This is a genomic window from Streptomyces sp. NPDC045899, from assembly GCF_056431485.1.
Genome location: NZ_JBWKKP010000024.1, coordinates 83,837 through 128,984 on the forward strand (window position 1 = coordinate 83,837; position 45,148 = coordinate 128,984).

Here is a 45,148-nt window from a genome sequence, read left to right on the forward strand (position 1 = left end):
CGGCCCAGTCGACGGCGGCGAGGCTCTCCGGTGACCCGTCCAGACCTGCGGTGATGGGTTGCGTCATGAGGATCTCCGTCATCGGCGCCGATTCCGCGTGGGGCCGCCCGGGGCGGCCGTCTGCCTAGAGCGGCGAGCTGCCCGCGAGGCTGGTCACTCGTGTGGGACGACGGCGACGGGGCAGGTCGCGTGGTGTACGGCCGCCTGCACCACGGGGCCGAGGCGGGGCCCGAGGGCAGGGGGGTGTCTTCGCCGGCCGACCATGAGCAGATCGCAGTCGGCGGCCGCCCGCGCCACGGCCCGGGCGGGGCTCTCCAAGTACACCTCGTCGATGACCCGGACCCGTGGGAACCTCTCCCGCCAGGGCCGCAGAACGACGTCCAGTTCCCCTCGGACACGCTGCTCAAGGTCCTGGTCCGCGCCGCTGTCCGGGCCCCGGAGGGTGTGCGCCCGCTCCGGTTTCCTGCCGTGGACCGCGTACAACGGGACGCCACGGGTGAACGCGGTGACGTAGGCGAACTCCAGGAGGTTGTCCTGGGGGCCGTGGAGGCTGAGGGCCACCACCACCTTCCCCCGGTCCCCCTCCCGGCCCGGGCGCACCAGCACCACGGGGCGCTCCGCCCGGCCGACCGCGTGCAGGCCGATGTCGCCGAGGAAGAAGCTCGCCACCGGATCCAGACCGCGCGAGCCGAGCACCAGCATCCGGGAACTCGCCGCCGCGGCGAGCAGAGCCTTCGCCGGCTCCTCCGCAACCAGCTCGTCGATGATGGTCAGGTCGGGGTGGAGTCGGGCGAGCTCGGTGTGCGCCTCGTGGACGATCTGCTTCGCCCAGTGGTTCTGGTCCTCCGCCGCCGGGCTGTCGGGCGTGGGCGGTGACAGCAGGATCCAGGCGTGCGTCAGCCGCAGCGCCAGATCGCGCTTCACGGCCTCGTCAGCGGCCCAGCGTGCGGCGGCCCTGCTCTCGGCCGAACCGTCCAGACCCACGGTGACGACTTGTTCCATGGCATCCCTGCTCCATCGTGTGGAACCTCTCCCGGAGCGTGAGTACCCCGAAACGGGGCAAACCATCCCGGATATCCCAAACCGGCCTCGTCTGCTCCACGCTTCCGGCGGCTACGTGGTGCCACTCGCACCGGTGTCATCGGTCTGGTAGGTGATGTGCTCGGTGACCGAGACGACACCGTCCACGCTCCGGCACAGCCGCACGATGACGGGAATCAGGCTCCTGACCTCCACCGATCCGTCCAGCGTCACCTCGCCCCGGCGCACCTCGACCGCCACGGCCGAGGGAGCGAGGCGCAGGGTCCGTCGCAGCAGGTCCCTCTCGATCTCGTCCTGGATGGCGTCGTCGTGGCGGAGGAAGACCCGCAGGAGATCACCTCGGCTGACGATGCCGAGGAGCTCATCGGTCTCGTCCACCACGGGAAGCCGCTTGATACGGCGGTCCGACATCACCCGTGCCGCTTCGACGACCGACCACTCCGGGCGCGCGCACACCGCGGGCGAGGACATCAGCTCCTCCGCCCGGGCACCCCCCGCCTTCGCACGCTCCCACGCCTCCAGATGGGGGACCGGAAGTCGACCGGACGGATCGGCCTCACCTGCGGACTTGCGCAGCAGATCGGCTTCGGACACCACTCCGACCGGATGGCCGGCCCGGTCCACGACAGGCACCGCCGTGACGTCGTGCTCCGTGAGCAGCTCCACGAGTTCCTTGAACGGCAAGTCCCGGGGGGCTTTGACCACCGGACGTGTCATGAGCTCTCCGACCGTTCTGTGGTGCATCTGGCGGCTCCTCCCTCGGACCTACGGCAGCCTCGTCCATCGAGCCTGCCGGCTCGCTCATGTGGCCGGATCGGGTCTCATGGCTCCCTCCCCGGCCCGCTCCGCGAGTGGGCCGAGTGGCCCCCGCGCCGGGGCCCTGTGCCCCCAGGACATCACCCACTCGGGGTGACACATTGGAAGAGGCAGAGAGGCGGGATGTCGATGCATGCTGAAGTCGGCGACCAACTGATTGTCGAAAGCCCTACCACTGGTGCCACCAGGCGGGACGGTGAGATCGTCGGGCTCCACCATGACGACGGGACACCTCCCTATGACGTGCGGTGGTCGGATTCCGACCACGTCAGCCTGGTCTTCCCCGGCCCGGACGCACACATCCACCACATCGCGCACGCACCGGAACGGCAACCCGGGGCGGGCGACGGGTCCGGGCAGAAGCGCCGGGCGGCGCGTGAGCTCTCCGAGATGGTGATCGCGGCTCTGGTGCGGGATGCCACGGCCGCGCCGTCCATGCACAACGCCCAGCCCTGGCGTTTCCAGTACTCCCGGCGTCACCGCGTCTTCCACCTCAGGGCCGACCTCCGGGGCTCTCTGCCCCACAGCGACCCCGAACTCCGAGCCCTGCACATCGGCTGCGGCGCCGCTCTGATGAACCTGCGGGTGGCGGTCGCGCACGAAGGATGGCAGGCGGTGACACGGCTGCTGCCCCAGCCGGCCGACCCGATGGTCCTCGCCTCGGTGACGCTCACCGACCCGCTCGGGAACGACGACGATCCGGCGGACCTGTATCCCGCGGTCCACACTCGGCACACCAGTCGCCAGCCCTTCGCGGAGAAGGCGATACCCGAACCTGTGCGCCGGGCACTCGCCGACGCCGCGCGAAGGGAGCGGGTCTCACTGGACTTCCCTTCCGGCTGGCACCTCCAGTCGGTGCTGGAGCTGATCCTCGAGGCCGAGACGCGCAACCTCACGGACGCCGACTCCGCGACCGACCTCGCACGCTTCACCCGGGGCGCGGAGGACACACGTCCTGCCACCGAAGGGGTCCCGGAGTACGCCTTCGGGCCCCGCCGCCGGGGAGGCAAGGCCCCCATGCGGGACTTCGCGGGTGGCAAGAGGATCCCGGGCCGCGAGGCGGTCGACTTCGAGACCTCACCCCAGCTGGCCCTGCTCAGCACCGCGCAGGACCGGCCCGAGGACTGGCTGCGGTCCGGTATGGCTCTGGAACGTGTGCTACTCCTGGCCACCCTCGAGGGGCTGGCCACCTCGTTCGTCACCCAGGCCCTCGAATGGCACGAACTGCGATGGCCGCTGCGCGATCCGACCTCGGGCATGGCCTACGTACAGATGGTGCTACGGCTGGGGTACGGCCGCCCCGGCACACGGACTCCCCGTCGGCCCGTCGCGGAAGTGCTGGACGTCGAGCCGTAGCCCGTCGGGGGCCGCACTCAGCTCGTACGGGGCCCGTCCGGTCCGGCACCCCGGAAGTGACACTCGACGTCGACGACGCCTTCCACGGCCCGGGTCAGACGCGCGGCCACCGGGATCAGCGAGGTGTCCCGCAACTGCCCGCTCAGCGTGACGACCCCGTCCGCCACCCGGACGTGAATACCGCTGTTGTCCGGGAACAGGTAGGAGACCACCGTGCGCCGGACCTCCTCCTCGATGTCCTCTTCCGGACGGAGGAACACCTTCAGCAGATCACCCCGGCTGACGATGCCCCGCAGCATCCCCTCGGCGTCGACCACGGGAAGCCGCTTGACCCGCTTGACCGCCATGATCCGGGCCGCCTCGGCCAAGGTGGCGTCCATGTGCACGGTCACCGCCGGGGAACTCATCAGTTCCTCCGCCACCACGCCCCCGGCCTTCTCCAGGTCAGGGAGGCGCCGCAACCGCTCCAAGCGGTCCGGATCGCTGTCCCGGAACTCCTCCTTGGGCAACAGGTCCGCCTCCGAGACGACACCGATGACCCGTCCCTCGCCCTCCAGTACCGGCATCGCGCTCACACGCCACTGCCCCAGGGTCCGGACCACCTCCTTGAAGGAGGCGGCACGGCCCACGGCCACCACCGGCCGTGTCATCACATCACTCACGACGTGGAACGTCTGCGCCACAGGGCCTCCTCCTCCGTGCCGAGTCTTCCGCCCCTCCGCACTCCCAGTGTCCGGCCCCCGGATGTCCGGCCACCACTCCAGGCCACGGTCAGCAGATCCTCGGAAGCTGCTCCCCCAGCGGCAGGTCCACGATCCGGGTCCCGCCCAGTCCGGTGCGGGCCACGACCACCGCGGGGTGATCAGCCACGCATTCGCCGATCACGGCCGACCCGCCGCCCGCCGGATGCGCCCGCATCGCCTCCAGCACCGCCTCGGCGTGGCTCCGGGGAACGAAGGCCACCAGACGGCCCTCGTTGGCCACGTACATCGGATCCAGGCCGAGCAGCGCGCAGGCCGTGGCCACCGCGTCCGGGACGGGCACAGCCCCCTCGTCCAGGACGACCCCGACCTCCGAGGCCGTCGCGATCTCGTTGACGGCGGCGGCGAGCCCACCTCTGGTCGGATCGCGCAGAGCGTGAATGTCCGGTGTGACGGCGAGCATCGCCTGGACCAGTCCGGACAGCGGCGCGGTGTCACTGACCACTTCGGTTCCGAACGTCAGACCTTCGCGAACGCTGAGGATGGCGATCCCGTGCTGCCCGATCGGACCGCTCACGATCACCACGTCACCGGGCAGCGCACGCTGCGGCCGGATGTCCACCCCCTCGGGAATGAGCCCGATTCCCGCCGTGGTCACATAAACACCATCGCCGTGGCCGGAATCGACCACCTTGGTATCACCGGTGACCACGGTGACGTCGGCAGCCCGGGCGGCCGCGCCCAGCGCCCGGGCCACCCGTCCGACCGTGCTCAGCTCCGTTCCCTCTTCCAGGATGAACGCACACGACAGGTACCGGGGTACGGCTCCGCTCATGGCCAGGTCGTTGACGGTGCCGTTGACCGCGAGATCCCCGATACCACCACCGGGGAAGAACAGCGGGCGAACGACGTAGGAGTCGGTCGAGAAGGCCAGCCGGGAGCCGCCCAGTTCGACGGCGGCCGAGTCCATGAGGGCTTCCAGCGTCTCCCCGCCGTAGGCGGGGAGGAACAGGTGCCGGGTCAGCTCTGCGGACAGCGCCCCTCCCCCGCCGTGGCCCATGACCACCACCGGCTGGTCACGCAAGGGCATCGGGCAGGACCAGCCGGTGGTGTCCGATGCGATGTCAGTCAACGGAAGCCTTCTCCTCGGTGCGGGGCGTGGTCAGTCGCCGGTACAGGTAGTAGGCCGCGCACGCGCCTTCGCTGGAGACCATGGTCGCGCCCAGCGGTGTGCGCGGTGTGCACGCAGCGTCGAAGGCGGTGCACTCGACGGGCTTGATCAGCCCTTGCAGTACCTCCCCGCTGCGGCACACGGCGGGCTCGTCGGTGGTCAGGCCCGTGACGTCGAACCGGTGCTCGGCATCGAGGTCGCGGTAGGCGTCCGACAGCCGCCAGCCGCTGTCCGGGATGACACCGATCCCGCGCCAGGCACGGTCGGTGGTGCGGAAGACCTCTCCGAGCACCCGCAGGGCGGTCGGGTTGCCCTGCGGACGCACGGCCCGCGGGTAGGCGTTCTCCACGTGGTGTTCGCCCCGTTCAAGCTGGCGGACCGCCCTGCGGATGCCTTCCAGGATGTCCAGCGGTTCGAACCCGGTGATCACGATGGGCACTTCATGGGCCTCGGCGAGCCGGGGGTACTCCCCGGTGCCCATCACGCTGCACACGTGTCCTGCGGCGAGGAACGCCTGTACCCGGCAGTCCGGTGAGCGCATGATCGCCTCGATGGCAGGAGGCACCCGGACGTGCGAGACCAAGAGGCTGAAATTCCGGATGCCCAGCCCCGCTGCCTGGTGGGCCGTCATGGCGATGGCGGGCGCGGTGGTCTCGAAGCCCACGCCGAAGAACACCACCTGCCGTTCCGGGTTCTCCTGTGCGGTCCGCAGGGCGTCCAGCGGTGAGTAGACCACCCGGACGTCTCCCCCGTCGCTCTTGACCCGGAACAGGTCGCGGTCGCTGCCCGGTACACGGAGCATGTCGCCGAACGAGCAGAAGATCACATCCGGGCGGGAGGCGATCTCCAGGGCCTTGTCGATCACTTCCAGCGGAGTGACGCAGACGGGACAGCCCGGACCATGAATCAACTCGATTCTGCTGGGCAGGAGTTGGTCGATCCCATGTCTGATGATCGAGTGCGTCTGACCGCCGCAGACCTCCATCAACGCCCATGGCCGCGTGGCCGTCCGGGCGATGTCGTCCAGGAGTCTCCGGGCCAGACCCGGGTCCTGGAACTCGTCGATGTACTTCACCGCTCCTCCTCCTTCCGGGCCTCTCCCGTTTCCTTGGCCGCGCGCGTCCAGGCGTCCCCGAACTCCTCCTCCAGTGCCCCGATGCGCTCGAAGAGCCGGAGTGTGGCCAGGGCCGATTCCTCGTCGAGCCGCTGGATCGCGAAGCCGACGTGGACGATGGCGTAGTCCCCGACACCGATCTCCGGCAGGTAGGCCAGACAGACGTCCTTGACCACCCCACCGAAGTCGACGCGGGCCATCGGTGTACCGTCCCGCTCCTCGATCCCGACCACCCGGCCGGGTACCGCCAGGCACATGTGCTCCTCCTCGTCTTCTCAGTCGTCGGGGAGCCGGGCGGCGACGACCGCCTGCCCCAGTGCCAGACCGCCGTCGCCGGGCGGCACCACCGTGTGGACGCGTACGGTGAACCCGTCCTCGGTCAGCCCGGCGGTGCACATCTCGTCCAGGACGGTGTTGGCGAAGACGCCGCCGGTGAGGACGACCGTGTGGACACCGGTGTCGCGGTGGGCCTGCCGGCAGGCGGTGCGTACGGCCCCGGCGACCGCCCGGTGGAACCGGGCGGCGATCAGTGGGACTTCGGTACCCGCGCGGAGATCGGCCACGATCGCCGCCAGCAGGGCCGCGGGATCCTCGAGTGTGAAGGCGTAGCCGTCGCGCACCGGGCCGGCGCTCAGCGCCGCGGCCTCCAGTCGCACCGCTGCCTCGGCCTCGTAGCCCGCCCGGTGGCACAGACCCACCAACGAGGACACCGCGTCGAACAGCCGTCCCACGCTGGAGGTCGCCACGCAGCCGAGGCCGCGCACCAGCTGCTGTTTCAGCAGCACACGCTCACCGGGAGGACAGGCCGCCGTACACGGCAGGTCAGGGGACCAGGGGATACCCGCCGAGAACAGGTGGCTCAGTGCCATCCGGCAGGGGTTGTGGACCGCGGCGTCACCGCCGGGAAGGGGCACGTAGGCCAGATGTGCCAGCCGGCGGTAGCCGGCGTAGTCGGCCAGCAGCACCTCGCCGCCCCATACGGCACCGTCGTCGCCGTAGCCGGTGCCGTCGAACGCGATGCCGAGCACCGGCTCGTCCAGGCCGTGCTCGGCCATGGCGGAGGCGACATGGGCGTGATGGTGCTGCACCCGGGTGAGCGGCCGGCCGAAACGCCGCGCCAGCCGGGCGGACCGGTAGCCGGGGTGACGGTCGGCAGCGACATGGACCGGCTCCACCTTGGCCAGCGCTCGCAGATGGGCTTCCGCGCGTTGGAAAGCGTGCTGGGACGCGAGGCTGTCCATGTCCCCGATGTGGCCGGCCAGCCAGGCGGAGTCACCCTCCGCCAGGCAGAGGGTGTTCTTCAGGTCCCCGCCGACAGCGAGCACCGGAAGGACCGCCTTCGGGAGGCGGATCCGGGCCGGGGCGAAACCGCGCGAGCGCCGGATGGGCAGGAGCGAGCCGTCCCCACGGACCCGCACCACGGAATCGTCACACGCCACTGCGATGGGCCGGTCGTGCCAGAGCCATGCGTCGGCAAGTCGGCCAAGACGGCGCTGCGCCTCGCCATCGTCGGTCACCAGCGGTTCACCGGAGATGTTTCCACTGGTGACCACCAGCGCACCGGGGCCGGGCGGATCGCCGGGCAAGCCGAGAAGGAGCCGGTGCAACGGGGTGTAGGGCAACAGCACGCCGACGTCCGGGCTCCCCGGGCAGACGTCCGGTGCGAGGGGGGAGGGGTCCCGTCTGCGCAGGAGCACAATGGGGCGGGACCGGTCCATGAGGACGCGGCGCTCCGCCGCACCGAGGTGCCCGAGACCAGCGGCGGTGTCAGGATCGAGTGTCATGACGGCGAAGGGCTTGTCGCCACGCGCCTTACGGCGCCGCAGTCCGGCCACGGTCGTGGCGTCGGTGGCGTCACAGACGAGGTGGTATCCGCCGATGCCCTTGACCGCCAGGATCGCTCCGGCGGTCAACATCCGCCGGGCCTCGGCCAAGGCCGCCACACCGTCTCGTCGTACGGCTCCGGTGAGTCTCAGGCTCGGTCCACAGGCCCAGCAGGCGATGGGCTGGGCATGGAACCGTCGGTCGGAAGGGGTCCTGTACTCCCGTGCGCACTCCGGACACATGGGGAAGGAAGCCATGGTGGTCGTGGCGCGGTCGTACGGCATGTCGGTGGTGATGGTGAAGCGTGGACCGCAGTCGGTGCAGGTGACGAAGGGGTGCCGGTACCGGCGGTCGGCGGGATCGGCCAGCTCCGTCAGACAGGCGTCGCAGGTGGCGGTGTCCGGCGGGACGACGGTGTGGCCCTCCCCCGCGGCCGACGGCCCGATCGCGAAACCGACGGCCCCGGTCGGGACCAGTTCGGATGTGGCGACCGCGACGATGTCCGCGAGCGGGGGTGCTTCCGCCACGATCCTGTGGCAGAAGGCGATCACGGCCTCCGGTGGCCCCTCTACCTCGACGCGGGCCCCCGCCGGTCCGTTCACCACCTGCCCGGACAAGCCCAGTTCAACCGCCAGGGTATGGACGAAGGGCCGGAAGCCGACGCCCTGCACCACACCGTCGACGGCCACCAGACGCCGGATCTCCGGCCGAGGGTCGGCGGTCACGCCCGCCGCCACGCCGAGGGGCGCGGCAGGTGGCTGGTCCATGAGGGCGGCACTCCCGTCCCGATGCGGTGGTGTTCGGTGCGGAGGGGCCGGTGCCGAGCCCGCGGCGGGGCCCGTGCCCGGCCGGGCCATCGTCATGCTAGGAGCCGACGGGGCTCCCGCGGGGAGCCACGCCCGGGCCGTGCCACCCCCGCGCCCCGAACGGCCCAAGCGGGGCGCGGCCGCACTTCAGCCACGTCCTCGGGCGAGGCGGAGCCGGTCGTGGGCCTCGTCAATGGCCGCGACGACATGCTGGATCAACGCGGGGAGCGCTTCGGCTACGGATGTGGTCAGCCCGTGCCCGAGACCGAAATCGGCTCCCTCCACCGCGCGAACGGTGAGCTCCCTGGGCATGCGGTCGAGCGCCGCGGCCAGGGCGAACGTCTCGCCGAGGCCAAGGGCGTGGGTACTGGCGGATCCGGTCGCCAACCGTGCGGCCCGCTCCGCCGTCAGTGTGTGCAGTCTTCCCGGTCGTCCAGGGTGCGCGTGTACCGTCTCCACCACGACGACGGCGTCCTGGCGACGCCAGAGACCGAGCATCCTCCCGGGCTCTCCGTCGCTGTCGGTCAGCAATGTGTTCGTCGGCAGGGTGCCACGCAGTGCTTCGATGACGGCTGGACCCGCTCCGTCGTCCCGGCGGAACGGATTGCCCACGCCGATGACCACCACCCGGCCCGTCATCCGCGCTCCACGGTGAGGTCGAGGAAGTGCGCCGAGCAGGAGATGCACGGGTCGTGGTTGCGCACGGCCCGTTCACACAAGTCGGTCAGCTCTTCTTGCCCGGCCGGCTCGCCGGGCACGTCCAGCCGGGACTGCAACTGGCGGCGGAGGTCGTCCTCGATCGCGGCCTGGTTCTGCGCGGTGGGTGGGACGATACGGGCCGACGTCAGGTTTCCCTCGGCGTCCAGGGCGTAACGGTGGTAGAGCAGCCCCCGCGGCGCCTCGGTGGCCGCACAGCCGGTCGCCCGGCGCGGTGGCACCGCGATATGTGGCCGGTCAGGCGGCTCATAGGCTTCGACGATCCGCAGGGCCTCGGCCACGGCGTGAACGACCTCGACGGCCCGGACGACGATGCTGCGGAAGGGGTTGCGGCACACCGCTCCCGCGGATGGTTCGCCGAGGCCGGCGCTCCGCGCGGCGTCGAGAGCCGAAGGGTGGAGCCACCGTCCGCTGACCGCGTAACGGGCCAGGGAACCGGTCAGATAGTGGCGGCCGTCCAATTCGGACACCAGGGCGGTCGAGTGGGGGACTTGACGTTCCACCACGTGCTGGTCGAACTCCTCCACCGGGAAGGTCCGCACGGAGGTGGCGCCCGGTCCCGTCCCCGCGGCCATGACCGCAGGGGTCCCGGAGTCGATGGCGTAGCGGCCGGGGTCCTGTAGCGCCAACAGGGGGCCGTCGTACACGGTCTCGGGAAAGTCGAAGCCGGCCACCCAGCGGACGGTCTCCAGCGCGTCGTCACGGGCCCGGCGCAGCCGCTCTCCCAGCGGTACGAGTTCCTCCGGAGCCGGGACACGATAGAAGCCGCCGAGACGGACGTTGATGGGGTGGATGGCTCGGCCGCCGAGCTGTTCCATGATGGCGTTGCCCGCTTGCTTGATCCGCAGACCGCGCTCCACGGCCGCCCTCTGGTCGCGGGCGAGTTCGACGGCGCTGGGATGTCCGAGGAAGTCGGGAGCGTGCAGCAGGTGGATGTGCAGGGACTGGCTCTCGATCCACTCGCCGAAGTAGAGCAGGCGCCGCAGTTCCGCGAGCGGGCCCCCGACCGTCACGCCACACGCGCGCTCAATGGCCTGGCAGGAAGTCATCTGATAGGCGACCGGGCAGATTCCGCAGATCCGGGCGGTGATGTCGGGTGGCTCCCGGTGGCCACGGCCGATGAGGAACGCTTCGAAGAAGCGCGGTGGCTCATAGATCCGTAGCCGTGCTTCTTCGACCGTGCCGTCGTGCAGGACCAGGTGGAGGGCGGCCTCCCCCTCCACCCGGGCGAGTGCGTCCAGTCGCAGGACGCGCGAGCCGCGGTGGCTCATCCTGGCCCTTCCTCCGTCCGTGGTTCGTCGGTCTCCTCGGCAAGGATGCCGGGTACCGGACCGTATTCGGGTGAGGCCGCGTTGAAGGTGCGGAACACCCGCAGGACGTCCCGATCGGTCATGCCGTCATGCCGCAGCTGACGCACCATGGCCTCCAGATTGGGCGCGGCGACCGGCCCGAAGCAGCCATAGCATCCGCGGCCGTAGGCGGGGCAGAGGGCGCCGCACCCGGCATGGGTGACCGGGCCCAGACACGGGACGCCGTGGGCCACCGTGATGCAGGTGGTGCCGCGCCGCTTGCACTCGAAGCAGACGCTGTGACCGGGGATGTTCGGCTTCCGTCCGGCGAGGAAGGCCGTGATCACCTCCAGCAGCTGGCCCCGGTCGATCGGGCAGCCACGCAACTCGAAGTCCACCGGCACGTGTGCCGAGATGGGGGTGGAGGTGTCCAGGGTCGCGATGTACTCGGGGCTCGCGTAGACCGCGGCGCGGAACTCGTCGACGTCCGCGAAGTTGCGCAGCGCCTGGACGCCGCCCGCTGTGGCGCAGGCTCCGATGGTGACCAGCCGTCGTGAGATCCTCCGGATGTGGTGGATGCGCTGGATGTCCTCGGCGGTCGTGACGGAGCCCTCCACCAGGGACAGGTCGTAGGGTCCGGTCCCCGCGAGCGTGGCCCGTTCCCTCGCGTCCTCCGCGCCGGACATCTCCAGGAAGTGGGCGATGCGCACCCGGCCGGCGAGCGGGAGCAGTTCGTCCTCGCAGTCCAGCAGGGTCAGCTGGCAGCCGTCGCACGAGGCGAATTTCCACACGGCGAGGGAGGGGCGGGCGTCGGCGTCCATTCACAGCTCCCTCACGGCGAGCAGGGGCCGGGCACGGTCGTAGCCGACCACGGGTCCGTCCCGGCAGAGCAGCAGTGGACCGAGCTGACAGTGACCACAGTGACCGGTGCCGCACCGCATGTTCCGCTCCAGGGACACCTGGAGCCCCTGCGCCGGCACTCCCCGTTCGAGCAGCGCACGGGCGGTGTGCCGGATCATCACCTCGGGACCGCAGATCAGTGCGGAAGTTCGTTCGAGGGGTGCGTCGACCCGGTCCAGCAAGGTGGTGACCACGCCCACGCTGCCCCGCCACGCCGGGCCCGGACGGTCCACGGTCACCTCCACCCACGCCCCGGCACGCCGCCAGTGGTCCAGTTCCTCCCGGTACAGCAGGTCCTCCGGTGAGCGGGCCCCGATCAGCACACGGAGGCGACCGTAGCGCCACGGGTGACGGAGCACATGGCGCACCACGGGACGCAACGGCGCGATGCCGATACCGCCGGCGACCACCAGGACCTCCGACCCCGCCGGGCCGTCGAGGTCCCAGCCGGTACCGAAGGGCCCCCGGAGACCCACGGTGTCCCCGGCTCTGAGCCGGCACAGAGCGGCGGTGACCGCGCCGACCGCACGCACCGTGTGCACCAGCCGATGACCGGCACGGATCGCGCTCACCGAGATCGGCACCTCCCCGACTCCGAAGGCGTACAACATGGCGAACCGGCCGGGCGAGAACTCCGGCAGGGCCCGCCCGGCGGGCGTCACCTGGAGGGACACACAGTCGGCGTTCTCGGCTGCGACGGACATCACCCGGTACGGCAGGGGCACGGTGGTCACGGGGGCGCGCTCCCGTGCGGGGTGTACAGGTCGAGCAGTCGCAGCCGGGTGGCCTGGAGCCGCTCGGCGACCACCGCCACACAACGCAGCATCAGGTGGTATCCGAGCTCGGGGTCGGCACCGCACAGCTCGCGCACCTCGGCGGCGGGGAACTCCCAGACCCGCACGGCCGTCAGGGCGCGAGCGCCGAGATGCCAGCGGTAGGGCGGGAAGATCCAGGACCACCCGAGCTGCTGCCGAGGGCCGAGCGTCTCCACCACTTGAACCCGCCGACCGGGGACGTAGACGTCCAGCGCGACCTCACCGGAGCGGATCAGCCAGAAGCGGTCAGCGTTCTCGCCCTCGTCGAAGAGTCTGGTGCCGGCCCGGAAGTCCCGCTCCTCCGCGAGGGTGAACAACCGGTCCCGCTGCACGGGTGGCAGCGATTCGAGCAGCGGTGGCCACGTGCTCATCGCGCCTCGCCTTCCGCTCGCCGGGTCCAGTCGTGCAGAGCGGCTGCCTCCTCGGTGATGTCGATGGCGACGGGACACCACACGATGCATCGCCCGCAGCCGACGCACCCCGATGACCCGAACTGGTCGTGCCAAGTGCCCAGTTTGTGCGTCAGCCACTGGCGGTAACGGCTGTGTGAGGAGGCGCGGACGGGGCCGCCGGGCAAGTACGAGAAGTCCAGGTCGAAGCAGTTGTCCCAGACCCGCCAGCGTTCGGCGTGGTCACCCGTGAGATCGGTGACGTCCTCGGTGGTGGTGCAGAAGCAGGTGGGGCACACCATGGTGCAGTTGCCGCAGGTCAGACATCGGGAGGCGACGTCGTCCCAGCGGGGCGCGTCCAGCGTCTCCGCCATCAGCCGGTGCAGGTCCGTCTCCGGCATCGTGCGGCCCATCCGGTCTGCGGCGGAGGCGACGGCCCGCGTCGCGGCGTCGCCGACGGCCTCGGAAGCCGGTTCGGCCGGAAGCTCGGCGAGGATCTCGGCACCTTCCGGGCTGCCGTCGCGAATCCAGAACCGATGGCCCTCCTCGCCGGTCAGCTCGGTCAGGACCAGGTCGTATCCGGGGCCCGCCGCCGGCCCCGTACCCATCGACACGCAGAAGCAGGTTCCTCCGGGCTCGGTGCACTCGACCGCCACCAGGAACGCCCCGGATCTCCTTCTCCGGTAGACCGGATCCGCGTGCGCCCCGCCGGTGAGTACACGGTCCTGGACGGAGATGGCCCGCAGATCGCAGGAGCGGACACCGATGAAGGCGTAGCGGGGCGGCACGGTGTCGTCCGCCTCGACGACCAGTTCCCCTCCCACCCGTTCGGCCTTCCACTGACGCACCCGGGCGGGATGCAGAAACGTCTTCCACGACTGCGGGCCGGCCGCGTTGGCGAACGCCGCGCCATCCGGCCTCGGCAGCAGCCGGTACCGTCCGGCTTCGAGCTCCACGCCCCAGCCGTAGGGCAGCTGGGCGGCCGACTCCAATTCCTGGAGCACGATGGCACCGTCCCGCACCGTGGGGCCGATCACCGTGAAACCGCGTGCCCGCAGAACATCGATCAGGACGGCCAATCCGTCCGTCCCCATAACGGCTCCCCCGGTGTCGGGAGGCGTCGACGTACCGGTCACAGCTCACCTCGGGTCGTCAGCGGGCTCTGGCCCCATTCCCGCACGTTCTCACCGTCGGCGCGGATATTGCGCCTCTCGACACGGCTGTGATCAGCCCGAACGGTCCTGTACGTGCGCAGGGGCACCGCGCCACGCCGAGCTCCCGCACGCCCCTCAGCACGCGAACAACTGACACCATGCGAAGTGGAGGCAGCACGCCAGCACGCCGGGAAGGGCGGTGGTCACGGTGACGCCGCCCGTCCCTGCCGACTCATCGCCCGGTTGGGCCTGGAGCTACGAAGGTTACGACCCCGCCCAGGAACGATTGCGGGAATCCCTGTGTGTTCTGGGCAACGGCTACTTCGCCACCCGGGGCGCTCTTCCCGAGTGCGCCGCGGACGCCGTTCACAGCCCCGGAACCTACGCCGCCGGCTGTTACAACCGGCTGGAATCCGAGGTGGCGGGCCAGCGGGTGGAGAACGAGGACCTGGTCAACCTGCCCAACTGGCTGTCCTTGCGCTTCCGGTTCGGGGCGTGCGACCCGGCCTCGCCGTGGCTCACCCCCGACACGCACCCGCCGCTCGAGCACCGTCTGAAGCTCGACCTGCGCGCGGGCCTCCTGGAACGCACCACGCGGTTCGTCGACGATGGGGGGCGCCACCTGAGCGTGCGACAGCTGCGTCTGGTCCACATGGGTGACCCGCATCTCGCCGCGCTGCGCACGGAGCTCACGGCGGAGGACTGGTCCGGGCAGCTCGAGGTGGAGTCCGCGCTGGACGGCACCGTCGCCAACACGGGGGTCGCCAGGTACCAGCAGCTGGCCCATCAGCACCTCACCCATGTGCACACGGGCGAGGCACCCGGGGACGACACCGTCTGGCTGCGCTGCCGCACGAGCACCTCCGACATCCGTGTCGGCATGGCCGCCCGAACGACTCTGGACAGTGGCGGGGACACGGTCACCGCCCATCGGCCCGGGCGCGTCCTCTCCCTGCTGCGGCCGCGTCTGGAACGCGGACGGACCGTGACCGTCGACAAATGTGTTGCCCTGCACACCTCCCGTGACCCTGCGATCAGTGACCCCCTGCACGCCGCCATCGACCGCGTGGGCCGCGCACCGGTTTTCGCGGAGCTGGTCCGCTCCCACCGCGCGGCCTGGGAGCAGCTGTGGCGGGCGTGTGACCTGGAGGTGCCCGGCGAATCGGGACGGATCCTGCGGCTGCACCTGTTCCATCTCGTGCAGACGCTCTCCCCGCATACGGCCGACCTGGACGTCGGGGTACCGGCCCGCGGGCTGCACGGTGAGGCGTACCGGGGCCATGTGTTCTGGGACGAGCTGTTCGTACTGCCCTTCCTGAACCTCCACTTCCCCGAGGTCTCCCGGGCCCTGCTGAACTACCGCCACCGCAGGCTGGAGCAAGCGCGCTTCGCGGCACTGGACGCCGGACGGGCGGGCGCCATGTATCCGTGGCAGAGCGGCAGCGACGGCCGTGAGGAGGCACAGCGGCTGCACCTCAACCCACGGTCCGAGCGCTGGCTCCCGGACCACTCCCGCCTCCAGCATCACGTCGGATCGGCGATCGCCTACAACGTGTGGCAGTACGGCGAGGCGACCGGCGACGCAGAGTTCATGCACACCAAGGGCGCCGAGATACTGCTGCAGATCGCCCGGTTCTGGGCCGACGCGGCCACCTGGGACGAGGCGCACCAGCGCTATCGCATCCTCGGCGTGGTGGGGCCGGACGAATACCACGACGCCTATCCCGGGGCCGCCCGTCCCGGAATCGACGACAACGCCTACACCAACGTCACCGCCGCGTGGGTGCTCGCCCGCGCCCTGGACCTGCTGTGCTCCCTCCCCGAGCCGCGTCGCCGGGACCTGTTCGAGCGCACCGAGCTGGCCACGGAGGAACTCGGTGTCTGGGAGGACATCTCCCGGAGACTTCTGGTGCCCTGGCACCGCGGACTCATCAGCCAGTTCGCGGGATACGGTGAACTCGCCGAGCTCGACTGGGACCACTACCGCGGCGCGTACGGCGACATCAGGCGGCTGGACCGCATCCTGGAGGCGGAAGGGGACACGGTCAACCGCTACCAGGCGTCCAAGCAGGCCGACGTGCTGATGCTGGGCTACCTCTTCTCGCCCCAGGAACTCCACCGGCTGTTCCGGCGGCTCGGCTACGCGCTGGACGACACCACCTGGCAGCGCACCGTCGACTACTACCTGGGCCGCACCAGTCACGGATCCACCCTCAGCAGCCTCGTCCACGCCTGGGTACTGCCCCGTGTCCGGCGGTCGGAGGCCTGGCGATACTGCCACGAGGCGCTGGCCGGCGACATCGCCGATCTCCAGGGCGGCACCACGGGCGAAGGAATCCACCTCGGCGCGATGGCCGGCACCCTCGATCTCGTCCAGCGGGGCCTGACGGGCCTGGAACCCCGCGGTGGAGCCCTTCGGCTGGACCCCGCGCCCCTGCCCGGGCTCTCCCGTTACGAGCTGTCGATCCGCTTCCGCGGCCACTGGGGAGTACGAGTGCGCCTCACGACGGACGATGTGCGGATCACCGTGCCCGCCTCCGACCGTGAGCCGATCGACGTGGCGATGGGCGACCACACCATCTCGGTGGCCCCGGGTGAGACCTGCCGACTGCCGCTCGGAGGGGGGCGTCCGCTCAGTCGGCGCGGCTGGGCTCCCTGACTCCTCCCAGCCCTCTCCCGTCGCAGGACGTATCACTCTGGTGCAGGGGCCACCGGGCCGACGGACCGATTCGCGGACGGCCTCGGGTACGAGCAGCATGGAATTGACTCCAATGCCGTGTATCTGCGGAGGTGAAGTGCCATGACGCTGCCCGCACACCACCGGCGCGGCCGGTTGTCCGAGCGGCCGTTCCCCGGGCTGGGCTGGGACCGGCCCGTCGCCGCTGAGTTCGATGACCTCTTCGACAGGATGAATCAGTTCCTGGAGGCCGCGGGGGGTGTCACGCCCACCGTCGGTACCTGGGCCCCCATGGCCGACCTGCGCGAGACGGACGACGCCTACGTCGTCGAGGCCGAGCTCCCCGGAGTCAAACGCGAGAACATCGACCTCGAGGTCACTCACCGGCAACTGAGCATCACCGGAGAGTACAAGGAACGCGAGCGGGAAGGCGCGCTGCGCCGCAGCACCCGGCGTACCGGCAGCTTCGAGTACCACGCGATGCTGCCGGCGGACGTCAGAGCCGAGGACATCACCGCGACGCTCACCGAAGGGGTACTGACCGTGACCGTTCCCAAGGCGCAGAAGGCCAAGCCCCGCCATATCGAGATCACGTGAACCGGGGCGGCCCGGCCCACGGATCACCACCTCGCTCCGCTCCCCCGGACCGGCGTGGATACGGTGCGCCCAGAGCGACGCGGTCAGGTGAGACCGGTGATGATGACGCCGACCCGGAGCCGACCGGTGACGGGGGTACGCCCTCGCGGAGCGTCCGGAGCCGGCGAGGATGTCGCTGATGCGGAGGTCGACGCTCTCGGCGTCCGGGCCCAGCTCGATGTCCATCACCGGGAGCACGTGCCGGCACGAGCGCGGCGCACCGGTGAAGGTCGTCCGCCGCCCGCGCGACGGCATCGAGACGGACCGCGTCCATGATCCGCGCGGAGAGGGTTCCGGCGGCCGGATCCGGCACGCGGTCCCGATCCTGGCCCTGCGCACCACGTCGCCCAGCGACCGGAGACCGGCGACGACTGCCGAGCGGTGCGGGCACGTCCTGGGGTGCGGATCGGGCGGATCGGCGTCCCAGGCGTCCCACGCTCGGGACAACGGGCAGCCGCACAGGAGCCGTGTGCCGTCATCCGCGACAGCGGGTCGGGTATCCGGCGCGGGCCGGACCGCATCTCCGTGCATCGCCCTGCCCCCATCACCTCCCTGGCGGCGACCGTGGTGTGTGGAGCCCCGCGTATGGCGTGACCCGCGTCCACGTCGCGGCGTCCCCCCGCCCCGTGGCGGACCGGGGCCCTCACCTGGCTGTCCACACGCGGCAGGGGAACGCCGTGGCCCTCGCCGACGGGTGCGCCGCCATCCTGATGGGGGCTGGCTGCTGTGGTTGGCGGTCGCCCCGGACCACCGCGGGCTGCTGCCCCTGTCGGCTCTCCGGGCCGACGTGCCGGTGTCAGCCGGGCCGGGTGTCACGCACCCGGGCCCGCGTCGAGCCGTCCCCGGAGGGCTGACCCCGTCTCCGGGCACGGCATCGCTCACGGACCACTCCCGCCTCCGTGTTCCTCGACCGGGCGGCCCTGAGCGAAGCGCTTGGACGGAGTTGGTGGACTCTTCCGTGTTCACGGCGGGCCTGTGCGGGCCTCCACCGTCCTGTGCCTGCTCGAAAGGGGCCCGTTGGCCGAAGGCCGCGCTTCGGTGACTCCCCGTCCGGAGTCCCAGGTGCGCCTGACCGTGCGAGACCCTCGGGCGTGACGTGTCCGATGAGGTACCGGCTGACGCGCCTTACGTGCCAAGAAAGTTTAATTCTCGACGATCGAGTTACCTGACCGCCGGGGTAGCTACCACCGCGAAGCAATACCACCGCGACCGGTCGACGACATCGGGGAGCCCATGAAGGACATCACCGCAACCCGCTTCACCCGGTGGCTCGTTCCACTGCTGGCCGTGCTGGTGTGGTTGGGCATCGGCGGCGTTCTGGGGCCGTACGCGGGGAAGCTCAGCGAAGTCTCCACCAACGATCAGGCCGCGTTCCTGCCACACAGTGCCGAGTCCACCCGGGCACTGGACGAGCAGAAGGCTTTCGGCCAAGCGGAGTCACTGCCGGCGATCGTGGTGTGGACCGCCGATGACGGCCGGGTCTCCGCTGACCAGCGCGCCTCGGCGAACCGGGCGACGGCCTCGCTCGAGGACGCCCCGTTCGTCGCCGGCCCCGCGTCCCCGGCACAGGTGTCGAAGGACCGGAAGGCGATGCGCGCGGTGGTACCGCTCAGATCCGACCTCGGCGAACGGCTGCCGGACGCCATGGAGCGGGTGCGGTCCGCGGTGGACCGGGTAGGAGGCGCCCGGGCCCAGATCGCGGGGCCGGGGGCCAGCCAGGCGGACCTCGGAGACGCCTTCTCGGGGATCGACGGCATCCTGCTCGGAGCGGGCCCTGGGGGTGGTGCTGCTCATCCTGCTGCTGGTCTACCGCAGCGTCCTGCTGCCGCTTTTGATCATCATCACCGCGGTGTTCGCCCTCGGCCTGTCCTGCTTCCTCGTCTACACCCTGGCCGACGTCGGCGCGGTACGGGTCGACGGCCAGGTCCAGGGCATTCTGTCCATCCTGGTGATCGGCGCCGCCACCGACTACGCACTGCTGCTGACCGCCCGCTTCCGCGAGGAACTCACCTCGGGACGAGAAAGGTTCGCGGCCGCACGGGCGGCCGTGCGCCGTTCGGTGGGCGCCATCCTCGCCAGTGCGGCCACCGTGGCCCTGGGCCTACTGGCCCTGCTGTTGAGCGATCTGACGAACAACCGGGCCCTCGGCCCCGTCGGGGCGATCGGCATCCTGTGCGCCGTGCTGAGCACGCTGACGTTCCTCCCGGCGGTCCTGGTTCTGCTCGGCCGCGTGGCCTATTGGCCGGCCACGCCGCAGCCCGCTGACCGGAGCACGGGGGGCCAGGGCGTCTGGCGGCGCGTCGCCGCCCGGATCGACGCACGACCACGCCGGGTCTGGGCCACCACACTGCTCCTGTTGATCACCTGTGCGGCCTTCTCTCCGCTCCTGAGCGCGCGGGGCGTCCCCCTCGACGAGATCTTCATCAATGACGTGCCCTCGGTCTCCGCCCAGCAGACCCTGGGACGGCACTTCCCCGGAGGGTCGGGCCAGCCGGCGGTGGTCATCACCGACGCGGCGGCCGCCAAGAAGGTCGTGGCCGCGGCAGTCGACACCCCCGGTGTCGACGGTGCGGCGGCCGTCTCACGCAGCGGACGACCGGGCGGTGAACCGCTCGTGGTCGAGGGGCGCGTACGCATCGACGCCACCATCACCGCCGCTCCCGACAGCGCGGCGGCCAAACGGACGGTGGAGCGCCTTCGTGACGCGGTCCACGTCGTACCGGGCTCCCGCGCCGTCGTGGGCGGCTATACGGCACAGCAGTTCGACACCCAGACCACCGCCGCGCACGATCGTCTCATCATCGTCCCCGTCGTCCTGCTGATCATCCTCGCGATCCTCGCCGGACTCCTCCGGTCCCTGCTGTTGCCGGTACTGCTGGTGGCCACGGTGGCGCTGAACTACCTGGCGACGCTGGGAGTGTCGGCCCTGGTGTTCCAGCACCTCTTCGGTTTCTCGGGCACGGATGCGTCGGTGCCCCTCTACGGTTTCGTCTTCCTGGTGGCACTGGGCGTCGACTACAACATCTTCCTGTTGTCCCGGGTCCGGGAGGAAACACTGCGCCATGGAACCCGGGACGGAGTCCTGCGCGGCCTGGTCGCCACCGGGGGTGTGATCACCTCGGCCGGCCTCGTCCTCGCCGCCACGTTCGCGGCCCTGATCGTGATCCCCCTCGCCTTCCTCGCCCAGATCGCCTTCATCGTGGCCTTCGGCGTCCTGCTGGACACCCTCGTCGTCCGATCCCTCCTGGTGCCCGCCCTGACCCTGGACATCGGCAGCCCGGCCTGGTGGCCGAGCCGTCTGCGCACCGAAGACCGGAAGAGGACCTCGGCGGCTTGAGCACGTGCGCGCTCCCGAGGCGGCGAGCAGCCGCCCGGGAGCGCGAAGCCATGGCCCCGGGCGCAGATGGCGACGCGCCCTCACGACGGCCGACCGCGCCCGCCGTTCGGCCGGTCGCCGGGGCCCTCCTCACCGGGTACTGTGCTGCCGCCCGCCTCCGGGCCGATCCTCGCCACCAGCTCGGCGATCCGCAGTGGGTCACGGCGGCCGCGCCGTTGAAGGCATGCAGCGCGATCACGCTGGTGAGCAGGCGTAGCCGGCGAACGGGCCCGCTCCTCGCGGACCTCGGGCGCCCGCGCGCCACGAGCCTCCTGCGGCGGCAGCGCCCAGGCGTACGTCAAACGCAACGGGCATTGCGCCACGGTGCCTCCCGCACCCCCGATCAGCGGCTGCCAGACTCGCGGGCGATCCGTCCAGACCTACGGTGATGGGGCGTGTGATGGCCTCCGCCCTGTACCAGTCCGCCTGCCCAACGGAGACCGGGGCGTTGTGCCCCCGGCCCTTCCACCGTGATGTTCATCCTGTCCGCGGCCGACTCCAGCCCTCGGCGCGACGCGGTCCCGGTTCATTCGTGCGGAACCACGGCGACCGGGCAGGCCACGTGGTGCACGGCCGCCTGCGCGACGGGGCCGATGCGGGGAGCCAGGGGTGGCCGGTGCTTGCGCCTCCCGATCACCAGCAGACCGCTGTCGCCGGTCGCCGCGATCACGGCCTGGGCCGGACTGTAGACGAGCCGCACGTCGTCCACGACGAGCGTCTGGGGAAATCTCCGGCGCCACGGGCCCAGGGCCTCTTCCAGTTCCCTCTGCGCCCTGTCGGCGAAGTCCTGGGAGACCGCCGGGTCCACACCCAGCCGGCCGGACGCCCTGAGGGGCAGGGTCCGGCCGTGGACGACCCGCAGCGGCGCACCGCGGGCGGCAGCGGCCTCGAAGGCGAACTCGAGGGGTTCGTCCTGGGGGTCGTGCAGGCTCAGCCCCACCACCACGGGCCGTTCATCGGCGCCGAGCTCGGGCTCCCACCCGTCTCGCCCGTCCGCGCGCACCAGGACCACGGGACGCTCGGCGCGGGCGACGACGTGAAGGCTGATGTCGCCGAAGAAAAAGCTCGCCATCCGCTCCAGCCCCCGTGAGCCGAGTACCAGCATCCCGGACGCCTCCGCCGCGTCGAGCAGGGCCCTCTCGGTCTCCTCCGCGACCAGCTCCTCCTCGACGCGAAGGCCCGGGCGGTCGCGCTTCAGTTCAGCCGCCGTGTCGTGCACCATCTGCCGCGCCCACTGATTGCGGACCTCCGTCCCGGGACTGTCAGCGGTCTGCGGGGACACCGGGGTCCACGCGTGCAGCAGCCGTAGCCGGGCTCGACGCCTCTCCGCCTCGTCGGCGCCCCACTGCGCGGCGGCGAGGCTCTCGGCTGAACCGTCGAGCCCCACGGTGACGACCTGTTCCATGGCAGTGCCCCCCATCTCGTGGGAAACCTCTTACAACACGTACCCCGAAAAGGGAGTAACCGCCACGGGGTCCGGTCCCGCCGGTGGGCTGGAGAACTCACGGGTGATCGCTGCGCCTACGGCGATTTGTCGCTCCACTGGGGTCGGATTCGGCCTAGGCTCCGAGCGCGCAGCCGGTTCGGAGAGCGGGGGCGGGCACCTGCGCCGCTTCACGGAACAGGGCCTCGGGAGACGTGCATGGCTTGGTTGGTCTCGCTGGTGGGTGTGGCACTCGTCATGGCGGCCCTGCGAGATCTCTTCCATACGCTCTGGCATCCCACACGCCACGGTGGCCTGAGCCGACTCGTCATGTCGGCGCTGTGGAAACTGGCCCGGCGGGTGCGGGGACGCAGGCGTGTGGTCGGTCTGGTCGGGCCGCTGGCCATGGTGACGGTGGTCGGAATGTGGGCGGTCACCATCATCGTGGGCTGGGCCGTCCTCTACTGGCCCCACATGCCGGGGGCCTTCGCCTTCACGCCTGGCTCCGGGGCGGCGGAGCAGCCGGCGCTGCTCGACTCGGTGTACTTGTCTCTCGTCATGGTCGCGACCCTGGGGCTGGGGGACGTCGTCCCCGCGGACGGCTGGTTGCGCTTAGTTTCACCAGTGGAGGCCCTGGTCGGCTTCGTCCTCCTGACGGCGACGGTCTCCTGGGTCCTCGAGATCTTCCCGACGCTGACGCGCAGAAGGGCCCTGGCGGTCCGGCTGGCACTGCTGCACGACGCGGATCCGACGTCCAGTCAGCTCGACTGCGCTACAGGTGCCTTGCTGCTGGAAAGCCTCGCCTCCGAAATCGTGCGCGTCCGTATCGACTTCACCCAGTACGCCGAGGCCTACTACTTCCATGACGGGGAAGACCACTCCTCTTTGGCCGCCACGGTCGGCTATGCCGCTGATCTCGCCCACCGTGGTCGTACCGCCCGGCGGCCGGACGTCCTCCTGGCTGGCGACCTGCTCGCCGGGGCGCTGAAGGATCTCGCCGACATCCTCGACCAGCGCTTTCTCCACACCGGTGGGGACCCGCCGAAAGTCTTCGCCGCATACGCCGCCGACCACGGCCGCAGCCCCGCGTGAGCTGTGGCTCTCGTGTCCAGGGCGGCCGCCCGAGGGCCAGCCCCGATGACCTCATGGACGAACAACCCCGTACGGCGTGCGCCAGGGGACTCTGCGGTTCGTCGTTCACGGGCTGATGGTCTCCCCGGTGGCACCCTGAGTATCAGACCCCTCATGCCGGGGTGCCAGCTCGCTACACGACGGGAGCGGTGGATGGCCTCCAGCGAAGCGACCAGTCGGGACACACCTGGTCGACGCTCCGATCAGTGGGCGCGCGACGCCGACGGGTCCGGCGCGCGCCCCAGCTCCCGCCCGGGGGCGGAACCACGTGTGGGGCAGCGGACCGAGACCCGCCGAACTCCCGTTCCGCGGGTTCCCGGTGTTCACGGCGCGCGCGCCTGCGCGGTGCCACCACCCGGGTGAACGGACGAGAAGGGGACCGGCAGCCCGGACGGGACGTCCACCGACTCCCGAACTTCCCACCCGCGCCGACGGGTCTGTCCGCGGAGGAGGCCCAGCGGCGGCTGGAGCTGCACGGACCCAACGAACTCCCGGCGGAGCCCCGCGCCCCCGTGTGGAGGCGGGTACTTCAGCAGCTGCGCGACCCGCTGATCCTGGTACTGCTCGTGGCCGCCGCGTTGACGACCGCCACCGGCGATCTCTCCGACGCCGCCGTCATTCTGCTCGTGATCATGGTGAACACCGTGGTCGGCGTCGTGCAAGAGGTCCGGGCGGAACAGGCGGTCATGGCGCTGTCCGCCATGAGCGCTCCCGTCGCCAGGGTGGTACGGGACCGTGCGGAACGGTACGTCCCGGCCGCCGAGGTGGTGCCCGGCGACCTGCTCCTGGTGGCCGAAGGCGACATCGTTCCCGCGGACGGACGGGTACTGGCCGCGGCGTCGCTGCTGGCGGACGAGTCCTCGCTGACGGGCGAGTCCGTTCCGGTGGAGAAGGCCCCTGACGGCGACGCCCCGCACGGCACGGTGTCGGCGGGAACCGTCGTCGTCCGCGGCCGTGGCCGCGTGGCGGTCACCGCCACCGGAGCCCAGAGCGCACTGGGCCGGATCGCCTCGCTGATGGGTGTGGCGCCCGGCCTGACGCCGCTGCAGCGGCGTCTGGCGAGGTTCGGCCGAGTGTTGGCGGCAGTCACCGTGGTGCTGTGCGCCGTGGTGCTGGTACTCGGCCTGGTACGCGGACAGTCCGTCGAGCTGATGATCGTGACCGCGATCAGCCTCGCCGTCGCCGCCGTTCCGGAGTCTCTCCCCGCTGTCGTGACGCTCGCCCTCGCGCTGGGGGCCCGGCGTATGGCTGACCGGCGAGCCATCGTCCGCCGGCTGCCGGCGGTGGAGACCCTGGGCTCGGTGACCGTGATCGCCACCGACAAGACCGGCACCCTGACCGAGGGCGAGATGGCCGCCGAGCAGTTGTGGACGCCGAGCGGCGAGGCCACGGTCACGGGGACGGGCTACGCGCCCGAGGGCCAGGTGATCCGCGATGGCGAGGACGTCACCGAGGCAGACGCCCCCGACCTGGCCTCGCTGCTGCGGACCGCGATGCTGTGCAACGACGCGGCGCTGGAGGCCCCCTCGGACCCCTCGACGGGATGGCGCGCACTGGGTGACCCCACGGAGGCGGCTCTGCTCGCTGCCGGAGCCCGCCTCGGACTGGAGCGCGCGGCGCTGGACCGCGAACTGCCGCGGGTGGAGGAGATTCCCTTCGACAGCGGCCGCAAGCGCATGACAACCGTGCACCGTCGGCCGGGAGGAGGGCTGCGGGTCGCATGCAAAGGTGCGCCGGAGTCCTTGCTCCGGCCGGGCATCCTGGCCGACGGCCCGGAAACGCTGGCCCGGGCATCGGCTCGGGCGCGAGTCCTGGCACGCCACGGATACCGCGTGCTCGCCGTCGCCTCAGCCGACCACGAGGAGACCGCGGAACCACCCCGGGCATGGGAATCGGATCTGAGCCTGCTCGGCCTCATCGGCCTCATGGACCCGCCCAGAAGCGCGTCGCGGGAGACCATGGCCGCCTGCGGGCGGGCCGGTATCGTCCCGGTCCTGATCACCGGAGACCACCCCTTGACGGCACAGGCCATCGCCGAGCGACTCGGTATCGCCTCCCGCGACGAGGAGGTCACCACCGGGGAGCGGATCGGGGAGCGTACGGCGGGCGAACTGACGGGAGTCCGGGTCTATGCCCGGACCACTCCGGAGCAGAAGCTGGACATCGTCCAGGCCCTGCGCGGAGCAGGGCAGGTCGTGGCGATGACGGGGGACGGCGTCAACGACGGCCCGGCTCTGCACAGGGCCGACATCGGCGTCGCCATGGGGCGGCGCGGCACCGAGGTGGCCCGCCAGGCAGCCGATCTCGTGCTGGCCGACGACAACCCGGCCACCATCGTGGCGGCCGTCGAGGAAGGACGACGTGTTTACGCGAACGTGCGCCGGTTCCTCCTGTACGCGCTCGCCGGGGGTACCGCGGAGATCCTCGTCATGCTGCTCGGCCCGTTCCTGGGGATGCCGCTGCCGTTGTTGCCCGCGCAAATCCTGTGGATCAACCTGCTCACCCACGGCCTGCCCGGCGTCGCCCTCGGCGCCGAGCCCGTGGCCCCGGACACGATGCGGCACCCTCCGCGGCCTCCCGGGGAAAGCGTGCTGGGTGCCGGTCTGTGGCCGAGAATCCTCTTCATGGGGTGCTTCGTCGCCGCGGTGACCCTCGTGGCCGGGGTTTGGGCCCGGGAGACCGGCCGCCCCTGGCAGTCCATGATGTTCCTGATCCTCGGGGCCACTCAGCTGGGGGTGGCACTCGGATCCCGGGCTCGGCCGGGCAGCCTGGCCAATCCCTTTCTGCTGGTCGCGGTCGCTGCCGCACTCTGTCTCCAGGCGGCCGGCGTCTATCTGCCCGCCCTGCGTGACCTCCTGGGCACGGATCCGCTCGCGCCCATCGACCTGATCCTCGCCGGCGCACTGTCCGGGCTCGGCCATGTCGTGATGCATCTCCAGACCCGGCTGAGACCGGAACGGCCACCGCACGAGAACTCGCCACCGGCTCCGCGCAGTTGATCCCCCCGCCGCCGCGCGCTGCTTCAACCGCAGCAGCGGTCGGACAGCAGGTGCTGGGCTCTTGGCTGTCGCCGTGCTGGCACAGCCAGCCATCGCAAGCCGACTTACCCGGCGCCGAGGATGATGCCGCGGCCCGCGTAGAAGTGGTCCAACCGTGCCCACGGTACCGGGGCATTCTGCTGTGACGTGTTCGGGTATCCGGACGGATTGTGAATCAACAGGTTGTCCTCGGTGGCGCGGACCGCGAGTACCAAGTGGCCACCTGTGTGCGGAGGCTCAGTGTGGGGGTGGCGAATGGATGGGTGCACGGACAACATCGCGAACTGGCCACGAGCCAGCACGGCAGGAATCTCCGCGGCAGGCAGGTTCGGGCGAGCCTCGGCGAACAGGCCGAAGCGGTCACCGACCCAGTCGGCGAACGGAGCGTAGATGAGCCCACGCAGGCCATCGCCCTGTTTGACATAGGCTCCAGCCGCCACGCACTCCGCCGCGATCTCCATCGGTGTAGGGGCGACATAGCCGAAGTGCTCGAGAGCCATACGCAAGCAAGCGACCCCGCACAGCCGCCAGGACCACCACTCGTACTCCTCAGGAGTGGAAGCTCCGTATTCGGCCCAGGCCGGATCCTCGCTGGCCTTCAACTTGCCGGTCACGATGTCTTCCACGAGTGGGGCGGAAGCCCACTGGGCGTAGTAGGGAACCGACTGCACACTGAAGGTCACATCGCCCATGATCATGGATCCTACCCCCGTGGGATGCGGGCGCCCCGGAGCGCGTACCACGCCGCGGGAGGGTTGATCTTGCGCCGGTATCGTTCGTCGATCTGCTGAAGTGAGCGAGCGATCGCCCCGCGAAGCGCGAAGACGCCCACAAGGCCGGGCCGCCGACTGTTGAGGCCGCGCTGGAGCAGCTCTCAGAGCTTCAGGTCCAGCGGATCCAGAAGGTTGCCGGGGGCGACCCGGACGCCTGACCCGGGGGCGTCAAGCCAAGCCCCTCACCGGCGAGGCCACCCCGACGCGATCAGCGAACGCGCCATCTCGCGCACATGGCTTCGACGTTGAGGTCGAGCACTCCCTATCTCTTCCCTCCCCCGGGTGCCGGCAGCGTCCCCCTCATGAGCTGCCCGCGGTCAGTCGACGGAACGCAGACGGTCCAGCTCATCCCCGATCGCCTCGCGCAGCGGGTCGTGCTGCGGGCCGAGGGCGAACCGCTCGTCGGTCCAGTGGGTACGGGGATGGAGCCACACCGGCCGGCCCACCAAGTCGGCCGGCTCCCAGTCGAATCGCGGCCATATGTGCGCATGCAAGAAGCTGTCCGTGTTACCCAGGATCTCCAGATTGACCCGCCGGAAGGCCGTATCCATACGACGGGACGCTCTCTCGACTGCTTCTCCGAGCTGATCCATGTCGGACAGGAAGGCCAGCCGCTTCTCCCTGGGCAAGTCCGACAGTCTCTCCACCTTCGGATCGTCCACCAGGAGCACCGAGTAGCCCGGCAGGAATTGGACATCGCCGATCGCTGCGAATCCCGCGTTCAAACGCCGCAGTACAGCGGGGTTTTCGCCGCGTAGGGCGCTTCCGATCCGATCCGAGCGCCAGTCATCAGCCATCACCAGAGCCTACTTGACCGCGTCACCCGCCTCCGAGAAAGGCATCCGGGAGCGCCAAACCGGACCGCTGCCTCCTTCAAAACCAGTGGAACGGCACAGCTGTGCGCCGTTAGCGTGCTGTCGGAACAAGCCGTCCAGTCAAGGGCATGCCGTTGTACACCCTGTGAGACACCCCGAGCGCTGATTCGTCGCGCGCCGCGCATCATGTGCGCCGCGCTCCTTTCTGCTGCGGACTTCTCACTGAAACCGGTGTACTCCTGTGCTCAATAACTGGGTGATCCTGCCCACCAGCCTGCCCATCGCTCTCCACCGTTGCCTCCACACCCGACTGCCGCAACGTGCGGTGGCCGGGCACCTTGATCAGGTGCCGCCACCTGCGTCCGTCTTCCGTGACAGGACTCCCCCGTGGAGCAGGCAGGAGCCACCCCGGCACGGCCCTGGTGGCATCCCTCTCCGGCTCAGGAACATGTGCGCTCCGGTCTCAGGGCCGACCAGGTGCCGGAGGCGGCAGTCTCGACCACGTCACCGTCGCGTGTGAATGCCGCGGGCGCACAGGGCCAGCTACGCCACCTGGGGCATTGGTTCACGGTGCTCGCAGCAACGCCCCTCTCACGCGGTATGGAACAGGTGCCGGCCACGATGAGTGAGTGGGAGATGTACATGCCGAAGTACCTGGTGATGGCCAGTTACAGCGTCGATGGCACCAAGGGGGTGCTCGCCGACGGAGGTACGGGACGCAGGGAGGCCATCAAGCGGGAGCTCCAGTCGTGCGGGGGGTCGCTGGAATGGATGTACTTCGCCTTTGGAGAACACGATCTGTACGTCGTCGTCGACATGCCCGACAACGTGTCGATGGCCGCCACCTCCATCGCGGCACGAGCAAGCGGCGCCGTTCACTCCAAGGCCGTACCGCTGCTCAGCCCCGAAGATCTCGATGCCGCGACGAAAAAGCAGGTCGACTACCGGCCTCCCGGCGCCTGAACCGAAGGGGACAACGAGAGTGGCCAGGGTTCCACGACCTCACACCTGAGTACTCGCCCTGGGTATGGGGGAGGATGGGCCCCGCACCACCACAGCCGACCTCGGCCTCATCGGGACAGGAGCGGGCTCAGCGGGGACAGGCCCGTCGGCCTCACCTCCCATGAGCGCGCGGCGTGACGGGCGCCGTCGCGGCCAACCGGTGGCCCCTCCTGATCGACCCGCCTCGTACGAGAAGGCCGCGCGGCTGGGCATCGCGGGCGCCCCGCCCACGCGACGGTGCGGCCGCCGACATCGCGTACGGCCGCCACCGCAGAACCCGCGCTGACCTGCGGTGAGCGAAGCGACGTGCGGCACTGGGACCCCGGACGAGAGTGCCCGGCAGGCCGACACCAATGCCGGGGTTCTTCGACGATCGGCCGGCGGCGATGGCCACCGCCGCCGCATCACTCCCGTCTCCCGGCCTGCCGCCTGCCCGCTCCCGGAAAGTGAGCGACTCTCAATAATGATGAAGTCATCAGCACAGATGACATGTCATTCTCTTGAGGCTATCGTCATCTGTGAGGCAGACGGTTACGAGTGCTCAGCGCCCGCGTGACCACAGGACGACATCACCTCAGGAGCGAGCAATGACGCGAGCCCGACCGGTCGACGACGTACCTCAGGGTCTGATCCCATCGCGCCACTCCCATGGACCGACGCACAGGACCTCCTCCCGACGGCACGACCCTCCCGGCGTATCGCCAAGCGCGGGCAGCGCCCAGATATGCCCACGGACGAACCCACACCGCGTCGCCACCCATGGGACCTGCCTCGGCCGCGCGGACCAGTCCGCCACCCGGTCCCGGCATGACGAAACCGAAGGTTCGACCCTCCCGCTCCATTCCGTAGGCGCCGACCCGCGCGACCGATGACCTCCGCCACCGCAGAAGGACTGCGCAAGACATTCGACGCCGGTGCGCCGATCGCCGCCTTCCTCGTCGGACATGGCCTGCGGGGAACGATCGCGGGTGCGGCCGCCGCCATCGTCGCCGCCCTCGTCATCGCCTGCTGGAGCCTCCTGCACGGCCGTCAGATACGGCTCATCGGCGTGTCACTGGGCATCGTGCTCATCCACTCCCTGTTCGCCTACCACACAGGTGAAGGTCGGGACTTCTTCCTCCCGGACCTGCTGGTGAACGGCGTGCTGACCGTCGCCTTCGGCGGCTCTCTCGTCACCGGCCGCCCCCTGACCGGACTCATCTCCCGCTGGTCGGGTAGCGAGGTATCCACCTGGTACCGCGAGCAGGACAGGCTGCGGCTGCACCGCAAGCTGACCCTGCTGTGGCTCGGACTGTGGGGCCTGCATCTCGCACTGTTGCTGCCGCTCTACGCCGCCGACGCGGTGGTCGCCCTCGGCGTCGCGTCGATCACGACGGGCAAGCCCGCCGTCCTGGTCTGCGCGGTGCTGTCCTGGCGCGTCGTACGACGCGGCGCCGCCTCTCCGGTTCCCCTCTCCCCTGCCGTCGTCGCCCCGCAAGACAAGGAACCCCACTCATGACAACCACGGTCACCCTCACCGGAACCGGAGTGCCCTATCCGGAGCCGGGCCGTGCCGGCGCCGGTACGCTCGTACGCCACAGTGATATCGCCCTGCAGTTCGACGCGGGCCGGGCCACCACACTGCGCCTGGCGGAAGCCGGTCTGCGCCCCTACGAACTCAGCGCGGTCTTCGTGACCCATGTGCACAGCGATCACGTGGTGGACCTGCCGGACCTCACCATGGTGCGCTGGGTGCAGAGCGCCGTCTTCCCGGCCGGGCCGCTGCCGGTGCTGGCCCCGGCCGGCGAGGCGATCAGCTTCCTGAACCGCATGCTCGACCCGTACACCGGCGACATCGAAGCTCGCATGGCCCATGTCCAGTCGGACACGCCCTCAGCGGCCATCACATCGTTCCGCGTACCGGCGACGCCGCAGGAAGTGTGGCGCAGCGCTGACGGCTCGGTGACGGTGACAGCGGTCGGTGTGCACCACGAACCGGTGAAGGAGGCGGCCGCCTACCGTATCGACACACCGGACGGCGCGGTCGTCGTCTCCGGCGACACCCGGGTCTGCGCGGAGGTCGAGGACTTGTGCCGTGGCGCACAGGTACTGGTCCATGAGGCGTGCCGCATCACCGCGCTCGAGGAGGCGATCCGCGGCTCCGTCTTCGAGAAGATCTTCGACTACTACGCCGACACGGTGGCACTCGGCGCGATGGCCAAGCGCGCGAGAGTGCCGCACACCGTCCTGACCCACCTGATCCCGGCACCGTCGACACCGGAGGCCGAGGCCGAATTCGAGCGGGACCTCAGGGAGGGCGGCTACGAAGGCAAGGTGTCGGTGGGCCGGGACCTGATGGGCTTCGAACTCACCGGAGGGTGAGACAGGCCGGGCGGAGGGGACCACGCCCGATCCGCCCGGCCGCGCCGGTCGCGGCCTTCCGCCGTACGCACCCGGATGACTCTGCCGCACGACGCATGGGCATGCCACAGAACTGAGATAGCCATCAGAAGTGTGACTGGCTATGATCTCCGGCATGCCGACAGCTCAACAGCCCATGAACCGACTCGACCGGCGCAAGGCCCGCACCCGTCAGGCACTCATCGACGCGGCCCGCACCTTCCTCGCCGAGCACGGCATGGCGGAAGTCAGCATCCAAGACCTCACGGAGGCCGCGGACGTCGGCTTCGGTTCCTTCTACAACCACTTCACCAGCAAGTCGGAGCTGTTCCACGCGGCCATCGCCGAAGTACTCGAAGAGCACGGCCAGCTTCTCGACGAGGTCACCGCCGGTATCGAGGACCCGGCCGAGGTCTTCGCCACCTCGGTACGCAAGACCGCTCGGCTGATCTGGACCCACCCCCAGATGGCCCGGATTCTCGCGCAGACCGGCCTGTCCTATCTGACGTCGGAGAAAGGCCTGGTCCCCCGGGCGTTGCGGGACATCAAGCGCGGCATCGAGGCCGGCCGCTTCCACGTCGACAACCCCTACGTCGCCGTCGCCACCACCGCCGGCTCCCTGCACGCTCTGATCAACCTCTGGCTCGGCAACCCCGAGCTCGTGGACGAGGCCGCCTGCGACGAGCTCACCGAGCAAGTCCTGCGCATGCTCGGCATGACCCGCCGCTCCGCCCACGCCATCGTCAACCGGCCCCTCCCCCAGAGCTGAGACGGCCGCCCCGGCCCCGCCCCGAGGGGCCGGGCTCAGGGGATCGATGCGCACCACTGCACGGTGCGCCGTCGGGCGTCGCTCCGGGCGGCGTGTCAGTCGTACGCCTTCATGCACAGCAGGGTCGCACCATCATCCACCTTCGTGGACCAGTAGGTATGGGTGTCGTACTGCCCGTGGCGACAGACATCGGCGCTACCGCCGGTGGCCCGGTAGATGTCGGTGACGACCAGGATCTCGTTGTACGCCGCGGGGACCCGCCGGTCCGTGCAGTTCGGGGACGACAGCATCGCGACGCTGCTGACATCGGTGCCCTGACGCTTGGCGAGGAGGCAGTCGCCCTGGTGGTACTGGCCGGTGAGGCAGAGCGCGGACCGCTGGCCGCTGCTGGTGGAGTAGTACGACCAGGTGGCCTTGGCCGTGCCGGAAGTGCAGTTGCCAGTGGTGCCGACAACCTTCACTCGACTGCCGTAGCCGCAGGACGTCGTGTTCGGTTCGTCCTCGCTCCAGTCGTACTTCGTGAGGCCGCCGTAACCAGTGTCGACCACGTCCAGGCAGTCGCCGTACGACACCGCCTTGAAGGCGGATTCGGTGGGGTCGGGCGTGGGAGAGCTGGTGGTCGGGTCGGGTTCGGGCGCGGTGTCGTCCGAGTCGCCGCCCGACGAGCCGGAGGAGGTGTCGCTGTCGGTGCCACTGTCCCCGAGGCCGTCACCGAGGCCACTGGATCCACTGCCACTGGATCCGCCGCTGGTGGACAAGGTGGTCACCCGCGAGGTGGGGGTGCCCTTGGAGGTGTCGTCGTCCTTCTTCTCCCAGGGCTGCCAGATCAGCATTCCGATCACGAGCGCGGCCACGAGCACGCCGCCCCAGCCTTCCGAGGAATCCGATTTCTTCGCCGGCTTCGACGCCGCTCCAGGCTTCGGAGCGGCCTTGGGCGTCGAGGTGGTGCTGGTGCTCTTGCCCGTCGCCGAGCTCTGGGTCTTCGCCTGCTGTAAGCGCTCCTGCTCCTTGCGCTTCTTCTCTCGCTCCCGTTCCTTCTGTTCCCTCTCCTTCCTCTCACGCTCCCTCTGCGTCTTCTCCTCCTTCTCCTTCCTCTCCCGTTCCCTGCGTTCTCTCTCCCTGTGCTCCGCCGCTTCCTTACGCGCGACTTCCCTGCGCCTGCGCTCCTCCTCCGCGCGGCGCGCGGATTCCCGCGCCTCCGCCTGCTCCCGCTCCTCGGCCTGCGCCCGCACCAGGGCGTCGCGCTGGCGTCGCAGGGCCTCCAATTGCTCGCGCATCCCGCTGATGGCCTCGTCCGCGCCCTCCGCGGTACCCCCGGCGCCAACCCGGGTCGGCGCCTCGGCGGCGTCGAAGTCCACCGCTCCCGCGTGGAGTTGACGGCCCTGCTCCGCGTACTCCTCGATCAGCGCCGTCCACGGCCGCGGAAGCCACCGGTTGTCGCCCCGGTCCCCCGTCGTCCGGTCGAGAGGGTCCAGTGCCTCCTGGAGCACCACGGACGGAGCGGGACGCCGTTCGGGATCGACTTCCAGCAGGGGAAGGACCAGCGGTTCCAGTTCCGGCGGCAGCCCGCTGACGTCGAGCTCGCCACGCTGGACAAGAGCCAGCACCCCGATGGAATGGTCGGTCTGCGCATACGGCGGCCGGCCCATCGCGAGGAAGAAGAGCGTGGCGCCCAGGGAGTACATGTCGGACGCCGCGGTGGACTTCCGTCCGCACGCCTGTTCAGGTGATGCGAACGCGAAGGTGCCGATGGTCGTCGTGGAGCTGGTGTGGTCGTGAGCGTGCGAGATGCCGAAGTCGATCAGACGGGGACCGTCATGGGGCAGCAGGACGTTCAAGGGTTTGACATCCCGGTGGACGACTCCCAGACCATGCAGCTCCACCAGCGCTCGCGCGGTCCCGGCGGCCACCCACCGCACACCGTCGACCGGCAGCGTCCCGGCGCTGACGACGAGCTCGGCCAGGCTCGGCGCCGGAATGAACTCGATGGCGAGCCAAGGGCGCTCCGCCCTGGGGTCGGCGTCGAGCACCGTGGCGGTGCAGGCACTGTCGACGCGGCCCGCCAGCTCCACCTCGCGGGCGAACCGCTCCCGGTCCGGCCTGCTCACGACGCCCTCGGCCAGGAGCGTCTTGACCGCGACGAGCCCGTGGTCCACAACGGTTCCCGTGGGCCCCGCGACGCTGGCGGGGGTTCCGGGTGCCTCCTGCCGGGCGAGATAGATGCGCCCCATCCCGCCGGTGGCGATCCGCCGCAGCAGGCGATAGGGGCCCAGTCGCCGCGGATCGCTGGATTCGAGTGAAAAGAGCTTCATCCCGGTCATGCGGCGTCACTCCCCATGTGCGTCCCCCGTCCATGCCGTTCTCCGGATGTGCCGGATGGCCCGTCGCGCCAGTGCGCGTTCCGCACGGCGGCGAGCGGGCCCGGGCCGCACCGCCTCTGTTGGCGGACACGGTTCGTCACGGCAGCGGAGGCGTGCGTACGGCGCGGGACCAGTCTGATGTCCCCTCACCCGGCAGTGGAAGTGGTTTCTGGAAAATATTCCAGAAGGGTTGGCCTATGCTGGCCGCGGCGAGGACCCGGAGTCCTCCCTTCAGCACCGCCGGACCGGGGACGTGTTCTCGATGAGCCCGAAGCAGCAGCGCGGCGAGGCCACCGTCGAACAGGTTCTGGACTCCGCGCTGCGCATCTACACATCCTCCGGTGAAGCCGGCCTCACCGTCGGCACGATCACCAAGAGCAGCGGCGTCAGCGCCGGGAGCGTCTACCACCATTTCGGCAGCCTCCAAGGGGTGCTCAACGCACTCGCCCTGCGCTGTCTGGGCCAACTCCTGGAGGAGCTCGCCACCGCGCTCCAGGCGACGACCGACGCACGCTCCGGGGTCCGGGCCGTCGTCCGGGCCTACCTGACATTCGTCCGGACCCACCCCGACGAGGCCCGGCTGCTGCACTCCGCCACGATCGACCATGAGTTCATGTCCCGGGGCGATCAGATCCGGGACTCCCAAGAGGCTCGCCTGACACTCTTCGCACTCTGGATACATGCACGTCAGGACGTCGGCGAGCTCGCTGCCCTGCCCGGACCCCTCATCGAGTCCCTCGTCCTCGGGCCGACAACGGCGGTCGCCCGTCGATGGCTGACCATGGGAGACGTCGACCTCGAGCAAGCCGCACGGACACTGCCCGACCACATCTGGCGCTCGGTCAGCCCCTGACCCGCACACGGTGGGAAGAAAGGCGATACGGAGACGAGGCCGGGGCCGCTGCCTCACGTTCATACCTGTGTGAACGCCGTCCCCGGTCCGCGGCGTGGCTGCCACGCCGCGGACCGGGAGGCTGGCAGCCGGCCCCGCGCTACCAGCGGGCTGACTGCCGACGTCCCCGGGCTCAGCCGGTGACGACGCCGCTCTCCTCGATGACGACCTTCTTGGCGGGCGCGCCGGAGTGGCTGCCGAGCGCCTCGATCGCCTTGACGATGTCCTCGCCTTCGACGACCTCGCCGAACACCACGTGCTTGCCGTCCAGCCACGGCGTCACCACGGTGGTGACGAAGAACTGCGAGCCGTTGGAGTCCGGGCCGGAGTTGGCCATGCTGAGCAGGAAGGGCCTGTCGTGCTTGAGCTGGAAGTTCTCGTCCGCGAACTTCGCACCGTAGATGCTCTTGCCGCCGGTGCCGTTGCCCTTGGTGAAGTCACCGCCCTGGAGCATGAACTCGGGGATGACGCGGTGGAAGGGTGCGCCCTGGTAACCGAACCCGTTCTGACCGGTGGCCAGCTCACGGAAGTTGCGTGCCGTCTTGGGCACCACGTCGTCGAAGAGACGGAAGACGATGCGGCCGAGGTCCTCACCATTGGCCGAGACCTTGAAGTATACGTTGTCACTCATACCTCAGATTCTCCACAACGGATCAAGCTAAGTCGAAACAGCCCCTCCGTATGGGTCGACGGTGGTTCCGGCGAACCCGGGCAGAGCGGGCAGGCCCGCCCCGCCCCGTCGGCTCACCGCCTGGGGGTCACCGCCCGATCGGTTCTATGGCGATGATCCTCTCCGCACCGCGGGAACCGAGCACGGCAAGTTTGGTCTCCGTGCCATCACCCCAGGTCAGGGTGGTGACGGCAGAGTAGTTGTTGCCATTTCCGTTGTCGGTGACGGTCCACTTCACCGGCACATTCTGCGAGCGCAGCACGCCATCAGCGTTGTGACTCCGCTCCCAGTCCATCAGCGTCTTGTCCAGCCCCGGGGACAGGTAGTGCCTGCGGAGCACGGTCGACAGCGCACCGCTGCCCTCGTCGTTCCTCGCGTCCTTCCGTGCGTCGATGTACGCGCCGAAGAAGTCGCTCACCCTGGTGAGCGGAGAAGTGGGGCTGCCGGACACCCTCTCCGGGAACGCCTGCTTCGTATTGCCCTGGGCGGCCTTGATCTTGACCGCGGCGGCCTGCGCCGCCACCGGCTGCCGGTCCGACCGGTCCGCCTCGGACGCGGAACTCGGCATCGCCGCCACGGTCAGAGACATCAGCGCGGCGGCCACTCCCCCGGTCATCACCAGCTTGGCGCGGGTCGTCTTCTTGCTCATCCCCATGTCTTCCTCTCCCCGGCTTCCCCGCCCCTGCCGTGCGGCCCGATGGACCGTCCCGCCTGACGTGAAGCCCACAACTGCATGAGGCTGCCGGACGGACTCCGGCAGCGCTTGCTCTCACTCGGTTCACGTCCGGCGGCCCAGGAACGTTACCGATCAATTTCACCGTTCCCGGCGACAGCTCGCCTCGTCCCCGGGAAGCGACGAACGCCGGCTCACGTCACGGGCGTGAATTCGGGCAGGGTGAGAGCCGAATGAGCCGGCCGTCCCTCCTTGGGGGGCCTCGCGCTGAGATTGCGCAGCATGGCGTTGCGCTGCTCCAGGGCCCGAGCGGTGGTCGGGAAGAGCGCGGCATCGCCCTCGCCGACCTGCTCCTGGTTCAGGGTCACGAACGCACGGGTGTTCCGCTCGTAGGCGGCGAAACCCGCGGCGTGGTCCCGGTCGGCCAGTGAACCGGCGAGCATGTAGGCGCCGACGAGCGCGAGACTGGAGCCCTGTCCGGTGAGGAACGAGGGTGCGTACGCGGCGTCGCCCACCAGCGCGACCCTGCCGCTGGACCAGCGGGGCAGACGGATCTGGCTGACCATGTCGAAGAACAGGTCGTCCGCCTCGCGCATTGCGGCAACCATCCCCGGAACCTCCCATCCCCCGTCAGCGAAGACCGCGGCGACCAGGTCCCGCTGGGCTTCCGGGTTCCGGAACGCGTCGAAGGGTGCCTCCGGGCGGGCGAAGTTCAGGAAGGCGTGTACTTCGTCCTTGTTCCCCACGGCGTAGAGCGCCGCGGCCCTGCCCGGGGTGTTCCACATCATGAGCTCGTGGGAGAGCCCGAAGGTGTTGCGCATGGTGAACCCGGCGAAGCAGTAGCCGAGGTACCGGTGGAACTGCTCTTCGGGGCCGAACAGGAACTCGCGGGTACGTGAGTGCAGACCATCCGCACCGAACACCATGTCGAACGTACGCCTGCCGCCCCCGCGGAAGGTGACGTCGACCCCGTGGCCGGACTGGGCGAGGGTGTCGATGGAGTCGTCGAACACGAATTCCACGTCGTCCCGGACCGCCGCGTGGAGAGCGTCGGTCAGATCCCCGCGCCGCACCTCCAGGTCCTCTCCCGCGACGCCGCCGGTGACCGCGTGCGGGCTGACCGAGGCCACCACGCCGCCGTCCTCCTCGAGGAAGGTCAGCCGGCGCACGTCGACGTGTGCGTCCCGCAGTCGCGGCAGAATCCCCATCTTCCGGACCACTTCGAGTGCGGTACCGCGCACGTCGATGGGGTAACCACCGTCGCGAAGTGTGCTCGCCTTCTCGACCACCGTGACCGCGAATCCGTAGCGGTTCAGCCAGAACGCGAGGGCGGGCCCCGCGATGCTGGCCCCGGATATCAGGGCCGTGCGCCTCGGCGCGGTACGGAAATCACGGACATCCCTCAGCTGATCGGTGCGGGTCATTCCTTGACTCCTTTGCTCATGGTGCGGGTGACGAGCAGGGACAGGGCCGTGACGGCGCCGGCGATGACGAAGCCGGTGACGAAGGCCGATTCGGCCGGGACATCCGACCCGGAGGGGGTACCGGCGGTGAGGATCGCCGCACCGATCTGCGCACCCACGGCGTAGCCGAGCACGCGAGTCACCAGGACGAGGCTGGTGGCGATGCCGGTGTCACGGTGCTCGACCGATGTGGCGGTGCTGGTCACCATCGCCGTGACGCACAGGCCGTTGGCGAGCGCGATCATCGCCTTGCCGAGGATGAGGTGCCAGACCTCGGTGTGCACGGCAGCCAGGGCGATCAGGGCGGTGACCATGATGACGACCCCGGTGGTGACCATGGCACGTGAACCGAAACGCCGTGTCCCGATCCCACTGATCGGCCCGGCCAGCGACGCGGCCACGGCGCCGGGCAGCAGGAAGAAGCCGATCTCTGTGGCGCTGGCCCCGAATCCGTACGCGTCGGCGGGCACGTCGAACAGCTGCGGGACCAGATAGACCGCCACCGAGGTGCCGAGACAGATCACGAACGTCAGCACGCATGACTTCCACACCGCGGGCAGTGCCAGCATGCGCAGATCGACCATCGGCGAGGCCGCACGACGCTCAACGGCTATCCATCCGGTCACCAAGGCTGCCAGCACCACGATGAGGACACCGAGCACCAGTGGCTGTGAGCCGATGTCGGGCGCCACCGCGAGCACGAGCATGAGCGTGACCAGCGTTCCGCTCAGGAGAACCAGGCCGGGCCAGTCGATCCCGGCGTCATCCGACCGGCCCGGCGGGTCATACGGCATCAGCCTGTTCACCAGCAGGGTGGACCCGATGACCGCGAACGTCGGCAGCGCGAACATCCAGTGCCGTGACAGCCCTTCGGCGACCGGTCCGGCCGACAGCGTTCCCGCCATCCCGCCCCCCACGAATAACCCGCTGACCACCCCGATGGCCACTTTCGACTCGCCCGGGGGGAGGTGTTTGCGCACCAGGATGAACGACAGGGGCAGCGCGCCCACCATCGCGCCCTGCAGTACCTGACCGAGCAGCAGCACCGGCAGGTTCGGCGCCATGGCGGACACCAGGCCACCGGTACACACCACCGCCATGAGCCGGATCAGGACCTGTTTTCCGCCGTAGCGGTCGCCGAACTTGCCTGCGACCGGTGTGATGAGCGCGCCGGTGATGAGGAGCACGATGCTGAGTAACGCCCCTTCGGACGGGCTCATGTCCAGCTCGCGTTGCAGGAGCGGGAGCGTCGGCGTCACCACCGACTCCAAGGCACCGGTGGCGACTGCCAGCATGCCGAGGGCACCGACAGCGGCCCTCCCGATACGAACCGGTGGAGCGAGAGTTGCGGTCATGGACATCCTTTCCGTTACTGCGGGGCGAGCAGGGCGAGATGAGGGCCGGCCGTACGCGTAGCGCTGCCGTCTTGCCGGGCCCGGCGGGGACACACGGGCGCGGTGTGCGTGGTGCGTGGTGCTTCTTCCGCGGACAGGTCCGGAGGCGTCCCGCGAAGTGAACTCGGGGGAAGCGGTAACGGAGATGACGCGTGCACAGCTCCGCCGAGGTGGAGCGGGTGTACGAGTGCGGCACGCCCTGAGCCATTATTACACTACACCGTGCAGTGTAGTACGGTTACGATGTGCCCATGCCGACCACGAAGACGCCGACCACGAAGACACTGCGCGAGGGGTCCACGCTGAAGCGGGCCGCCATCCTCTCGGCAGCCCGGGAACTGTTCCTCGCCGACGGCTTCGACCGCACCAGCGTCGACGCGGTCGCCGCCCGGGCCGAGGTGTCCAAGCGGACGGTCTACGACTACTTCGGCGACAAGCAGACACTGCTGCGAGCGGTCGTCGACGCCATCGGCCAGTCACTGATCACCACGATCCGGCGCACCCTCGACGACACCCTCCCCGACCCCACCGAGGCAGCCGACCTCGAGGACGCCCTGACCACGTTCTCGATGCGCATCGCGACCGACATGCTCGGCTCGGCGGAGTACACGACGCTGCGACGACTCGTCCGGGCTGAATCAGGCAACCTGCCGCACCCGGGATACAACTCCATGGCCGACGCCCCCGACGAGGCAATCGCCGAGCGGTTGGCCGCCTTCGCCGCGGCCGGGCTGCTCGACGTCCCCGATCCCCGGCTCGCCGCCGACCAGTTCATCGCGCTCACCTTCGGCGTCGCCCTGGACAGACTCGGTTCCGCGAACGCCGCGGAGGACTCCCGCGTCCGGCCACTCATCGTCGAGGGAGTACGGACCTTTCTCCGGGCGTACCGCACCACGTAGGGCTGACGCGCCTCGATCCGCAACGCGGTTGTTGCGAACGCTTCCCTCCACCGAGAGTCCCGCGGCGCCTGCGCCGCCGCGGAGTTCGGAGTTCCGGCAGTGCTTTTCGATGTCACCCGCGGCGCGCTCGTCGACGTCTTCGGCGAGGGCCGGATCGTGACGTTGCTCGCCGCCGCCTTCCCGTCCTCCGCCGCGGATACCGGGGGTGCCCACCTCCTGCGGACCGTCGGTGTCCCCACCGGGGCGCTCTGGCTGCGTGAATCCGACAAGGACACCGGCCGGCCGGCCCTCGTCCGGGACGTCGTCGACGTCGAGGACTTCGAGGACGCCTCACAGGACGCGGGCGAATGGCCCGTCATCGGCTGGCTGCTCAACGCTCACCTCGCCCTCGACCCCGGTTCCGGCAAGGTGCATGCCTTCGACGCCGACGAGGGGACCGTGCGGGAGCTCCACACGGATGTCTCCTCCCTCATCCAGGTCACCCTCCGGTTCCAGTGCCTGCTCGAGGAGTTCACCTTCAGCGGCGACGACGGCGACGAGGAGGCCGACTTCGAGCGCCTGGAGCGCGAGGTCGAGCGCATCCGCCACGAGACGAGCAGCATTGACCCGCTCCCCTTCCAGGACGACGAGACCGTCTGGTCGGTGGTGGGCGATGAGATCGCCGCGGGCCGGCGCTTCAAGGGCAACAGCCCGGGAGCCCGCTCGCTCTACGGGTGATCGCGGGCCGATGTCGCCCACGACCGTGGTTCTTCCTGCTCGGATGCCCTCCGGCCGGTTGTGGCCAGAGGGCATCGGATCGGTCGGGCGGGGTGGCGGTGTGTCAGGTGGTGATGGTGGCGAGGGGTTCGAGGCCGTAGCTGCGGGCGTAGCCGTTCTCGGTACCGACGAGGAGGTCGATGATCTCGAAGTAACGGTCCCAGAAGGGGGTTTCGCGCAGCGCGTCGATCAGGAGCTGGTAGGCGTGGTGGTCCTCGGCCTCCCATACCCAGACGTCGGTGACGCGCGCGGAGTAGAACTCCGTGTCGTAGAAGCGTGACCGGACGCCGGTGGTCTTGGCCTCGATCGCGGGCAGGACCTGGGTGGTGAAGACGTCGACGCGTTGCTGGACGGTCAGGGCGAGCCACTCAGGTGTCGTCTTGACGAGTATGAACGCCGTGACCGGCGGTTCGGTCATATCAGCGGGCATCAGAGTGCCTCCGAGATGGCGGTGGGCTTCGGGAAGTGGGCTTCAGGAGAGGACGGCCGGCTTGAGGGTCCGGGCACACCACTGCTCGAAGCTGGTGGGAGAAGCGGTGTCCGGGGTACGGGCGACGCCGGCGTCCAGGCCCTGGTCCTTGGCTCGCTTCATGTCGACCATGGCCTGGACGAATGCCTCGTGGAGGCCGTAGCCGACGAGGGTGGTGTGCAGCTCGTCGAGCGACTGGCGTTCGTAGCGGACGGGACGGCCGAGTTGCTCGGTCATGATGCGGGCCAGGTCGTTGGGGGACACGTCCCGCGGCCCGAGGACCGGGACGCTGCCGTTTCCGGTCCATGAGCGGTCCAGCAGCAGGCCGGCGGCCACGGCCGCGATGTCGGCGGTGGCGACGAACGGGGCCTTGCGGTCGGCGTCGGCCGAGTCGGTGAAGACGCCCTTCTCGCGGATCGAGTCGGACTCCTCCAGGAGGTTCTCGAAGAAGGACGGGTTGGCCAGCGCCCGGTAGGCGACGCCGCTGTCGGCGATGAGGTCGTCCAAGGCGAGGGAGGCGGTGACGAGGCCGGCCCGGTCGGCCGGCGGGGTACCGCGGCCGAGTGCGGAGACGCCGACGACATGGCCGACGCCATGGGCGGCGAACGCCCTGACGGCGGGTGTGCTGAAGCCGCTGTATGCATCCTGCGGAGTCAGGGTGGCGTCCGGAGGAACGAGCCAGAAGACGGCGTCCGCTCCCTCGAAGGCCCGGTCGACGACCTGGGCGTCTCCATGCGAGCCGACGATCACCTCGACGCGTCCACGCGCCGCGTCCGGAAGCCGGGAGGGGTCGCGCACGATCACGCGTAGTTCCTCGTCCGCGGCGGGGGCGGACTCCAGGAGTCGGGAGAGCAGATGACGGCCGATGTTCCCGGTGGGGGCGGTAATGACGATCATGAAAACCTCGCAGGTCGCGCTGTTCGGTACACCCCCATCCTGTGAAGGACAACGGTGTTGCCACAATGGGAACTTCAGCATGGAATCATTGACTGAAGTGGAATGATGCTGGTGAACAGCCCGGATTCGGCCCTCGACGCCAATCTCGCCATCGCGTTGGACGCCCTGCTGGCCGAGCACAGCGTCACCCGGGCCGCCGCCCGCCTGCACACCTCGCCCGCCGCCATGAGTCGCACACTCGCCCGCCTGCGCCGCACCTTGCAGGATCCGCTGCTGGTCCGGGCCGGGCAGGCCATGGTCCCCACCCCGCGTGCGGAGGCCCTGCGCGAGGAAGTCGCAGCCGTGGTGCAGCGTCTCGGAGACCTGCTCAGCCCCGACACCGGCGTCGACCCCACAACCCTGCGCAGTACCTTCACCCTCCAGACCGCCGACCTGGTCGGCTCGGCACTGGCCCCCGGACTGCTGGGCCTGGCCGAGCAGGAGGCACCGGGGGTCTCGTTCCGGCTCCGGGCCGAGGAGTTGGAGGCCGGCCCCGCCCTGCGCGACGGCCGGATCGACCTGGAGGTCGGGTCCATCGACCATGTGGACCCCGAGACCAGGGTCGAAGAACTGGTCAGCCTCCGCATGATGGCGGCTGTCCGTTCCGGCCATCCGCTGGCCGAAGGCCCCCTGACCCCGGCCCGGCTCGCCGCCGCCCAACATGTCGCGGTCAGCCGCCGCGGCCGGTTCACCGGCCCCCTCGATACCGCCCTGGCCGAGCAGGACCTTCATCGGCGGGTCAGTGTCGTCCTCCCCAGTCACCTGGCCGCCATGTCCCTCGCCGCCCGCAGCGATATGGTCTGCCTCGTACCTGCCGCGCTTCCCGGCGCCGCTCCCTCGCCCCTCACCGACGACGCCATCGCCCTCGGGCTGCGCCTCCTGGACATCCCCCTGACGCTGCCGCCCATTACCGTCGGCATGGCCTGGCACCCCCGCCACGCAGCCGACAGAGCCCATCACTGGCTCCGCAACGCCATCCGCCGAACCCTTCGCACGCCCGGGGCCCCCGCCACATGACCTGACCGGGGCACCGGGACAGCCGCGGCCGGGAGTGTGACGCGGCGGAGTGTCTACCCGGTGGCGACGCCGGGATCAGCTGCGGCAATCCCTTCGGCCAGCTTCTTGAGCGTCAGAAGCTGCTTGCGCATCATGATGAGATCTCCCCAGGCGAGGAGCCGTCGGAGCAGCCTTCGGCCTGCAGTTCCTCCCGTCTCGACCACCACCTTGACGACCAGACGGGACCCCCCGCCGTGCGGGCGCACGGTGTAGCTCACGGCCATATGGCCGTACCGCCTCGCGTGGGCTTCGGGAAGGACACCGGTGATGTGTGCGTCAGTCGTGAAGCTCGCGATCTCGAAGACGAGGAACTGCTGCCCGACGGCCAGGTCCGGCAGCCTGGAGAGAAGTACGCGTGGGCTCTTCCGTCCCCGGAAGTCGATCCAGTCGTAGCTGTACGGAGCGATGGTCAACTGGCGGAGCCAGCTGAAGACGATGTGGGGTGGTGCCGCGACGTCGACTGCCCGTGTCCAGCCCTCGGAACGGGCGCTCACCAGCCGGTCACACGGATACGGCGCACTCTGCTCGGCCCTTGTCGCACCCCAGACTCGCCCGCTCACATCCATGCCATGACCCTATAAGGGCCCCTGATCACCCGCCAGGTCGAGCGAGACCGCCTCATACACGGCGATGGCGCGCCCCCCGTGCGGAAGTGGCGCGCCATCGTTGATGCGGGTGTTCACGGCTCCCGCCGCGATGGTTGCCCCAGGGCTGGGGATCGACATCGCGACGGGGCCGTTCGAACGACGTGTGTCCCTCAGTGCCGTCAGTGGGCTCCGTGTCCGGTGAGGGAGCGGACCTCCAGTTCCGCGTACTTCTCGGGGTCCGGCTGTTCCTTGGAGACCATGGTGCCCAGCCAGCCGAGCAGGAAGCCCAGCGGGATGGAGATCAGGCCCGGGTTCTCCAGCGGGAACCAGTGGAAGTCGACATCCGGGAACATCGAGGTCTCCTTGCCGGAGACCACCGGCGAGAACAGCACCAGGAAGACCGAGGAGAACAACCCGCCATAGATCGACCACAGGGCGCCCTGAGTGGTGAACCGCTTCCAGAACAGGCTGTACAGGATCGTCGGGAGATTGGCGGAGGCCGCGACCGCGAAGGCGAGGGCCACCAGTCCGGCCACATTGAGATCCCGGGCGAACACTCCCAGCGCGACCGCCACGATTCCGATCCCGACCGTCGCCCAGCGGGCAGCGGAGATCTCCTCCTTCTGCGACGCCTGACCCTTGCGGATGACATTGGCATACAGATCGTGCGCGAAGGAGGACGAGGAGGCCAGCGTGAGCCCGGCGACCACGGCCAGGATGGTCGCGAACGCCACCGCCGAGATCACCGCCAGCAGGATCGCCCCACCGGTGGAATCCGCACCACCACCGATCTCCTCCGCCAGCAGCGGGGCCGCGGTGTTGCCCGCCTTGTTCGACGCGATGATGTCATCACGGTTCAGCAGGGCCGCGGCACCGAAACC

The 45,148-nt window shown here is 69.9% G+C and carries 39 protein-coding genes and 1 pseudogene (1 of these 40 only partly in view); 14 read left to right on the plus strand and 26 right to left on the minus strand.

Annotated elements, in window-relative coordinates; all coding sequences use genetic code 11:
* From AC07FT_RS28845 to AC07FT_RS28855, 3 genes are all read right to left on the minus strand, one after another.
* Positions 1–67, minus strand: the 5' end (the start) of a protein-coding gene (locus AC07FT_RS28845; protein ID WP_479178850.1) for a universal stress protein. It extends 803 nt beyond the left edge of the window; 67 of the gene's 870 nt are visible here — the first part of the coding sequence; its start codon is at positions 65–67; the stop codon falls past the left edge of the window.
* An 86-nt stretch (positions 68–153) separates the two neighbouring features.
* Positions 154–1,002: a universal stress protein gene (locus tag AC07FT_RS28850; RefSeq protein WP_479178852.1), complete on the minus strand. Its 849-nt coding sequence runs from the start codon at positions 1,000–1,002 to the stop codon at positions 154–156.
* Positions 1,003–1,113: 111 nt separating this feature from the next.
* Positions 1,114–1,785: a CBS domain-containing protein gene (locus tag AC07FT_RS28855; RefSeq protein WP_479178853.1), complete on the minus strand. Its 672-nt coding sequence runs from the start codon at positions 1,783–1,785 to the stop codon at positions 1,114–1,116.
* A gap of 201 nt (positions 1,786–1,986) precedes the next feature.
* Between AC07FT_RS28855 and AC07FT_RS28860 the strand changes: the two genes are divergently transcribed.
* Positions 1,987–3,213, plus strand: coding sequence for an Acg family FMN-binding oxidoreductase (locus tag AC07FT_RS28860; RefSeq protein ID WP_479178855.1), 1,227 nt, complete (start codon positions 1,987–1,989; stop codon positions 3,211–3,213).
* 17 nt (positions 3,214–3,230) lie between these two features.
* Here the strand turns inward: AC07FT_RS28860 and AC07FT_RS28865 are convergent, their stop codons facing one another.
* The 11 genes from AC07FT_RS28865 to AC07FT_RS28915 form a co-directional block, all read right to left on the minus strand.
* Positions 3,231–3,896, minus strand: a complete 666-nt coding sequence (locus tag AC07FT_RS28865; RefSeq protein WP_479178857.1) for a CBS domain-containing protein — start codon at positions 3,894–3,896, stop codon at positions 3,231–3,233.
* 88 nt (positions 3,897–3,984) lie between these two features.
* Positions 3,985–5,004 (minus strand): hydrogenase expression/formation protein HypE, encoded by a 1,020-nt coding sequence (hypE, locus tag AC07FT_RS28870; protein ID WP_479178908.1) that lies wholly within the window; start codon positions 5,002–5,004, stop codon positions 3,985–3,987.
* Between the two features lie 34 nt (positions 5,005–5,038).
* Positions 5,039–6,160, minus strand: a complete 1,122-nt coding sequence (gene hypD, locus AC07FT_RS28875) for a hydrogenase formation protein HypD (protein ID WP_479178859.1) — start codon at positions 6,158–6,160, stop codon at positions 5,039–5,041.
* Positions 6,157–6,456, minus strand: a complete 300-nt coding sequence (locus tag AC07FT_RS28880) for a HypC/HybG/HupF family hydrogenase formation chaperone (protein WP_479178860.1) — start codon at positions 6,454–6,456, stop codon at positions 6,157–6,159. Before AC07FT_RS28880 ends, hypD begins: the two co-directional genes overlap by 4 nt.
* Before the next feature lie 18 nt (positions 6,457–6,474).
* Entirely contained in the window at positions 6,475–8,790 is a 2,316-nt protein-coding gene (gene hypF / locus AC07FT_RS28885; RefSeq protein WP_479178862.1) for a carbamoyltransferase HypF, read from the minus strand.
* A gap of 186 nt (positions 8,791–8,976) precedes the next feature.
* Positions 8,977–9,468, minus strand: a complete 492-nt coding sequence (locus AC07FT_RS28890) for a hydrogenase maturation protease (RefSeq protein WP_479178864.1) — start codon at positions 9,466–9,468, stop codon at positions 8,977–8,979.
* On the minus strand, positions 9,465–10,817 hold the full coding sequence (locus AC07FT_RS28895; RefSeq protein WP_479178866.1) for a Ni/Fe hydrogenase subunit alpha: 1,353 nt from the start codon (positions 10,815–10,817) through the stop codon (positions 9,465–9,467). The genes AC07FT_RS28890 and AC07FT_RS28895 overlap by 4 nt, the downstream gene beginning before the upstream one ends.
* Positions 10,814–11,656: an NADH-quinone oxidoreductase subunit B family protein gene (locus AC07FT_RS28900; RefSeq protein WP_479178868.1), complete on the minus strand. Its 843-nt coding sequence runs from the start codon at positions 11,654–11,656 to the stop codon at positions 10,814–10,816. The genes AC07FT_RS28895 and AC07FT_RS28900 overlap by 4 nt, the downstream gene beginning before the upstream one ends.
* Positions 11,657–12,469, minus strand: a complete 813-nt coding sequence (locus tag AC07FT_RS28905) for an FAD/NAD(P)-binding protein (protein ID WP_479178870.1) — start codon at positions 12,467–12,469, stop codon at positions 11,657–11,659.
* Positions 12,466–12,921 (minus strand): cyclic nucleotide-binding domain-containing protein, encoded by a 456-nt coding sequence (locus tag AC07FT_RS28910; RefSeq protein ID WP_471203936.1) that lies wholly within the window; start codon positions 12,919–12,921, stop codon positions 12,466–12,468. Before AC07FT_RS28910 ends, AC07FT_RS28905 begins: the two co-directional genes overlap by 4 nt.
* On the minus strand, positions 12,918–14,033 hold the full coding sequence (locus tag AC07FT_RS28915) for a 4Fe-4S dicluster domain-containing protein (RefSeq protein WP_479178872.1): 1,116 nt from the start codon (positions 14,031–14,033) through the stop codon (positions 12,918–12,920). Before AC07FT_RS28915 ends, AC07FT_RS28910 begins: the two co-directional genes overlap by 4 nt.
* A gap of 268 nt (positions 14,034–14,301) precedes the next feature.
* Here AC07FT_RS28915 and AC07FT_RS28920 point away from each other — a divergent pair, with 268 nt between their 5' ends.
* From AC07FT_RS28920 to AC07FT_RS28930, 3 genes and pseudogenes are all read left to right on the plus strand, one after another.
* The gene (locus AC07FT_RS28920; protein WP_479178874.1) at positions 14,302–16,752 is read left to right on the plus strand and encodes a glycoside hydrolase family 65 protein; all 2,451 of its coding nucleotides are present in this window, start codon (positions 14,302–14,304) and stop codon (positions 16,750–16,752) included.
* Between the two features lie 141 nt (positions 16,753–16,893).
* Entirely contained in the window at positions 16,894–17,367 is a 474-nt protein-coding gene (locus tag AC07FT_RS28925) for an Hsp20/alpha crystallin family protein (protein WP_479178876.1), read from the plus strand.
* Positions 17,368–18,639: 1,272 nt separating this feature from the next.
* A pseudogene (locus AC07FT_RS28930) lies at positions 18,640–20,743 on the plus strand (MMPL family transporter).
* A gap of 565 nt (positions 20,744–21,308) precedes the next feature.
* On the opposite strand, the gene AC07FT_RS28935 reads toward AC07FT_RS28930, so the two are convergent.
* Complete coding sequence (locus AC07FT_RS28935; protein WP_479178877.1) at positions 21,309–22,187, minus strand: universal stress protein; 879 nt, start codon at positions 22,185–22,187, stop codon at positions 21,309–21,311.
* 237 nt (positions 22,188–22,424) lie between these two features.
* Between AC07FT_RS28935 and AC07FT_RS28940 the strand changes: the two genes are divergently transcribed.
* Together AC07FT_RS28940 and AC07FT_RS28945 are read left to right on the plus strand one after the other, a co-directional pair.
* Positions 22,425–23,297 carry a potassium channel family protein gene (locus tag AC07FT_RS28940; protein WP_479178878.1) on the plus strand — a complete coding sequence of 291 codons (873 nt, stop codon included), beginning with the start codon at positions 22,425–22,427 and terminating at the stop codon, positions 23,295–23,297.
* 398 nt (positions 23,298–23,695) lie between these two features.
* Entirely contained in the window at positions 23,696–26,335 is a 2,640-nt protein-coding gene (locus tag AC07FT_RS28945; RefSeq protein WP_479178879.1) for a cation-translocating P-type ATPase, read from the plus strand.
* 104 nt (positions 26,336–26,439) lie between these two features.
* Here the strand turns inward: AC07FT_RS28945 and AC07FT_RS28950 are convergent, their stop codons facing one another.
* Together AC07FT_RS28950 and AC07FT_RS28955 are read right to left on the minus strand one after the other, a co-directional pair.
* Positions 26,440–27,066: a C39 family peptidase gene (locus AC07FT_RS28950; RefSeq protein WP_479178881.1), complete on the minus strand. Its 627-nt coding sequence runs from the start codon at positions 27,064–27,066 to the stop codon at positions 26,440–26,442.
* Between the two features lie 398 nt (positions 27,067–27,464).
* The gene (locus tag AC07FT_RS28955) at positions 27,465–27,944 is read right to left on the minus strand and encodes a diadenosine tetraphosphate hydrolase (RefSeq protein ID WP_479178882.1); all 480 of its coding nucleotides are present in this window, start codon (positions 27,942–27,944) and stop codon (positions 27,465–27,467) included.
* A gap of 405 nt (positions 27,945–28,349) precedes the next feature.
* Between AC07FT_RS28955 and AC07FT_RS28960 the strand changes: the two genes are divergently transcribed.
* The 4 genes from AC07FT_RS28960 to AC07FT_RS28975 all read left to right on the plus strand — a co-directional run bounded on the left by AC07FT_RS28960 (position 28,350) and on the right by AC07FT_RS28975 (position 32,112).
* Complete coding sequence (locus AC07FT_RS28960; protein WP_479178884.1) at positions 28,350–28,925, plus strand: GYD domain-containing protein; 576 nt, start codon at positions 28,350–28,352, stop codon at positions 28,923–28,925.
* Between the two features lie 907 nt (positions 28,926–29,832).
* Entirely contained in the window at positions 29,833–30,462 is a 630-nt protein-coding gene (locus AC07FT_RS28965) for a DUF3159 domain-containing protein (RefSeq protein ID WP_479178886.1), read from the plus strand.
* Positions 30,459–31,325: an MBL fold metallo-hydrolase gene (locus AC07FT_RS28970; RefSeq protein ID WP_479178887.1), complete on the plus strand. Its 867-nt coding sequence runs from the start codon at positions 30,459–30,461 to the stop codon at positions 31,323–31,325. The genes AC07FT_RS28965 and AC07FT_RS28970 overlap by 4 nt, the downstream gene beginning before the upstream one ends.
* Before the next feature lie 154 nt (positions 31,326–31,479).
* Entirely contained in the window at positions 31,480–32,112 is a 633-nt protein-coding gene (locus AC07FT_RS28975) for a TetR/AcrR family transcriptional regulator (protein ID WP_479178888.1), read from the plus strand.
* A 95-nt stretch (positions 32,113–32,207) separates the two neighbouring features.
* Here AC07FT_RS28975 and AC07FT_RS28980 read toward each other — a convergent pair whose 3' ends face one another.
* On the minus strand, positions 32,208–34,433 hold the full coding sequence (locus AC07FT_RS28980; protein ID WP_479178889.1) for a serine/threonine protein kinase: 2,226 nt from the start codon (positions 34,431–34,433) through the stop codon (positions 32,208–32,210).
* Between the two features lie 301 nt (positions 34,434–34,734).
* On the opposite strand from AC07FT_RS28980, the gene AC07FT_RS28985 reads away from it, so the two are divergent.
* Positions 34,735–35,325, plus strand: a complete 591-nt coding sequence (locus tag AC07FT_RS28985) for a TetR/AcrR family transcriptional regulator (protein ID WP_479178910.1) — start codon at positions 34,735–34,737, stop codon at positions 35,323–35,325.
* A 172-nt stretch (positions 35,326–35,497) separates the two neighbouring features.
* Here AC07FT_RS28985 and AC07FT_RS28990 read toward each other — a convergent pair whose 3' ends face one another.
* From AC07FT_RS28990 to AC07FT_RS29005, 4 genes are all read right to left on the minus strand, one after another.
* Positions 35,498–35,995 carry a peptidylprolyl isomerase gene (locus AC07FT_RS28990; protein WP_479178891.1) on the minus strand — a complete coding sequence of 166 codons (498 nt, stop codon included), beginning with the start codon at positions 35,993–35,995 and terminating at the stop codon, positions 35,498–35,500.
* A 127-nt stretch (positions 35,996–36,122) separates the two neighbouring features.
* Complete coding sequence (locus AC07FT_RS28995) at positions 36,123–36,683, minus strand: hypothetical protein (protein ID WP_479178893.1); 561 nt, start codon at positions 36,681–36,683, stop codon at positions 36,123–36,125.
* Between the two features lie 218 nt (positions 36,684–36,901).
* The gene (locus tag AC07FT_RS29000) at positions 36,902–38,131 is read right to left on the minus strand and encodes an FAD-dependent monooxygenase (RefSeq protein WP_479178894.1); all 1,230 of its coding nucleotides are present in this window, start codon (positions 38,129–38,131) and stop codon (positions 36,902–36,904) included.
* Positions 38,128–39,525, minus strand: coding sequence for an MFS transporter (locus tag AC07FT_RS29005; protein ID WP_479178912.1), 1,398 nt, complete (start codon positions 39,523–39,525; stop codon positions 38,128–38,130). Before AC07FT_RS29005 ends, AC07FT_RS29000 begins: the two co-directional genes overlap by 4 nt.
* Positions 39,526–39,815: 290 nt before the next feature.
* On the opposite strand from AC07FT_RS29005, the gene AC07FT_RS29010 reads away from it, so the two are divergent.
* Both AC07FT_RS29010 and AC07FT_RS29015 read left to right on the plus strand, forming a co-directional pair.
* Positions 39,816–40,463: a TetR/AcrR family transcriptional regulator gene (locus AC07FT_RS29010; protein WP_479178895.1), complete on the plus strand. Its 648-nt coding sequence runs from the start codon at positions 39,816–39,818 to the stop codon at positions 40,461–40,463.
* A gap of 99 nt (positions 40,464–40,562) precedes the next feature.
* Positions 40,563–41,180, plus strand: coding sequence for an SUKH-4 family immunity protein (locus AC07FT_RS29015; RefSeq protein ID WP_479178896.1), 618 nt, complete (start codon positions 40,563–40,565; stop codon positions 41,178–41,180).
* Positions 41,181–41,283: 103 nt separating this feature from the next.
* On the opposite strand, the gene AC07FT_RS29020 is transcribed toward AC07FT_RS29015, so the two are convergent.
* A complete protein-coding gene (locus AC07FT_RS29020) occupies positions 41,284–41,649 on the minus strand; it encodes a darcynin family protein (protein WP_479178898.1) in 366 nt (121 codons plus the stop codon).
* 42 nt (positions 41,650–41,691) lie between these two features.
* The gene (locus tag AC07FT_RS29025) at positions 41,692–42,585 is read right to left on the minus strand and encodes an NAD(P)H-binding protein (protein ID WP_479178899.1); all 894 of its coding nucleotides are present in this window, start codon (positions 42,583–42,585) and stop codon (positions 41,692–41,694) included.
* A 102-nt stretch (positions 42,586–42,687) separates the two neighbouring features.
* On the opposite strand from AC07FT_RS29025, the gene AC07FT_RS29030 reads away from it, so the two are divergent.
* Positions 42,688–43,641, plus strand: a complete 954-nt coding sequence (locus tag AC07FT_RS29030) for a LysR family transcriptional regulator (RefSeq protein WP_479178900.1) — start codon at positions 42,688–42,690, stop codon at positions 43,639–43,641.
* Positions 43,642–43,694: 53 nt separating this feature from the next.
* Here AC07FT_RS29030 and AC07FT_RS29035 read toward each other — a convergent pair whose 3' ends face one another.
* Both AC07FT_RS29035 and AC07FT_RS29040 read right to left on the minus strand, forming a co-directional pair.
* Positions 43,695–44,246 (minus strand): hypothetical protein, encoded by a 552-nt coding sequence (locus AC07FT_RS29035; RefSeq protein WP_479178902.1) that lies wholly within the window; start codon positions 44,244–44,246, stop codon positions 43,695–43,697.
* A gap of 200 nt (positions 44,247–44,446) precedes the next feature.
* On the minus strand, positions 44,447–45,148 hold a 702-nt coding region (locus AC07FT_RS29040; protein ID WP_479178903.1), incomplete at its 5' end, for a solute symporter family protein.

Coding starts and splice junctions, on each gene's coding strand:
- AC07FT_RS28995 (WP_479178893.1), bottom strand. CDS start 36,683: ATGAGCAAGAAGACGACCCGCGCCAAGCTGGTGATGACCGGGGGAGTG.
- AC07FT_RS28895 (WP_479178866.1), bottom strand. CDS start 10,817: ATGAGCCACCGCGGCTCGCGCGTCCTGCGACTGGACGCACTCGCCCGG.
- AC07FT_RS28955 (WP_479178882.1), bottom strand. CDS start 27,944: ATGGCTGATGACTGGCGCTCGGATCGGATCGGAAGCGCCCTACGCGGC.
- AC07FT_RS28925 (WP_479178876.1), top strand. CDS start 16,894: ATGACGCTGCCCGCACACCACCGGCGCGGCCGGTTGTCCGAGCGGCCG.
- AC07FT_RS28975 (WP_479178888.1), top strand. CDS start 31,480: ATGCCGACAGCTCAACAGCCCATGAACCGACTCGACCGGCGCAAGGCC.
- hypF (WP_479178862.1), bottom strand. CDS start 8,790: ATGGACCAGCCACCTGCCGCGCCCCTCGGCGTGGCGGCGGGCGTGACC.
- AC07FT_RS28965 (WP_479178886.1), top strand. CDS start 29,833: ATGACCTCCGCCACCGCAGAAGGACTGCGCAAGACATTCGACGCCGGT.
- AC07FT_RS28860 (WP_479178855.1), top strand. CDS start 1,987: ATGCATGCTGAAGTCGGCGACCAACTGATTGTCGAAAGCCCTACCACT.
- AC07FT_RS28985 (WP_479178910.1), top strand. CDS start 34,735: ATGAGCCCGAAGCAGCAGCGCGGCGAGGCCACCGTCGAACAGGTTCTG.
- AC07FT_RS28880 (WP_479178860.1), bottom strand. CDS start 6,456: ATGTGCCTGGCGGTACCCGGCCGGGTGGTCGGGATCGAGGAGCGGGAC.
- AC07FT_RS28950 (WP_479178881.1), bottom strand. CDS start 27,066: ATGGGCGATGTGACCTTCAGTGTGCAGTCGGTTCCCTACTACGCCCAG.
- AC07FT_RS29030 (WP_479178900.1), top strand. CDS start 42,688: ATGATGCTGGTGAACAGCCCGGATTCGGCCCTCGACGCCAATCTCGCC.
- AC07FT_RS29025 (WP_479178899.1), bottom strand. CDS start 42,585: ATGATCGTCATTACCGCCCCCACCGGGAACATCGGCCGTCATCTGCTC.
- AC07FT_RS28900 (WP_479178868.1), bottom strand. CDS start 11,656: ATGGACGCCGACGCCCGCCCCTCCCTCGCCGTGTGGAAATTCGCCTCG.
- AC07FT_RS29010 (WP_479178895.1), top strand. CDS start 39,816: ATGCCGACCACGAAGACGCCGACCACGAAGACACTGCGCGAGGGGTCC.
- AC07FT_RS29020 (WP_479178898.1), bottom strand. CDS start 41,649: ATGCCCGCTGATATGACCGAACCGCCGGTCACGGCGTTCATACTCGTC.
- AC07FT_RS28910 (WP_471203936.1), bottom strand. CDS start 12,921: ATGAGCACGTGGCCACCGCTGCTCGAATCGCTGCCACCCGTGCAGCGG.
- AC07FT_RS28935 (WP_479178877.1), bottom strand. CDS start 22,187: ATGGAACAGGTCGTCACCGTGGGGCTCGACGGTTCAGCCGAGAGCCTC.
- AC07FT_RS28915 (WP_479178872.1), bottom strand. CDS start 14,033: ATGGGGACGGACGGATTGGCCGTCCTGATCGATGTTCTGCGGGCACGC.
- AC07FT_RS28980 (WP_479178889.1), bottom strand. CDS start 34,433: ATGACCGGGATGAAGCTCTTTTCACTCGAATCCAGCGATCCGCGGCGA.
- AC07FT_RS29005 (WP_479178912.1), bottom strand. CDS start 39,525: ATGACCGCAACTCTCGCTCCACCGGTTCGTATCGGGAGGGCCGCTGTC.
- AC07FT_RS29000 (WP_479178894.1), bottom strand. CDS start 38,131: ATGACCCGCACCGATCAGCTGAGGGATGTCCGTGATTTCCGTACCGCG.
- AC07FT_RS28940 (WP_479178878.1), top strand. CDS start 22,425: ATGGCTTGGTTGGTCTCGCTGGTGGGTGTGGCACTCGTCATGGCGGCC.
- AC07FT_RS28890 (WP_479178864.1), bottom strand. CDS start 9,468: ATGACGGGCCGGGTGGTGGTCATCGGCGTGGGCAATCCGTTCCGCCGG.
- AC07FT_RS28850 (WP_479178852.1), bottom strand. CDS start 1,002: ATGGAACAAGTCGTCACCGTGGGTCTGGACGGTTCGGCCGAGAGCAGG.
- AC07FT_RS28970 (WP_479178887.1), top strand. CDS start 30,459: ATGACAACCACGGTCACCCTCACCGGAACCGGAGTGCCCTATCCGGAG.
- hypE (WP_479178908.1), bottom strand. CDS start 5,004: ATGCCCTTGCGTGACCAGCCGGTGGTGGTCATGGGCCACGGCGGGGGA.
- AC07FT_RS29035 (WP_479178902.1), bottom strand. CDS start 44,246: ATGGATGTGAGCGGGCGAGTCTGGGGTGCGACAAGGGCCGAGCAGAGT.
- AC07FT_RS28855 (WP_479178853.1), bottom strand. CDS start 1,785: ATGCACCACAGAACGGTCGGAGAGCTCATGACACGTCCGGTGGTCAAA.
- AC07FT_RS28990 (WP_479178891.1), bottom strand. CDS start 35,995: ATGAGTGACAACGTATACTTCAAGGTCTCGGCCAATGGTGAGGACCTC.